At 45.3% G+C, this 52,657-nt stretch carries 56 protein-coding genes (2 of these 56 only partly in view); 23 read left to right on the forward strand and 33 right to left on the reverse strand.

From position 1 onward, the window contains the following. A protein-coding gene (locus L5M40_RS19840) for a hypothetical protein (RefSeq protein ID WP_113940811.1) crosses the window boundary here: on the reverse strand, positions 1-26 show its 5' end (the start). 301 nt of this gene lie to the left of the window's left edge; only the first 26 of its 327 coding nucleotides appear in the window; the start codon lies at positions 24-26; the stop codon falls past the left edge of the window. Next, positions 1-375 carry the 5' portion of a flagellar export chaperone FliS gene (gene fliS, locus L5M40_RS19845; protein WP_113940812.1) on the reverse strand. The gene continues 6 nt to the left of window position 1, outside the view, so the window shows 375 of its 381 coding nt (coding positions 1-375); its start codon is at positions 373-375; its stop codon lies beyond the left edge, outside the window. The genes L5M40_RS19840 and fliS overlap by 32 nt, the downstream gene beginning before the upstream one ends. Positions 376-388: 13 nt before the next feature. After that, positions 389-1,735 (reverse strand): flagellar filament capping protein FliD, encoded by a 1,347-nt coding sequence (fliD, locus tag L5M40_RS19850; RefSeq protein ID WP_131523397.1) that lies wholly within the window; start codon positions 1,733-1,735, stop codon positions 389-391. Positions 1,736-2,037: 302 nt separating this feature from the next. Beyond that, a complete protein-coding gene (locus L5M40_RS19855) occupies positions 2,038-2,856 on the reverse strand; it encodes a flagellin (RefSeq protein ID WP_113940814.1) in 819 nt (272 codons plus the stop codon). Between the two features lie 220 nt (positions 2,857-3,076). Then, on the reverse strand, positions 3,077-3,880 hold the full coding sequence (locus L5M40_RS19860) for a flagellin (RefSeq protein ID WP_113940815.1): 804 nt from the start codon (positions 3,878-3,880) through the stop codon (positions 3,077-3,079). A 216-nt stretch (positions 3,881-4,096) separates the two neighbouring features. Then, a complete protein-coding gene (locus L5M40_RS19865) occupies positions 4,097-4,909 on the reverse strand; it encodes a flagellin (protein WP_006083386.1) in 813 nt (270 codons plus the stop codon). Between the two features lie 144 nt (positions 4,910-5,053). Beyond that, positions 5,054-6,067: a hypothetical protein gene (locus L5M40_RS19870; RefSeq protein ID WP_168825875.1), complete on the reverse strand. Its 1,014-nt coding sequence runs from the start codon at positions 6,065-6,067 to the stop codon at positions 5,054-5,056. A gap of 12 nt (positions 6,068-6,079) precedes the next feature. Beyond that, positions 6,080-6,997 carry a flagellar hook-associated protein FlgL gene (gene flgL, locus L5M40_RS19875; protein WP_173247918.1) on the reverse strand — a complete coding sequence of 306 codons (918 nt, stop codon included), beginning with the start codon at positions 6,995-6,997 and terminating at the stop codon, positions 6,080-6,082. Positions 6,998-7,008: 11 nt separating this feature from the next. Beyond that, positions 7,009-8,382, reverse strand: coding sequence for a flagellar hook-associated protein FlgK (gene flgK, locus L5M40_RS19880; RefSeq protein ID WP_113940818.1), 1,374 nt, complete (start codon positions 8,380-8,382; stop codon positions 7,009-7,011). Further along, positions 8,379-8,786 carry a rod-binding protein gene (locus tag L5M40_RS19885; RefSeq protein WP_113940819.1) on the reverse strand — a complete coding sequence of 136 codons (408 nt, stop codon included), beginning with the start codon at positions 8,784-8,786 and terminating at the stop codon, positions 8,379-8,381. Before L5M40_RS19885 ends, flgK begins: the two co-directional genes overlap by 4 nt. Next, the gene (locus tag L5M40_RS19890; protein WP_113940820.1) at positions 8,786-9,898 is read right to left on the reverse strand and encodes a flagellar basal body P-ring protein FlgI; all 1,113 of its coding nucleotides are present in this window, start codon (positions 9,896-9,898) and stop codon (positions 8,786-8,788) included. Before L5M40_RS19890 ends, L5M40_RS19885 begins: the two co-directional genes overlap by 1 nt. A 14-nt stretch (positions 9,899-9,912) precedes the next feature. After that, complete coding sequence (gene flgH / locus L5M40_RS19895; protein WP_113940821.1) at positions 9,913-10,575, reverse strand: flagellar basal body L-ring protein FlgH; 663 nt, start codon at positions 10,573-10,575, stop codon at positions 9,913-9,915. 10 nt (positions 10,576-10,585) lie between these two features. After that, a complete protein-coding gene (flgG, locus tag L5M40_RS19900; RefSeq protein WP_006083393.1) occupies positions 10,586-11,371 on the reverse strand; it encodes a flagellar basal-body rod protein FlgG in 786 nt (261 codons plus the stop codon). Positions 11,372-11,382: 11 nt separating this feature from the next. Then, positions 11,383-12,117, reverse strand: coding sequence for a flagellar basal body rod protein FlgF (locus L5M40_RS19905; RefSeq protein WP_173247921.1), 735 nt, complete (start codon positions 12,115-12,117; stop codon positions 11,383-11,385). A 14-nt stretch (positions 12,118-12,131) separates the two neighbouring features. Then, positions 12,132-13,334 (reverse strand): flagellar hook protein FlgE, encoded by a 1,203-nt coding sequence (flgE, locus tag L5M40_RS19910; protein WP_263257135.1) that lies wholly within the window; start codon positions 13,332-13,334, stop codon positions 12,132-12,134. Positions 13,335-13,356: 22 nt separating this feature from the next. Beyond that, complete coding sequence (locus L5M40_RS19915; RefSeq protein WP_113940824.1) at positions 13,357-14,019, reverse strand: flagellar hook assembly protein FlgD; 663 nt, start codon at positions 14,017-14,019, stop codon at positions 13,357-13,359. Positions 14,020-14,021: 2 nt separating this feature from the next. Then, positions 14,022-14,438, reverse strand: a complete 417-nt coding sequence (gene flgC, locus L5M40_RS19920; protein WP_131523392.1) for a flagellar basal body rod protein FlgC — start codon at positions 14,436-14,438, stop codon at positions 14,022-14,024. 8 nt (positions 14,439-14,446) lie between these two features. Then, complete coding sequence (gene flgB, locus L5M40_RS19925; RefSeq protein ID WP_168825885.1) at positions 14,447-14,797, reverse strand: flagellar basal body rod protein FlgB; 351 nt, start codon at positions 14,795-14,797, stop codon at positions 14,447-14,449. Between the two features lie 96 nt (positions 14,798-14,893). Here flgB and flgA point away from each other — a divergent pair, with 96 nt between their 5' ends. From flgA to L5M40_RS19940, 3 genes are all read left to right on the forward strand, one after another. Beyond that, complete coding sequence (gene flgA, locus L5M40_RS19930) at positions 14,894-15,631, forward strand: flagellar basal body P-ring formation chaperone FlgA (protein ID WP_131523391.1); 738 nt, start codon at positions 14,894-14,896, stop codon at positions 15,629-15,631. Between the two features lie 100 nt (positions 15,632-15,731). Continuing rightward, positions 15,732-16,013: a flagellar biosynthesis anti-sigma factor FlgM gene (flgM, locus tag L5M40_RS19935; protein ID WP_113940828.1), complete on the forward strand. Its 282-nt coding sequence runs from the start codon at positions 15,732-15,734 to the stop codon at positions 16,011-16,013. Next, the gene (locus L5M40_RS19940) at positions 16,006-16,461 is read left to right on the forward strand and encodes a flagellar protein FlgN (protein WP_028761850.1); all 456 of its coding nucleotides are present in this window, start codon (positions 16,006-16,008) and stop codon (positions 16,459-16,461) included. Before flgM ends, L5M40_RS19940 begins: the two co-directional genes overlap by 8 nt. An 85-nt stretch (positions 16,462-16,546) precedes the next feature. Here L5M40_RS19940 and L5M40_RS19945 read toward each other — a convergent pair whose 3' ends face one another. From L5M40_RS19945 to L5M40_RS19975, 7 genes are read right to left on the reverse strand one after another with little or no spacing between them, the layout of a single operon-like run. After that, entirely contained in the window at positions 16,547-16,972 is a 426-nt protein-coding gene (locus L5M40_RS19945) for a hypothetical protein (RefSeq protein ID WP_263257137.1), read from the reverse strand. Next, positions 16,950-18,299 carry a FliI/YscN family ATPase gene (locus L5M40_RS19950; RefSeq protein WP_113940831.1) on the reverse strand — a complete coding sequence of 450 codons (1,350 nt, stop codon included), beginning with the start codon at positions 18,297-18,299 and terminating at the stop codon, positions 16,950-16,952. The genes L5M40_RS19945 and L5M40_RS19950 overlap by 23 nt, the downstream gene beginning before the upstream one ends. Continuing rightward, positions 18,277-18,987 (reverse strand): flagellar assembly protein FliH, encoded by a 711-nt coding sequence (gene fliH / locus L5M40_RS19955; protein WP_263257138.1) that lies wholly within the window; start codon positions 18,985-18,987, stop codon positions 18,277-18,279. The genes L5M40_RS19950 and fliH overlap by 23 nt, the downstream gene beginning before the upstream one ends. Beyond that, positions 18,987-19,973, reverse strand: coding sequence for a flagellar motor switch protein FliG (locus tag L5M40_RS19960; RefSeq protein ID WP_251073491.1), 987 nt, complete (start codon positions 19,971-19,973; stop codon positions 18,987-18,989). The genes fliH and L5M40_RS19960 overlap by 1 nt, the downstream gene beginning before the upstream one ends. 16 nt (positions 19,974-19,989) lie before the next feature. After that, positions 19,990-21,666: a flagellar basal-body MS-ring/collar protein FliF gene (gene fliF / locus L5M40_RS19965; RefSeq protein ID WP_219255430.1), complete on the reverse strand. Its 1,677-nt coding sequence runs from the start codon at positions 21,664-21,666 to the stop codon at positions 19,990-19,992. 12 nt (positions 21,667-21,678) lie between these two features. After that, positions 21,679-22,017, reverse strand: a complete 339-nt coding sequence (fliE, locus tag L5M40_RS19970) for a flagellar hook-basal body complex protein FliE (protein ID WP_113940834.1) — start codon at positions 22,015-22,017, stop codon at positions 21,679-21,681. A gap of 28 nt (positions 22,018-22,045) precedes the next feature. Beyond that, positions 22,046-23,356 carry a sigma-54 dependent transcriptional regulator gene (locus L5M40_RS19975; protein ID WP_263197073.1) on the reverse strand — a complete coding sequence of 437 codons (1,311 nt, stop codon included), beginning with the start codon at positions 23,354-23,356 and terminating at the stop codon, positions 22,046-22,048. A 1,101-nt stretch (positions 23,357-24,457) separates the two neighbouring features. Here L5M40_RS19975 and L5M40_RS19980 point away from each other — a divergent pair. The 14 genes from L5M40_RS19980 to L5M40_RS20045 all read left to right on the forward strand — a co-directional run bounded on the left by L5M40_RS19980 (position 24,458) and on the right by L5M40_RS20045 (position 37,681). Continuing rightward, positions 24,458-25,276 (forward strand): FliM/FliN family flagellar motor switch protein, encoded by an 819-nt coding sequence (locus tag L5M40_RS19980; protein WP_263197074.1) that lies wholly within the window; start codon positions 24,458-24,460, stop codon positions 25,274-25,276. Next, positions 25,269-25,628, forward strand: a complete 360-nt coding sequence (locus L5M40_RS19985; protein ID WP_263197076.1) for a FliM/FliN family flagellar motor switch protein — start codon at positions 25,269-25,271, stop codon at positions 25,626-25,628. The genes L5M40_RS19980 and L5M40_RS19985 overlap by 8 nt, the downstream gene beginning before the upstream one ends. After that, complete coding sequence (gene fliP / locus L5M40_RS19990) at positions 25,625-26,359, forward strand: flagellar type III secretion system pore protein FliP (protein WP_219235566.1); 735 nt, start codon at positions 25,625-25,627, stop codon at positions 26,357-26,359. The genes L5M40_RS19985 and fliP overlap by 4 nt, the downstream gene beginning before the upstream one ends. 4 nt (positions 26,360-26,363) lie before the next feature. After that, positions 26,364-26,633 carry a flagellar biosynthetic protein FliQ gene (locus L5M40_RS19995; protein ID WP_006083412.1) on the forward strand — a complete coding sequence of 90 codons (270 nt, stop codon included), beginning with the start codon at positions 26,364-26,366 and terminating at the stop codon, positions 26,631-26,633. A 1-nt stretch (position 26,634) separates the two neighbouring features. Continuing rightward, positions 26,635-27,414: a flagellar biosynthetic protein FliR gene (gene fliR, locus L5M40_RS20000; protein WP_113940838.1), complete on the forward strand. Its 780-nt coding sequence runs from the start codon at positions 26,635-26,637 to the stop codon at positions 27,412-27,414. Then, positions 27,411-28,541: a flagellar biosynthesis protein FlhB gene (gene flhB, locus L5M40_RS20005; protein WP_263257139.1), complete on the forward strand. Its 1,131-nt coding sequence runs from the start codon at positions 27,411-27,413 to the stop codon at positions 28,539-28,541. The genes fliR and flhB overlap by 4 nt, the downstream gene beginning before the upstream one ends. A gap of 15 nt (positions 28,542-28,556) precedes the next feature. Continuing rightward, a complete protein-coding gene (gene flhA, locus L5M40_RS20010; RefSeq protein ID WP_219235561.1) occupies positions 28,557-30,638 on the forward strand; it encodes a flagellar biosynthesis protein FlhA in 2,082 nt (693 codons plus the stop codon). A 390-nt stretch (positions 30,639-31,028) separates the two neighbouring features. After that, entirely contained in the window at positions 31,029-31,580 is a 552-nt protein-coding gene (locus L5M40_RS20015) for an NAD(P)H-dependent oxidoreductase (RefSeq protein WP_263257140.1), read from the forward strand. After that, positions 31,577-32,782 (forward strand): NupC/NupG family nucleoside CNT transporter, encoded by a 1,206-nt coding sequence (locus L5M40_RS20020; protein ID WP_219251938.1) that lies wholly within the window; start codon positions 31,577-31,579, stop codon positions 32,780-32,782. Before L5M40_RS20015 ends, L5M40_RS20020 begins: the two co-directional genes overlap by 4 nt. A 70-nt stretch (positions 32,783-32,852) precedes the next feature. Further along, on the forward strand, positions 32,853-33,578 hold the full coding sequence (locus tag L5M40_RS20025) for a nucleoside phosphorylase (protein WP_263183100.1): 726 nt from the start codon (positions 32,853-32,855) through the stop codon (positions 33,576-33,578). Between the two features lie 264 nt (positions 33,579-33,842). Continuing rightward, the gene (locus tag L5M40_RS20030) at positions 33,843-34,559 is read left to right on the forward strand and encodes a Crp/Fnr family transcriptional regulator (protein ID WP_248068817.1); all 717 of its coding nucleotides are present in this window, start codon (positions 33,843-33,845) and stop codon (positions 34,557-34,559) included. 592 nt (positions 34,560-35,151) lie between these two features. After that, positions 35,152-35,559: a hypothetical protein gene (locus L5M40_RS20035; protein WP_263257141.1), complete on the forward strand. Its 408-nt coding sequence runs from the start codon at positions 35,152-35,154 to the stop codon at positions 35,557-35,559. 730 nt (positions 35,560-36,289) lie between these two features. Continuing rightward, on the forward strand, positions 36,290-37,045 hold the full coding sequence (gene ric / locus L5M40_RS20040; protein WP_131523376.1) for an iron-sulfur cluster repair di-iron protein: 756 nt from the start codon (positions 36,290-36,292) through the stop codon (positions 37,043-37,045). Positions 37,046-37,177: 132 nt separating this feature from the next. Next, positions 37,178-37,681, forward strand: a complete 504-nt coding sequence (locus tag L5M40_RS20045; RefSeq protein ID WP_105250431.1) for a helix-turn-helix domain-containing protein — start codon at positions 37,178-37,180, stop codon at positions 37,679-37,681. 29 nt (positions 37,682-37,710) lie between these two features. Here L5M40_RS20045 and L5M40_RS20050 read toward each other — a convergent pair whose 3' ends face one another. The 7 genes from L5M40_RS20050 to lptM all read right to left on the reverse strand — a co-directional run bounded on the left by L5M40_RS20050 (position 37,711) and on the right by lptM (position 43,135). Beyond that, a complete protein-coding gene (locus tag L5M40_RS20050) occupies positions 37,711-38,289 on the reverse strand; it encodes a HupE/UreJ family protein (protein WP_113940843.1) in 579 nt (192 codons plus the stop codon). 113 nt (positions 38,290-38,402) lie between these two features. Beyond that, positions 38,403-39,134, reverse strand: a complete 732-nt coding sequence (locus L5M40_RS20055; RefSeq protein ID WP_263236976.1) for an HAD-IA family hydrolase — start codon at positions 39,132-39,134, stop codon at positions 38,403-38,405. Continuing rightward, the gene (xerC, locus tag L5M40_RS20060) at positions 39,134-40,054 is read right to left on the reverse strand and encodes a tyrosine recombinase XerC (protein WP_263193318.1); all 921 of its coding nucleotides are present in this window, start codon (positions 40,052-40,054) and stop codon (positions 39,134-39,136) included. The genes L5M40_RS20055 and xerC overlap by 1 nt, the downstream gene beginning before the upstream one ends. A 57-nt stretch (positions 40,055-40,111) precedes the next feature. Further along, complete coding sequence (locus tag L5M40_RS20065; RefSeq protein WP_173496192.1) at positions 40,112-40,741, reverse strand: DUF484 family protein; 630 nt, start codon at positions 40,739-40,741, stop codon at positions 40,112-40,114. Beyond that, positions 40,738-41,565: a diaminopimelate epimerase gene (gene dapF, locus L5M40_RS20070; RefSeq protein WP_105250436.1), complete on the reverse strand. Its 828-nt coding sequence runs from the start codon at positions 41,563-41,565 to the stop codon at positions 40,738-40,740. The genes L5M40_RS20065 and dapF overlap by 4 nt, the downstream gene beginning before the upstream one ends. A gap of 76 nt (positions 41,566-41,641) precedes the next feature. Beyond that, a complete protein-coding gene (gene lysA, locus L5M40_RS20075) occupies positions 41,642-42,886 on the reverse strand; it encodes a diaminopimelate decarboxylase (protein ID WP_173496191.1) in 1,245 nt (414 codons plus the stop codon). A 57-nt stretch (positions 42,887-42,943) separates the two neighbouring features. After that, entirely contained in the window at positions 42,944-43,135 is a 192-nt protein-coding gene (gene lptM / locus L5M40_RS20080; RefSeq protein ID WP_168825920.1) for an LPS translocon maturation chaperone LptM, read from the reverse strand. A 79-nt stretch (positions 43,136-43,214) separates the two neighbouring features. Between lptM and cyaY the strand changes: the two genes are divergently transcribed. Beyond that, complete coding sequence (gene cyaY / locus L5M40_RS20085; protein ID WP_105250439.1) at positions 43,215-43,544, forward strand: iron donor protein CyaY; 330 nt, start codon at positions 43,215-43,217, stop codon at positions 43,542-43,544. Positions 43,545-43,611: 67 nt separating this feature from the next. Here the strand turns inward: cyaY and L5M40_RS20090 are convergent, their stop codons facing one another. Then, positions 43,612-46,023 carry a class I adenylate cyclase gene (locus L5M40_RS20090; RefSeq protein ID WP_263257142.1) on the reverse strand — a complete coding sequence of 804 codons (2,412 nt, stop codon included), beginning with the start codon at positions 46,021-46,023 and terminating at the stop codon, positions 43,612-43,614. A gap of 202 nt (positions 46,024-46,225) precedes the next feature. On the opposite strand from L5M40_RS20090, the gene hemC reads away from it, so the two are divergent. From hemC to L5M40_RS20115, 5 genes are all read left to right on the forward strand, one after another. Further along, complete coding sequence (hemC, locus tag L5M40_RS20095; protein WP_131523367.1) at positions 46,226-47,158, forward strand: hydroxymethylbilane synthase; 933 nt, start codon at positions 46,226-46,228, stop codon at positions 47,156-47,158. A 4-nt stretch (positions 47,159-47,162) separates the two neighbouring features. After that, on the forward strand, positions 47,163-47,903 hold the full coding sequence (locus L5M40_RS20100; protein WP_263142975.1) for a uroporphyrinogen-III synthase: 741 nt from the start codon (positions 47,163-47,165) through the stop codon (positions 47,901-47,903). Positions 47,904-47,963: 60 nt separating this feature from the next. After that, on the forward strand, positions 47,964-49,145 hold the full coding sequence (locus L5M40_RS20105) for a uroporphyrinogen-III C-methyltransferase (RefSeq protein WP_263257143.1): 1,182 nt from the start codon (positions 47,964-47,966) through the stop codon (positions 49,143-49,145). Next, positions 49,142-50,308 (forward strand): heme biosynthesis HemY N-terminal domain-containing protein, encoded by a 1,167-nt coding sequence (locus L5M40_RS20110; protein WP_263257145.1) that lies wholly within the window; start codon positions 49,142-49,144, stop codon positions 50,306-50,308. The genes L5M40_RS20105 and L5M40_RS20110 overlap by 4 nt, the downstream gene beginning before the upstream one ends. A 433-nt stretch (positions 50,309-50,741) precedes the next feature. Further along, on the forward strand, positions 50,742-52,657 hold a 1,916-nt coding region (locus tag L5M40_RS20115; RefSeq protein ID WP_263257147.1), incomplete at its 3' end, for a retention module-containing protein.

A 52,657-nucleotide genomic window follows, 5' to 3' on the forward strand; every position in this document is an offset into this window, starting at 1 on the left:
GAGATTTGTCCATCCTTCTCTGACATTCGTAATCACCTGAGTCACTGGAACTAGCGCTTCAGCACTGTTTTCGACACTGGCGCTGACAAGCTGACGGCTACAAAAGTCATAGAGACGATGTAAGCTCACGGCAACCTCACCACCATTTTCAAGGTCAAGCATAGAGTCCAAGCCATGCACGATATTAAGGCACTTATGGATACTCATTCCTTTCGCCTCAAACCTTTGGTATTCCATATGGCCAGCGGTCCGCTCTAGTTCTTCCAATAAACCATCAAGTAACATACGCACCATGTCATGGGTTGTTGCTGCCGCTACTTGTGCATCTAAAGCGGTTTGCTTGTAGGCATTAAATGGATCGTACTCATTTAACATTTTTTACTGCTTCCTATGAAAACAACTGACTTGCGGAATTAAACTGATTAATGGTGGATTCCATTGCCGTAAACTGGGTTAAATAAATCTGATACTTTTGATTCATTTGATAATCATGGCGCGCCATACTGTCATTCACACTTTTAATCTGCTTATTTAGCGCTTCCTGCTTTTGATCGATATAGCCATTGAACTGTGTAAAAGGTTTTAGGGTCTTTTCTATGCTTTTGATATAACTGTCAGGACCAGTAAACATGGCTTGTACTTTTTCTGGATCACTTTTAAAGCTATCGGTCAGCTTAGCATCATCAATTTTTAGTTTTCCGTCTCGTCCAATCTCAATTCCGATATCAGACAAACGCATGCCATTAGCAGCCGTTGCAAATACAGAATCACGTAATTTAGACTGGAGAAGGCGAATAGAGGTATCCCCCTTCAACACACCAATTTGCGCTTCACTCACTGCAGTGCTTTTGTCTTCCTTATCTTTATCGGAAGAGCCAGAGTCAGAGGTTTTAACGCCCATAGAACGAGTTAATTGATTAATTTGCGTCATTAAAGAATTAAATGAATCGACAAAATCCTTAACCGCTTTCTTATTCGCTTCAAAATCGTCAGTGACTTTAATCATGCTGCTTTCACCAGCCGCATGCACCTTGACTAATTCGAGGCTGACACCATCAACAACATTTTCTAGATAGTTACTACTGCTGGTAATACTGATACCGTTTAATGTAAGTTCCGCATCTTGTGCTGCACGACGTTCTGTCATGCCCCAATCGGCACCGTTAAACTCAACCTTCACTTGATTCGCGACACCCGATTCCTTTGAAGACAGCATAAATTCGATTTGGTTACCTGTGCGCACTAATGACGCTTGTACACCAGGATTACCCACTTGTTTATTGATCACATCGCGTAACTGAGACACAGAAATAGCCGCACCGCCATTAACCGTTGCCAAATCAATTTCCATGCGCTTAGTCGGATCACTACCGACTTGAATACTGATAATGCCCGACGTTGGCAACAATTCACTTTCAGAGGAATAGGCTTTAGTCAGTTGATGCGCTTGCGCAAGTTTATGCACGCTCAAATCATAGTTGCCCTTTGGAGCATCAGATTTAACTGTCGCGGTCGCATTCTCGCCCGTAACCGTAGCAATTTTGCCTTTAGCTGCATCGCCACCCATTTCACTCAGCTTAGTGGCCATCTTCTTCATATTATTTTCGAGCAATGTATAGGCATCTAACTGTGTTTTGCTGGCAGTTAGCTTGCCTTTGTAAAGCGTATCTTTACCTGCGCGGTCTGCGCCAATCAGTTGCTGAGCAAATTGTGCTGCATTCATACCTGAAATCATGACTACCTCCACTCGTTCTAGAGCAAAACGCATGCCAAAAACAAGTTACTGTTTTTAAAGAAAATTAAATAATTAACTGGCCCAAACACAGCTAAATACTTCCGCATGAACACTTAAACAGGAAAACCATCTTCCACTTTGTGTTATCGAAAATTACCCACTAAAACATGAACCTTATAGGTTTCAATCTCGGGTTTAGCGACTACCGACCAATACATAAACCGTGGCTAAAATAAAAATGCCAGTCAGCGCAACTAACTGGCATTTTAGCCGTGACCAATGACATCACTTGCCCAATAGCATTAACGCAATAGACCCATGACTAAACCCGTGTTCTGGTTAGCTGAAGACAGTACCGTTGTACCCGCCTGAACTAATAATTGATTACGTGTCATATTGGCAGATTCAACCGCGAAATCGGCATCCATAATACGGCCGGCAGCGGCTTTAGTATTTTCAGTTACGCTGGCAAGGTTAGCCGCAGTATGGCCAAGACGGTTAATGTTGGCACCTAAGGTTGAACGTTCTGTCCCCACTTTAGCCAAGAAGGTATCAACAGCCCCGATAGCCGTATTGGCGGCTGCAGAAGTCAACAAATCACCAGTAACTGTCTTATCAATAGCACCTAAGGTAACTGACATTTGCTCTGCTCCATCCGAGCCAATCTGAAAGGTCACACCTTTGACGAGTACACCATCAGTAGCATCTTTAAATAAGTTATTACCCGCATAGGTTGTATTTTCTACAATCCGGGTAATTTCTGCATTTAATTGCTTAAATTCATCATCCAACGCTTTTAAATCTGCTGTAGAGTTAACGCCGTTTGATGCTTGAGTCGCCAATTCTTTCTGGCGGTTAGCAATAGTCGTTAATTCTTCTAACGCACCATCTGCGGTTTGCAGCATAGAGGTCGCATCAGAAATATTGCGTGAAGCCGTTTCCATGCCCTTTACGTTAGCGCTCATGCGGTTAGCAATTTGCAAACCCGCTGCATCATCAGATGCGCTATTGATACGTAAACCCGTCGACAGACGCTCCATAGCATTAGTTAATAGATTATTACTTTTATTAACAGCACCTTGTGCAACAATTGACGCGTAATTAGTGTGAACACCTAACATATCAGCTCTCCTAGAAAAAACAGTTATCTTGGCTATGCCTGAATCCCGGTATAGCTCCATAACTAAGTAAGGCGACAGCAACAGCGCAAAACTAAAACTTATTTAAAAATAGATGGGAGCACCTCTATAAAAACAGACTTAAATGGCATCCACAAAACGCCATAAAAAATGCCAGCAAGCTAAGCTTACTGGCACTTAAAACTAACTCAACTCGGCGTAATTAACGCAGTAGCCCCATCACTAAACCTGTATTTTGGTTAGCAGAAGACAGTACCGTTGTACCCGCTTGAACTAATAATTGATTGCGGGTCATATTGGCAGATTCAACCGCGAAATCGGCATCCATAATACGTCCAGCGGCAGCTTTGGTATTTTCAGTCACACTGGCAAGGTTAGCTGCAGTATGTCCAAGACGGTTAATGTTGGCGCCTAGTGTAGAACGTTCTGTACCGACTGCTGCGATAAAAGTATCAACAAGGGCAATTGCCGCATTCGCGCCAGTAGTTAAATCACCAGCAGCCAGCGCAGCATCATCTATGGCTGTTGTTGTAACAACCAATTTTTCACCCGTTCCGGCACCAATTTGGAAGGTAACACCAGCCTCCAACTTGGTGAATAAGTTATTACCGGCATAAGTTGTATTATCGAGAATACGGGTAATTTCGGTGTTTAATTGAGTAAACTCATCATTCAGAGCCGTTAAATCATCAGCAGAGTTCACACCGTTTGCCGCTTGAGTGGCGAGTTCTTTCTGGCGATTAGCAATGGTCGTTAATTCTTCTAACGCACCATCAGCGGTTTGTAGCATAGAGGTCGCATCAGAAATATTACGTGAAGCGGTTTCCATACCTTTAACGTTAGCGCTCATGCGGTTAGCAATTTGCAAACCAGCAGCATCATCAGATGCGCTATTGATACGTAAACCTGTCGATAAACGCTCCATTGCATTAGTCAATAGGTTATTGCTTTTGTTAACAGCACCTTGAGCAACAATTGAAGCGTAATTAGTGTGAACACCTAACATATGTAGTTCTCCATTAAATAACGAGCATTTGGGTTAGACCTGAGTTCAGGCATAACTAACTAAAGCGACTACACAAGCCCACAACTAAAATCGATATTTAAAAAATAGAGTGTATAGCACTGTAAAAACTAGACTGAAATGGCATGCACACCATAAAAAAATGCCAGCAAGCTAAGCTTACTGGCATTAAAACTAACACTGACTAATTGAATAACATTAGCGCAGTAACCCCATCACTAAACCCGTATTTTGGTTAGCTGAAGACAGTACCGTTGTACCTGCTTGAACTAATAATTGATTGCGGGTCATATTGGCAGATTCAACCGCAAAGTCGGCATCCATAATACGCCCTGCAGCGGCTTTAGTGTTTTCGGTAACGCTCGCTAAGTTAGCGGCAGTATGGCCAAGACGGTTAATGTTGGCACCTAAGGTAGAACGCTCAGTACCCACAGCGGCTAAGAAGGTATCCACAAGGGCAATCGCAGCATTGGCGGTACCACCTGTTAAAGTACCTGCGACAGTTTTAGGAATTGCGCCTAATTTAACATCCATTGTCTCCGTTGTTCCGGCGCCAATTTGAAATTTCACACCAGTACCTGAGGTCAATACACCAGTATCGAATAATTTATTACCAGCATAAGTGGTATTTTCTACAATACGCGTTATTTCGGCGTTCAATTGCGTGAACTCATCATTTAATGCCGTTAAATCAGCCGCAGAGTTAACGCCGTTAGAGGCTTGAGTAGCCAATTCTTTCTGGCGATTAGCAATGGTCGTTAATTCTTCTAACGCACCATCAGCGGTTTGTAGCATAGAGGTCGCATCAGAAATATTGCGTGAAGCCGTTTCCATACCTTTTACGTTAGCGCTCATGCGGTTAGCAATTTGCAGACCAGCAGCATCATCAGATGCACTATTAATACGTAAACCAGTCGACAAACGCTCCATAGCATTAGTTAAAAGGTTATTGCTTTTATTTACAGCACCCTGCGCAACGATTGAAGCGTAATTAGTATGAACACCTAACATAGTAGTTCTCCAGAAAATAACGATTGTTTTGGTTAGGCCTGAATCCAGGCATAACTCATTAAGGCGACATGAAAAGCTCTTCACTGAAGCCAAATAGCTTATTTTCAAAAATTAAATAATCACACTTAGGGTTCGCTTCAAAAATTAGAGCAGCAGAGCACTAACCTGTTCGCGGTTCGTATTTCCCTGCGCCATCAAAGATGTCACTTGATAGGCAAAAGGATAGGGTTGCATAAATTTATGCAAATGTTGGAGTTCAAATTTGGGCTGACTAGATGCGGTCAATTGCTTAACCTTCACCAGTAGTAAACGGTGGGATGCTTTAATATCATCAATTTGCACTGTGACTTTTTTATCTACCTTTGACACTTTAGCCAATGTCATTTTTAACTTTTCAGTATCCGTAAAATTCCATTCACGGGGATCCTGCCAACTAAATTTCTCTTCTAATGGTATATTCCTCGGCTCACCCGCTGGCAATCTTTGCCCTTCGCCCACCATTAAAATCCCCCCATTGAGCTTCATCCAAGTCTCATGCTGTGCAGTAAACACTGTGTCATTGGTCGATAAGCGGTCAATACTTATCCCTATCGAAGCTAAAACAGGCTCTATGATATCTTGTAGCTCTAAGCGATTTTTATTGGCAGGCAAAAGCAAATGCAATGTTTGCTTCTCAGTAAAAAGCGTAATCCGCTCATCGCGGTTCTTAGGTGATGTGAGATCGACTCGTCGGAACCTAAAAAAATGTAATGCCGCAGGCTGGGATGCTGAAATCAAATTCAAGTGATGATCGAGTAAACGCTTTCCTTGGTAATAAGGCCTAATCTCGATTAATTGTCTTCGACACTCCTCCGCTTTATGTAATGCATCTTCAACAACTGTGTTTTTACTGAACAAGCAGGTTTGTAGCTGTTTGTTCAGTTGACCTAGGATACTCTTGGCAGAAATCAAGCTCTGTAACACCACTTGCGATGCACTAATATTATGTTGCTCTTGAGTCACCTTAGCCCAACGTCCATAGGCTTCCAATCTATGCTTAGGTATGGGCCTCGCTTTCGGTGCACTGCGGGGCACACCTGATATCGGAGCAACATAATGAGACGTTACCGTCTGACTTTGGCGTAACTGACTAAGTGACTCACCTATCCCTTTGATCATTTAACTCATTACCTACATATGATTGAAAAGGGACAGCTGGCTTATCTGTACAAAAGTTTGCTGGGTAATTTTTAATGCGGTTAATTTGACATTGAACTCGGCAGTGGCAGCGGCATAATCGAGCTCCTGCGTTTCACCTATCACTTGTTTACTAAACAACACCATTTCTTCATGGGAGCTTTTAACTAACGCGAGATTATTTTGCTTGCCACCGAAATCGGTAATAGCAGCACCTATGCTATCTAAGGTTTCACTTAACGCTGTTTGTATTCCACTCGCGGCCGCACTAAAAGCAGGATCGCTTGGTGATAAGCTTGGATCATTTAATACGTTAATGTAGTCCATTGCTTGATTCAAAATATCTTGACCAGCATTGGAGAACAAGACTTTTTCGGCGGTGATATTAGCCGTAGTCCATGAAGAGCTAGATGTTTGTACCGTTCTCTCGCTAGCATCACCTTGGTAGACGTATCGCCCAGCAGTATCCTTAACTACCGCAGCTTTCTCAATCGCGTTACCCGAGAACAGGTAATTACCCGACTCATCAGTGGCGTTAATATTATCCACTAACCCCTTTAAGAGTTCTTCCATTTCAGAAGCATAGGATGCTCTATCCTCTTTCGAGAGATTCGAGCTATTAGTCGCAATACTGATTTCTTTCATCCGCTGCTGCGTCTCAACCATGCTGGATAAATATGTTTCAGCACGGCTCATATTGGTACTTAAGGAATCGATATTTTTAACATATTGCTGTACTAGTGCTAAATCACGTTGGTTATCCATTACCCGAACAACACCAATAGGATCATCCGAAGGCGATAGTATTGAAACACCTTTAGAGAGCATTTGATTCAAACGTGCCACATCATAGGTCGTGTTCTGCAAACTGTTTAAATTGTTAGTGTATAAATTTTGCATTGTTACACGCATGAATAAAGTCCTTAAAAGCTACTAAGCATAGTTTGAAACAGTTGATCTGCGGTGGAAATCACCTTCGCATTCGCCATATATGACTGCTGATAGATGATCAAATTAATCCCTTCTTCATCGGGATTTACACCACTGGTACTCGCCCATTGGGACTGCGCATCTTTTTGCAAATCTACACTGGTTTTAGCAAATGAAATCGCTTGGCGAGAAGCAGAACCTAACTGGCCAACCTTACTGGAAAAGGATTCCGCTAAGCTTGTATTACTGCCAAGGCTAGTAAAACTCAGCTCTTTATTCGCTAGCTGTACTAAAGCTTTTAAATTTGCGTTATCGCCTTGGGTGCCATCTTTACCAAAGGCAAGTTTATCAGGCGTAAAACCGGCCGTTAGAGATAAGCTTCCTCCTGGGTTATTAGCTTGATAAGTAAATAAATCCTGTGACGGTGTCGCACCATTTAAGTCAGTGCCAGAAGCAAGAATAGAATTAAACTCTGTCGCTAACATGACCGCTAATTCATCTATGTACTGTTGCGAATCTGCGAGCTGCACATCACGGTACGTAAGCAAGGCACCTAAACTGCCACCAGCGGTTTCATCAACATTAAACTGGCTAGCACCAAATTGGATAGTCACCAAATCGTTCTTAGGATTGGTGGGATCGGGATTACTCGTTAACTTAGCGGCAGTATTTCCCGTCAATAGCGGCTCACCTCGGGCCAGCGAGATATTGACCATGCCTTGGCTATCTTCAACAACCCGAATATCTAAAATCGCCGCTAAGTCATCAATTGCAGCATCTCGACTATCTTGCAGTGCAGGGGGAATCGTTCCTGTTACACTCGCTGCCTGAATGTCGCGGTTGAAACTGGCAATAATATTAAGTTGTGAGTTGATCTCTTTAACGGATGAACCAAGCTGTCCATTGATCTGATTACGTTGCGAATCAATATTGTCGTTGATTGCATTCACTCTTTGGGCAACGGCCTTAGCCTCATTAAGTACACCTTGTCGATAGGCAATGAGATTAGGTTGTTCCATAGATGAATTAAGGGCGGCGAATAATTGATCTAGGCCTTTTGAGATATTATTCCCTTCGGCACCAAATACTTGTTCAGCCTGACGCAAATAACTACTTTGCACTTTAGAAAAACCAACAGCACTCGTTGTTTGCCATAACTGCGCGACTTCGTATTGATCAGAGATCCGTCTAACACCATCAACAAACACGCCCGCGCCGGAGCCATAAGCACCGCCACCAACCGAACTTAACATCACCTGCTGACGTGAATAGCCTGCAACCATAGCATTAGCAACGTTATTTGAGGTTGCATTCAATGCGGCCATGCTTGCCAATAAGCCAGACTTACCAATGTTCAACATGCTCATTTAAAATCCTTCACAACGGGCCGCATAATAAGTGCAGGCTGCATCGCTGTTGTTGTCATCTGTTGAGGATCAAAGGCGACCGGATCTTTCTCAGACTGAAATGAACGTGATAGCTGCTTAGTCATCACGTCAGCCAAGCCCATACCATTGACTTGGCTTAAACGACTGGCCAATTCCGCATCATGTAAATCTTGATAAAGGCCATTATTGCTTTTGGAGGTTAAAGGATTATCTTCATCGGCCATAGCGTCGGTGGCTGAGCGCATTTGCTTAAGTACCGTTTGCAGGAACTGCGCCTCAAATTGTTGACTGACTAATTTAAGTGCACCTTGCTCGCCATTCGCCTTAATCAAATCATCAGCATTCAGCTTATTTAAGTAACCGCCCGTATTTTCAACTTTCATTAAATTACCACCAAATCAGCTTCTAAAGAGCCCGCTTCCGCCAAAGCTTCTAAAATTGCCATCAAGTCCATTGGTGTCGCACCTAAGCTATTTACGGCACGCACGATTTCTTCAATTGCCGTGCCCTCGGGCCAAACAAACATACGTTTGTTACCTTGCTCGACTAATACTTGGCTATCATTAGTCACCACGGTTTCCCCTGCGGCATTACCAAGATAAGCGCCATTAGGCTGGCTCACGTTTTCCCGTTCAACAATAGTCACTGTCAGATTGCCATGGCTCACAGCGGCTTTACGAACCACAACATCTCCCCCTAATACCACAGTGCCAGTACGACTATTAAACACGATTCGAGGTGAACGTCGGCCTTGGTCAATCTTGAGTTCTTCAAGCATTGACATAAAAGTCACACGCTCTCGATTCGACTTAGGCGCGTGTATCAGAACCTTGGCATGATCTTGCGCACGTGCAACATCGGGTCCAAATAGTTCATTCACAGCCCGTTCGATATTTCGGGCGGTTTTAAAGTTAGGATCCTTAAGGTTTAATATGATGTCTTCATTATCACTAAAGTTACTTTTGATTGGTGCCTCAAGTAAGGCACCATTGGGGATAGTGCCAACAGTTGGCACATTCACAGTCACAGATGATCCATTACGACCGGCGGCAGAAATACCGCCAACCACTAAGTTGCCCTGCGCTACCGCGTAAACCTCACCATCGACAGCCCTAAGAGGCGTCATTAATAAGGTTCCGCCCTGAAGACTTTTTGCATCACCAAGGGATGAAACCGTCACATCTAAGGATTGTCCTGGGCTCGCCAGAGAAGTAATAGTCGCATGCACAGCAACAGCGGCGACGTTCTTTAACTTAGGATCGGTTTTATCATCAATCTGTACACCAAACTGTTTAAGCATATTGACGACAGATTGACTGGTAAATTTAACTTGAGAGCGGTCACCCGTTCCATTTAATCCGACGACTAAGCCATAACCCACGAGTTGGTTATCACGCAGACCTTGCACATCGACAATATCCATCAAGTAGCGGCTTTGCTCTTCCGCTTGCAGTGTACCAGTAGCCAAAAGTAACAATAATAAACAACGTAGCATCAAAATATCCTTTGCTAGAGCGGGAACCATGGACTATTGAAATAGCGAGAAGCCCATCCCATAGCATTACTGTCGGCAATGGCACCTTGACCACCATAGATAATTCGGGCATCGGCAATACGTTGCGACGATATCGTATTGTCATTACCTATATCATCAGCACGTATAATGCCAAGTAAGCGTAAATACTCATCGCCCTGATTCAATCGCAGCCATTTTTCACCACGTATCAACAAGGTACCATTAGGTAAAACCTTAGAAACAGTTACAGTGATTGAACCTGATAACTGGTTTTGCTGTGTACTTGAGCCTGCACCATTAAACCCTCTCGAAAAAGAGGTTTTACCGTCAGCATTGGCCGTTTTATCACCAATATTGCCCGCAAGCCCCATACCCATATCTTGTTCTTTGTTGGTCTTGGTATCCGCTTTCTTACTCGAATAGGTTTTTTCATCTAACGCGACGGTTAAAATATCGCCCTCACGGAAAGCACGTTTATCCTTAAAAAGCGTCAACATAAAACCGGGACGATAAAGACTGCCATCCTTTGCATCTGGCAGGCTGTAGTCAATCTCAGGCGGTGCCCACTCTTTAGTGCCAGGTTTAGTCTCCTTATCTGGAATATGCGACATACAACCCGATAACAGTGCAAACCATAAAAACCATAACCAACGCATGATTGCCTCTCTAAACCGATTGATTGAGGAACTTGAGCATATCGTCTGAGGCTGACACAACTTTGGCATTCATCTCATATGCTCTCTGCGTGGAAATCATTTCGACCATTTCTTCCACCACGTTGACGTTTGCGCCCTCTAGCGCACCCTGTCTTAAAGCACCTAAAGCTTGATCACCCGCCACACCTTCAACCGCCACACCCGATGCCGCCGTTTCACGGTAAAGGTTGTCACCTCGAGCTTCTAACCCTGCTGGATTAGTAAAGTTAACAAGCGTGATTTGACCTAAATCTTGAGGTTCAGCTTCACCCGCCATTTTCGCTGTGACTACACCATCGTTAGCAATGGTAACGGTTAGCGCATCTTCAGGGATCACGATATTGGGCACTAAAGGTAAACCTTGTGACGTGACCATCATGCCTTCGCTGCTGCGATAAAACTGACCGTCACGGGTATAAGCAAGATCGCCATTTGGCTCTTCTACTTGGAAAAAACCATGACCTTCGATCGCTAGATCCAACTGCTGACTGGTATTTTGCATATCCCCAGTAGTGAATATTTTTTGAGTACCAACGACTCTCGTTCCTGCACCTAATTGCAGACCCGATGGCAGATTATTCAGTGCATCAACCTGTCCACCTGGCTGACGTTGAACCTGATAAAACAGATCATTAAACGCAACACGGTCACGCTTAAAACCTGTGGTATTCACGTTTGCCAAGTTGTTGGCAATCGCAGTCATTTTCGTATCTTGTGCTGTTAGGCCGGTTTTACTTACCCATAACGCTGATTGCATACCAATAATCCTTAAACATTGCCCAGCAGACGATTACCAGCCTCGGCCAGCTTTTCTGCACTTTTCATTAACTTAACTTGAATCTCAAATTGACGACTCAAATCCATAGATGCAATAAGCTCTGACACGGCCTGCACGTTACTCGACTCAAGGAAGCCACTATCCACTAACACACCTTCATCTTGTGGCACTGCTTGGCCATCACGACGATAGAGCAACCCATCTTGCCCCTTTTGCATTAAGGCAAAGTCAGGATTCACTAGCTTTAATCGGCCCACCTCCTCAATGATCCCGCCTTCAGAGGGTAAAACACTGACGGTGCCGTCTTCACCCACAAAGACATCTTTATGCTCAGGCAGCGCTATCAGCCCATCAACGCCTAATACAGGTCGGCCATCGATAGTCAGTTGCCCCTCGGCATTGGTCTCAATTGCACCTGAACGGGTGTATGCTTCAACACCGTCAACAGCCACACTGAACAAGCCACGATCGCGGATCGCTAAATCCAATGAACGGCCCGTAGGATTGATCACCCCACTTTGCTGGCTAAAACCACTACTCTCAGTCTGTGCCATAACCCTTGTGTTCAAACTATTACCTTGAACAGCTAAAGGCACGGCATTAACGCGCTCAAGGTCGGCTTTAAATCCTGCAGTTTCAGCGTTAGCCAAGTTATTCGCGCGAATACTTTGCGCCTCAAGAATACGAACTGCACCACTGGCGGCGGTATAAAGCATCTTCTCCATGTCAGTGTCTCTTCTTAAATGGCATTAAGTAATGCTTGTTGCATAGTCGAGTTCACATCGAGAACTTTGGCGTTAGATTGATAATTACGTTGTGCCGACATGAGGTTAACCATTTCAGCGGTCGTATCCACATTCGAGCCCTCTAAATACCCCCCCGTAACAGTGCCCATAGTGCCTGTAGATGGCGCCCCCATAATCGCTTGCCCAGCGGTATTTGTAGCCACCCAAGCATTGTTACTCACGGCAGATAAACCATTGGGATTACTAAAGTTTGCGAGGACGACCTGACCCTGTAATTGATCTTGGCCGTTAGTATAAGTGCCATACAACATGCCATTGTCATCCAGACGCACGCCTTTCAATTCACCCGAGGTGTAACCGTCTTGAGATAAGCTGGAGTTGTTATATTTGGCGGCATACTGAGTGCTTTTATCAAAATTGATATCAAATTTAAGCGGTGATGCCCCATTACCCAATGTAAGGTCGAAGGTATCCTTTGTCGTAGTTGGATCTAAAATGCCTTTTGAATCAAATTTTAATGTTGTTTGGTCTGGCAGAAGAGTCCCATCCAGAGTGTAATTAACAGTCCACTCATTCGGCGCTGTTTTTACATAATACTGAGTCACCACATGCTCTGTACCCAAAGAGTCGTAGACACTGGTGGTACCAATAGAGTGATAACTATCAATATTTTTAGGATCAAATGGCACGGCTGGGACAGCTGGAGGAATAACATCGACTCTCGCATCGAGATTTGAAACCATGCTGACATTCGTTGTGGCTTTGGCCGCTAAAGAAGCCGTTTGTACCTGTAAGTCACCCGCATTACCGGTTTGTAATCTTCCCGTCGTATTCACAGAATATCCCTGTAAACGATTACCGACTGGATCGGTTATAAAGCCTTGATTGTCCTTATGGAACATCCCTGCTCTAGCATACATGGCGCCGCCATCATTCCCCTTGAGAACAAAAAAGCCTTCGCCTTGGATCCCCATATCAAGCTGACGACCGGTATAAGTTAAGCTGCCACCTTTAGAGAAGTTTTGGCTCGTTGACATCACGCCAACGCCACCCGCCTGACCACCATTATAAATTGATGCAAATTCACTACGGCCACCGCGAAACCCACTCGTCGATGCGTTAGCAATGTTATTACTGATAGTGTTGAGATCTTGAGTCGTCGCCTGTAAACCACTTAAAGCTATGTTAAATGACATCTTAATATCCTATAAAAATAATTTACGAAACTTCAGAAATATTGAGCACAGAAACAACCCCAACACCATGGCCCATTTCAGCCATCATCATGCCGGATGCACTGGAGAAATGGATTCTCTCGATCGGTGCCTTAATATACGTTGGCGCAACTAAACTATTTTCACCTAGTGTCGCCTTAGCTTTGATTTCATATTGGCCTGCAGACAACCCCAGCTCAGCTGGATCGATAGAGAACCGAACATCACCAACATCCTGAGCACCGAGTTGAATAGTGCTAACGACCTGACCTTGTGCATCGATAATTTCAAGATCTAAGCCTTCAGCTGCATTCTCTAAATACACTTTGCCTTCAACCGCTTCACCATCGAGCTGAAACTCAGACACAGGCACCATGGCATTCTTACCAATCAAAGATGCCGACTGTACTATGCCCAAATTTTCCATCATGACCATTTGGCTTGATTGATTCTTCCGCATTCCCTCTAAGCTTTCGACCTGCGAAAACTGCGCTAATTGAGAGATATACTCAGCACTGTTAAGCGGTTTAGTGGGATCTTGATTCTTGATTTGCGCGATCATTAAGGTCATAAATTCATTCTTTAATGACGCAGCATCATTCCCTGGAGCCGCTAATGCACCTGCTGGATTCTGAATCGAGTTGTTACCAGAGCGAGCCAATTCCATTGCTATTTATTCCCTAGTTGCAATAAACCTTGCTGCATAGAACGCGCACGATTCATGATTTCAACACTGGTTTCAAATGAACGACTTGCCGCCATCATGTCGGCCATTTCTTCAATCGTGTTCACATTAGAGTAAGCGACATAACCTTGTTCATTGGCAAAGGGATGATTCGGCTCATAACGCATATCCAATGGGGCATCCGCTTGGACTATCTCACTCACTTCAATCGAAGCACCAATCGCACCTTGTTGAGTCGCATCATAAATAGTCGCAAATACGGGTTTTAATGCTCGATAGGCCGACTCAGGGTTTTCGGCGGCAGTTCCAGCGTTAGCTAAGTTACTCGCGACTGTATTTAAACGTATGGTCTGAGCATTCATGCCAGCACCCGCTATTTGATAAATATCGCCAAATGACATACAGGCTCCTAACGACCTTCAATAGCAGACTTTAGACCGGCTATTTTCATGTTTAAAAATGTCAAACTCGTTTGATAATCCATCGCATTCTGTGAATATCTTGCCTGTTCCTTACCGAGTTCCACGGTATTATCATCGGCAGAATTTTGATAAGGCATGCGATAAGCGAGGTTGTACTCTTGATTCATCTGCATGCCTGCTTCAACTTGCTTCATGGCCGCTTTGAAATCCAAATCTCTCGCTTTGTACCCCGGAGTTTCGGCATTGATTAAATTACTCGCTAATACCTTGCTTCTCTCCACTCTAAAATCGAGTGTCTGAGGATGTATTCCTAATGCTTTATCAAGGTTGATAGCCATCTCAACTCCTAGTACTGTATGCGTAATTAATTTAGATGGTCGAGCAGCTTACAATTAGCATGCCAATATACTTATTCATATAAAACAGTTGGTTAAATGAAATCGCTATTGATATACGGAAAGTTCTTTTCCCTCACTTTCTTACTGAGCATAGGGTTACTTCCGCTCAATGTGCACGCGAAAGGGAAGATCACGGCGACAGAACAAATATCTCAGCAAATGACAAACTCCGTAGCCGCAGAGATAGCTAAGTGGCAACAATCGCAAGAGATCAAAAAAGTCAGCAAAAAAATCACACTGCACATTCCTTCCAGCACAGCCAAGCTAAAAACGTGTAGCACGGCGCTCCAAGTCGAGGCTGCTAAAGGGCTCCCATTCGGTCGGATCCAACGAAAAATAAGCTGTGCCTCTGAAGGCTGGTCACTCTATGTTCGGGCCAAGGTTGCTCTCAGCGCCTACATTCCTGTTGCCAACAAAACGCTTAAGAGAGATGAAGTTGTCACATCAGAAAATCTACAATGGCAAATGCTGCCCTTAACTGCGTCAGATCAAGACATTATTACTGATGAAAAACACATTTTAGGGCAAGCGGTTGCCAGAAAAATAATCAAAAACAAACCCATAAGAGCAAGCAATTTAAGTGCACCAGAACTCGTGAGCATAGGAGATGAAGTGATTATTGAAGCAGTCAGTGCCACCTTTTATGCCAATATGATTGGGATTGCTATGGATGCGGGTAAACAAGGTGATGCCATTAGAGTGAGGAATAGTAGTTCAGGGAAAATCATTACCGCCTACCCCATAGCTAAGGGGAGAGTTGAAACCCGTTTTTAACATTCAGGTCACCTGAGGATAAATTTAAAAATTTATTTTAGATTTATCCTATTTAGGTCGCCTATATCTAATATCTAGCCATTTATGACGATGAACATCTATGGAAATTAATAAAATTAGTAGTGCCTTGAGCACTGAGTTCAGCACGAGTAAGAGCGCTAATACGCCCAGAAAGCCCGTTGAATCAGAAAATCTATCAACGCCAACACGACAAGATATTAGTCACGACTGGCAATTGTTAGAACAAACCCAGAAAGAGTTACATACCATCTCCGACGTTGACACAGATAAAGTTGCTGCTATACGTCAGGCTTTAAGTAATGGCAGCTTTGAGCTGAGCTTAGATAAAATTGCAGATAAGATATTGATACAGCATGGATAATAGTCAAGTAAATAAGCGCGAACTTGTTCAAAGTTTAATTCGCGATATTCGTCAAGATCTTGAGGGATATAGTCAATTAAAATCAATGCTTAAGCACCAACGTGAATTAATGCAACGCAGGGATAATGATGCGCTCTTAGCCCATAACGAGCGTCAAACTGCACTGTGTAACAAGTTAGCTTTGAGAGCCAAACAGCGAAGCGAAAATCTCGCGACACTAGGTTTTAATAGTGACAATAGTGGCATGAGACGCTTAATCACGGCGCTACCTGATCACCTAAGACCGCAAATAAAAATGTCATGGGACAACTTGCAGCTGTTAGTGAAAGATAGCCAAACAGCCAATGAAACCAACGGCAGATTGCTAGTAATACAGCAAGAGACGATTAACCGTATCCTGAATCAAGATGGCCAACACCATGAAATTGATTACGGTGCCAAACGCTAATCAAACTGAATTATTGAGAGTTACCAAAGCCCTCGCTAATGGGACATAGTTTAAAAGGTGGCTCTCAGCTGTAATGACACAGCGCTTATTGGCCTTTATTCTTGTAATAGAAACCCGCCATATCATCAACAACAGCCTGTTCACGACGTGCCACTTGTGCTTGCTCTTGTATATGTGTTTGTTTTTCAAGCCACTTCAAACCTTGCTGACGCCCTAATTGCTTACGCCATAAGCGATCAATACGCAGCAGTTCCTGTTGTAGAAAGACCTCCTTTTGAGCTAACTTCACCCGCATAGGCTCTAACACTTGCGCCATACTTGCGGAATTTTGCCAGAGCAAAACATTTGAGCCCTCTTTCGCACCACGATAAGTCAATATCATTTGGGCTAAGGCTTGATTTTGTTGTTGATTTAGTTGAACGCTTAGGCTGGAATCATCGCGTTTTTGCCCTAGCTGCGCTAATTTCTTTTCAGCTTGAACACGTAACTTAGAGAGATGACGCTGGCTCATATCCCATAACTCCCATCAACTGTTCCAATTGCACTAAACTTTCAGCCAAATTGACTTTACTGTGTGTAGTCTGGCGTAAAAATCGTGCCATTTCTGGATACACTCGCACAGCAAGATCCATTTCAGGATCTTGGCCCGCTTGGTACCCACCTAAAGGTAATAAGTCTCTGACCTCATTGTAACGACTCAAAAGATGTCTAAAGATCTGACTCTGTTCAATACTGCTAGAGGTCGCTATGTGCATGGCTAAGCGGCTCACAGACGCATTAAGATCAATCGCAGGGAAATGTCCTTGCTCGGCCAATTTACGACTTAGCACTATATGGCCATCTAAAATAGCTCTCGCTGCATCTGCAACAGGATCCTGCTGATCATCGCCCTCGGCCAATACGGTATAAAACGCGGTTAGCGTTCCCGTCGGATGTTCACCATTGCCCGCCATTTCCACCAGTCTAGGTAACTGTGCAAATGCCGATGGCGGATAGCCTTTGGTTGCTGGAGGCTCACCTAAACTCAAGGCGATTTCACGCTGTGCCTGAGCATAACGAGTCAATGAATCTACTAATAACAGTACTTGCTTGCCCTGATCCCTAAAAGCACAGGCAATGGAGTGGGATAACCGCATTGCACGTAATCGCATCAGCGGTGTGGTATCTGCAGGGGCTGCAATAATCACAGCCCGTTTACGCCCTTCTTCACCGAGTGTTTCTTCAATAAACTCCCTGACCTCACGGCCACGCTCACCAATTAAGCCAACCACCACGACATCTGCTTCAGTAAAACGAGTCATCATGCCTAATAACACACTCTTACCCACACCAGAGCCCGCAAAGAGCCCGAGTCGCTGGCCTCTACCAATGGGCAACAAACTATTGATAGCGCGAATACCGACATCTAGCGGCTGCCGAATAGGCTGGCGCAGCAAAGGGTTGTAACTCGTGTGAGATTGCGGGACTTGTGAAACACCGGTTAAATCGCCCAGTAAGTCGAGTGGCTGTCCAAGTCCATCAAGCACCCTGCCAAGCAAACCATCACCAATAGCAATTGTTTGCTCATCCGTAATAGGCAGCACTCTGGCACCTGGCATCAAGCCCTGTGTAGGCTCAATCGGCATAAGGCACAATACGTCCCGATGAAAGCCAACGACTTCAGCCTCAATTAAACGACCATTTCGCCCTTCAATCTGGCAACGATCCCCCATGCCAAGCTGACAGCCAACAGCCTCAAGCAATAGACCATTGACTCGAATGAGACGTCCATAAACCCTTGCAACTGGAACCTGAGGCCAATCGTCATGAAATACATCAGACTCCAATCTCAGCCTCATTCAACTTGGTTTCAACCTGCTTCATGCAAGCATCGAGTCGTGTCTCGACTGAAGCATCTGCATCGGATTTATCACTCACAATACGACAACTGCCCGCTGAAATACTGCTATCAGCGATGAGATTCCAGCCACGGATTTTATCTTCCGAGAGCTCTTTTAATTTAGTCACGGCACTCGGCTCTAAATGGATTTTGATATCCGCTTGATCATCGGGCAACGCACTCAAGGTTTCTTCAACGAGTTTAAGTATTTGTTGTGGCTGCAGGGTTAGCTCGCAGCGAATCACTTGTTGTGACACTCGGCGTACTAATTCAAGGATCAAATTTTGCTGTTCACGAACCTGCTTTGTATGACCGTCTTCGAGTAGTTCTCTCAAGGCACCTAGCGGCACAAGTAAGCTGTTGAGCTGCTCATCGATGGATGCCCTACCCGCTGACTGCCCATCTAACCGACCTTGATGAAAACCAGCTGCATGTCCAGCAATGCGTCCTTCTTCTATGCCAGCCTCATAACCCGCACTCTTACCTTGAATAACACCTTCGTCATAACCCTCATCAAATGCTTGTTGATAACTTTGAAAATCACTGCCCGCATCGGAATTTGATTCCACCGCATCGTGTAATGCAGGAAAACGATAACGACGAGCGAGATTGGTATTTAGACGCCAACGAGAATGCTTGTTTTCCATTAAACAACGACCTGTTCTTCAAATAGCTGCAATTCAATTTCACCTTCTTGCATTAATTGCTTCGCCAGTTCCATTATCTCTTTACGCGCCCCACTCGCTCGGCTAACAGGTACACCACCTAACGCTTCTATTTGCGTTTCAATCGCTGACGACATACGTTTAGGCAAGGCATTGAGCAAGGCATCTTTTAATTCAAAATCAATGCCTTTTAATGCTAACGATAAGGTTTCAGAAGGTACCTGTCCTAATAAGGTCTGCAACGTTTCTTGCTTTTGTCGCCCAAGAATAATGAAGTCAAACATATTATCGGTGACATCGATCGCCATCTGCTTATCATGGAGTTTGATCATTTCCATCAGTTGTTCTCTGTCGCCTTCGAAGCGATTGAGGATATCGGCAACCTGTTTGACGCCCGCCACTTGCGTGTGACTTTTCTCCATTGCCATCAACATACAACGCTCAACCAGTTCTCGCAGTTCCTCAACAACGTTGCGGTCTAATTCGCCAAGTTGCGCGATACGAACGAGCACCTCATCTTGGCTATCAGTGGGCAACATTTTCAGAATTTTAGCGGCACTTTCTGGTGGTAATAATCCCAACAATACCGCTTGCAACTGGCAGTGCTCATGGGTGATTTCACGGGCAAGTAATTGTGGGTCAACCCATTCGAGACGCTTAACGAGCACTTTAATCTCATCGCCATAAATGCTATCGATAAGACTTTTAGAGACTCTGTCTCCCAAAGCGATATCGAGTGTCTTTTGTAAATAGGACCGTGAGGCTCTGGCGATACCCGATTGTTCTTTATAGCGTTGGAAAAAACGGCTGAGTACTGCCTCGGCTTCTTGCTGGGTAATACTCGATAACCGCGCCATTTTATGGCTTAAGTGTTGCACATCGTTACGATCCAAATGCGCCATGACCATGGCAGCACCTTCTTCTCCCATACTCAGTAATAACATGGCCGCTTGGGCGTAATTGTCCATCTTAATTTCGATTGAATTATTCACCGTCTTTATCGCCTATCCAATGAGCTATCACTTCTGCAACACGCGCGGGTTCTTTGTTTGCGAGCAAGGCTAAATGCTCCATTTTAACGGTCAAAGGTGAGCCGGGCTCGGGTAAACCTTGACTGCCTAGCCAGTCGGCACTCGGTAACTGATGTGCTTGATTTGGTAAAGTATCGGCGGAATGCCCATCGAGTGCAGCAGCGGAAGCGGCACTTAATGCAACGGGCTCAATTCTAGGCGCGGTAATTTGAGCGGTTCGGGTCAAGTGCTTAACCAGCGGCCTTAATACGAACAAAATAAGTCCAAAGCCAAGGATGCCGCCTATGATGTAGCGTAAATAAGCTTGGTAATTTTCTGATTGCCACCAAGGTGACGGCGTAAATTCGGCAGCGACGGTTGGGGTAAACTCAAAGGCATTAATGGTAAAACTATCACCTCTCGCCGCCGAAAAGCCGATAGCATCCTTAACCATATTGCCAAACTTAACCAGTTGAGCCTCTTCATTAAATGCTCCTTGACCCGTAGCACTATTAATAAGCACTGAAACTGAGAGGTTTTCGAGCTGCATTTGTTGATAACGAACATGACGCACAGAACGACCAACGTCATATTGACGACTTTCTTCCTGCTTCAAATTACGGGTCTTATCATTCGTCGCCTCTTTGCCTGCTTGGGGTGGCTTATTACTTAAAGCTCCGGGAATTCCTGCGGCAATACTATTACTTGAATCATCGACACTCGTACGCTCTTGAGTCACGACATTTTGCGGATCGAGTGACTCCTTAGTTTCTTCAACCTGATTGAAGTTTACTTTTGCAGTCACCCGCACTTGGAAATTATCTTGACCAAGCACAGGCTCGAGCATAGAGGCGGCATTAGCCACTAAGCTATTCTCAAGTTCACGCGTGTACTGTAACTGCTTGTTTCTAGACTGGCTAAGATCTTGATTGCCTGAAATGTTCTCACTTAAATATCGACCATCTTGATCGACAACTTTGATATTACTGGCCGTTAGTCCAGTCACACTGCCTGCGACTAAATTAACAATAGCCTCAACTTGTGTTTCAGAGAGTCGAGTATTCGGGTCTAGCTGTAGCATGACGGAAGCCGTCGGCAGTTCAGGCTCCTGACGGATAAACAGAGTTTGTTTAGGTATCGCCAAATGAACTCTTGCGGCACGGACCGACTTTAACGACATGATAGTGCGAGCTAATTCACCTTCTAAACTATGGCGATACTTAGCTTGTTCCATAAATTGACTCGTGCCGAGCGCGGTATTGTCGAGTGCCTCCATACCCGAAGGTACTTTCGCTTTTACCCCTTTTGCGGCCAAAAGCATACGCGCATTACCGACTTGCTCTTCTGCAACGAGGACTGCCCCAGTATTAGCCTCGAGGCGATAATCAATGCCTTCTGCATCCAAGACATTTAACACTTGAGAAGTATCGACATTTTCTTGGCTGCCATATAAAGGTCGATACCCTGCAGTAGCAGTCCATAACATCAACACTATGACACTGGCGACAACCACCGCAAGTAAAGCTAAGGCGATAACCTGACGATCACCACGGTTAAAACGATGCCATTTTTGGGTCATGCCAGCAATGAATCCTGACGAAGATTCAGTCCCGGTAATATCCTGACCTGATTGAACAAAAGTGGTAGACATTCACACAATTCCTTAAATAGGCATCTTCATTACATCGTCAAATGCTTGCACAAGACGATTACGAATTTGGAGCATAGTCGCAAATGACAAACTGGCTTTTTGCGAAGCCACCATAGCACCGACGAGATCATCGCTTTTTCCACTATCGACAGCCGCCATCGCCATAGAGGATTGGTTCTGATCTTGGTTAACGGCAGAAACTTTACTCTTAATCAAGTCAGTGAATGACCCATAAGCCATACCATTATCGGCAGGGTTTGAAGTGATGTTGATCGCCCCTTTGGCCACTTCACGATGAATGTTTAAGGTTTCCATTAACATATTTGAGCTAACAATCGCTCCATTAGACATATTCCATTCCTATTACTTTTTGATTGCTCTAAGCTGCTCGACCCGCTTGCTCTAATAACATTTCAATATCAATACCCGCTTCTCGCATTTGTACGAGACGATATCTTAAGGCTCTAGTCGTCATCCCTAGCGCCTCTGCACTTAACGTGCGTTGCCCATTAAAACGTTTAAGTACATCAATAATATATTGAAACTCTGCCTGTTGTTTTGACGCTTTAAGTCCATCTGAGGCGCCTAAAGGCTCCAACTCAAGCATCTCTTCTTGAATGTTTAACCCGAGTTCCGCAACTTGAATCGCCTGACCTCTACGCATCACTAATGCACGTTGAATACAATTTTCTAGCTCTCTTACATTTCCGGGCCAATCATAGTTAACGAGCACTTGTCTTGCGTGCTCACTGAAGTAACAGCGACTTGAGCAATCAGATTGGCCATATAAATTTAAGAAATGTTCAGCTAGAGGCAGGATGTCAGCCTTTCGTTCTCTTAAAGGCTTAATTTTCAGAGGTAAAACATCTAATCGATAGAACAAGTCCTCCCTAAAATGTCCAAACTCCACGGCTTGTCTTAAGTCGCGATTGGTAGAGGCAATGACTCTGATATCCAGTGGTATAACATGCTGGCCACCAAGTCTTTCGACTTCACGCTCCTGTAGCACCCGAAGTAACTTCGCCTGTAACGGCAAGGGCATTTCACCAATTTCATCGAGTAATAAAGTACCGCCATTGGCCTGCTCAAATTTTCCTGCCTTATCACAAATGGCACCAGTGAAGGCACCTTTGACATGCCCAAAGAGAACGGACTCTAGAATACTTTCAGGGATGGCAGCGCAGTTAATCGCAACGAAAGGCTTATGTGAACGGGAGGAGTGACGATGAATATAACGAGCAAGCGGTTCCTTACCAGTACCACTTTCACCCAATAATAAAACACTGGCCTCAGTAGTTGCGGCGCGATGGGCCAACATCAACAATTGTCGACTAACAGAAGCCGCGACAACCAAACTAGAATCAGGTAATTCTAAACGGTGTAATCGCTGAATGGAGGCAAGTAGCTGCTCAGTTTCTACGGGGATTAATAGATAATCCTGTACGCCAGCACGCATTGCTGCGGCTGCCAACTCACCTTGCTCTGGTGCGAGTAACGCGACGATATTACGGCCAGGAAAACGGGCAAGATAAGACTTCACATCACAAGGACTACAATCCGACAAGTTAACGATAGTGAGCCAAGGTAATTCCATTGCATCACTCCACAGGTAAAAATCCTCCTGTGTTATTTTGCATGCAAGTTCCGCAGATATGTTTAACCCTTCAATCCGTATACTTAGGCCACCCACTCATTAACTCCCTCTCGTTTACAGTACATTAAATAACACCTTAATTTAGACCTATAAGTATCTGTGCTTGAATGTATATAAAAGCTATTACTACTTACTTATCCATCTAGATGAATGAGCAATAAATAACTCAAGCCATTAAGAACAGTAAAAACAAATGCGGAAGCGAAATGCGGAAGATATATTTCCGCATGTAATATCAAAGCCAGCGATAGAGAACTACACACAATGAGTATCCACATTGACAATGGCTAAGGATATGCCCTCAACTAAATAAGGTTTAAACGTGTTCCAGTGCAATCATCGATAAGAAATGTGACCAGCAACAAAGTTTAAGGTATCACCGAATTATATGAATCAATTGCTATCAACCATGAAAGGTCTAAAAGAAAAACCGCAAAAAAGTGATGCATATAACTTAGGACTGACTTATACCAAATATATTTGTAAAATAATATATGACAATGATAAAAATGCACCATCGATACTTTTAAAATAGTGACAAAATTTAACCACCAATGTTTAACATTAAATAAACCACAAAATATATCGCACAAAAAACAATTAAAATCAAAGACAAACAGATTTGCAACACAATATCATCATTAATAATCAATATGTAAATGCTGACATAAATATTGCCCGCCAAAATATCGACAAATGTCAAAATAATATCTAACCGCCTTTTTATTGACGCGAAAATGCAAAACCTAAAGCATTAATATCTTCTTACACAATCTCAAAACAAACATTTTGTTTACAACCAACTTTACCCTACAATTCTATTCACATATATTTCAGCATTTCTTATAATTATTATTGAATACTTAAGCCTTATTAACTTATCATCCTCGTCGTTTAAAACAGAGTCGAACCTAAAGTTCAACGCTTAACTGTTTTAAGAAATTCATTAATCCTTAACGATAAAGAAATAAATATTTAGGCACTCTGTTTGTGTATGTTTTTTATGCGCCAACTGAATCACGGAGGTAGCCAAGCAGCATTCTAGTAGTAAAAACACGTTTAATAGGAAGAACAATGAAGACGACGGCGAAAGCTAGGCTTATAAAATCAAATTCCAATGAAATAATTAGACCTATTATGCTAGTTCAAGAAAAGCTAGCGAGAACGCGATTATTGCAACAGCTAGAAAAGCTACATCGTCCACTTATCGATGCCATAAATAATATCCTATCTCCGCTACTAAGACAGGGTCATCCCGCTGTTTCGGGGTCAACGTTAACAGAACCTAGAACACCTGTCGTTCCAGAACATTGCTATTCATGGTTTGTATTAAAACATCATCAAAATACCCTCGGTTATTGGAGAATTGATCGCTGCACGCTCGATCAATTGGCGAGTAATTATTACGGTAATACCTCAACACCATTAAGTTCTCCTTTGAGAAACCCCAGCCAATCTGAATTTAGGTTAGCCAAAAAGTTGCTACTTTCCGTAGTGGAGGAGCTACCTAATAGCACGATCGAAACCAATAATCTTGAAGTTGAGCTCATAAAAGGCCATATGCCACTCGCAGTATCGGCAGTATGGTCGTTCAATTTTACCAATGGCCCACTAACCCCTCCAATGCTCTTTTGCTTAACTGAGCATTTACTGGGGCATCTGGCCGAACAGCCTAAGAAATCTGAAGTATCTGCGGATTTACCCGCAAAACTAGCCGTCTGGCTAAAAAGTCTCCCCATAAAAATGCAGCTGACATTAGGGCAACATAGCATCCCTGTGCAATCACTCAGCCAATTAAAAACTGGGGATATTTTACCTATTAATCTCTATCCAAAAACCTTGTTATCAATCGGAAACACACCGCTATTTCATGCCTCAGTGCATAGTCATGAAGGACAGATGGTAGCGAAATTGACCCAAGATATTTATCAGCATGAGGAGCATGACATTGGCTGAACAATCTATTTTATCGGATGATGATTTTCTATTAGAGGACGATATTTTCTCTGAGAGAGCATTTTCAAAGCCGGACACCCATAACCATAAATTGAAAAATAATAATTTTTTTCAACAACTTCCTGTTCAAGTTACTCTCGAACTGGCCAGTGCTGAAATGTCTTTAGGCGAACTAAATCGTATGGGAGAAGGTGATGTTATCGCACTCGACCGTATGGTAGGTGAGCCGCTGGATATCAGAGTAAATGGTGCACTATTAGGAAGAGGCGAAGTCGTAGAAGTGGCAGGCAGATATGGCGTACGTTTGCTGGAAATAGAGAGCATTACTCTCGATGGGACAAGTAACGAATGATAGTTCGGGTATTGTTACTGGCGATTCTATTGTTTGCTCCCCAAGCCCTCGCATCGGAAGGACTGACCTTATTCACACTGGATAGCGCTCAAGACAGTCAAGCAGTTAACATTAAACTCGAAATTTTAGCGCTCATGACGGCCATTAGTTTCTTGCCCATCATGCTGATGATGCTAACCAGTTTTACTCGTATTATCATTGTATTAGCAATTCTCCGACAAGCTCTCGGACTACAACAAAGTCCCCCTAACCGAGTGCTTGTTGGGATAGCATTAGTACTCACTATCTTTATTATGCGCCCAGTGGGAGACAAAATTTATAAGGAAGCTTATTTGCCCTATGACCAAGGTAAGATCGAATTGATGGAGGCTGTCTCAATAGCCAAAGTCCCTTTAACTCGATTTATGCTGGCGCAGACAAGGGAAACTGATCTTGAGCAAATGCTGAAAATAGCTAACGAACCCACACACATGAAAGCAGCAGAGGAAGTCCCCTTTTTTGTCCTTATGCCCGCATTTGTACTGAGTGAACTCAAAACAGCTTTCCAAATTGGCTTCTTACTTTTCTTACCTTTCTTAGTTATCGACTTGGTTGTCGCAAGTGTCCTCATGTCTATGGGGATGATGATGTTGTCACCGTTAATTATTTCTCTCCCATTTAAACTGATGGTTTTTGTATTAGTCGATGGTTGGGCTATGACGGTAAGCACCTTAACCGCAAGTTTTGGGTAGCTAGATGGACATCAATGAACTGACCTCGCTCTTTGCTGACTCAATGTTTCTCGTCATCATCATGGTTTCTGTGTTGGTGACACCGGGACTCATTTTAGGCTTAATCGTTGCGGTATTTCAGGCTGCGACACAGGTCAATGAACAAACCTTGAGTTTTCTGCCAAGGCTTATCATTACTCTACTTATGGTTCTGTTTTCAGGCCATTGGCTCATACAACAGCTAAGTGATTTATTTGACAGGCTGTTTATGAATATTCCTCATATTATCGGTTGATATGCTTTCCCTCACCTCAACCGAACTCAGCATGTTAATCGGCAGCCTTTGGTGGCCATTCTGCCGGATCATGGGGGCATTTATGATAATGCCCTTGTTAGGTAATTCTTATGTGCCTGCAACAGTAAGAATTTTTCTTGCCTTAAGTATTGCAGCGCTTATTGCACCTATGCTGCCACCCGTTCCCGCTGTCGATGCGCTCTCGCTTGGATCATTGTTTTTAGCCATAGAGCAACTACTGACTGGATTTATGCTCGCGCTATTTTTAACCATTTTAATCCATGTGATGACCATGCTTGGCACTATTATGTCGATGCAGATGGGTCTAGCGATGGCGGTGATGAACGATCCCGCTAATGGCGACACCAACCCCATTCTCAGTGAATGGTTACAAATCTTTGGTACATTGATTTTTCTGGCTCTTGACGGTCATTTAGTCGGGCTCAACATCATTGTTGATAGCTTTCGTTTATGGCCAATTGGAAATGGGATTTTTGACTTACCGCTAATGGGATTGGTTAGTCGAATGGGCTGGCTATTTGCTGCATCGCTGATGCTCGCCATACCCGCAGTACTCGCCATGTTAATGGTTAACATCACTTTTGGTGTATTAAGCCGCGCTGCGCCGTCATTAAACATCTTCTCGCTCGGGTTTCCCATGACCTTGTTGATGGGCTTGATTTGCGTCTTCCTTTCGTTAAGCGGCATTCCAACTCGTTACAGTGATCTGTGCTTAGACGCATTAACTGCAATGTACCAATTTATCGGAGGGATCTCATGAGTAAAACGCCCCAACAAGATAAAACAGAAGAAGCTACACCGCAGAAAAAGCGTAAAGCGAGAGAAGAAGGCCAAGTTCCACGCTCTAAAGATCTTGCCTCCGCAGCACTGGTCGTTGGTTGCTCGGTGATGCTGACCAGTAATGCGGATTGGTTTGCGACGAGAGTCAGTGGATTAGCTAAATACAATATGCTGCTCACGCGGGCAGAGTTAGATCAACCTGACATCATGATGCGCCATCTTGGCGCCAGCCTAGTCGAAATGCTAAGCATCTTAGGTCCACTATTCATCATGGTTGCTCTGTTGGCCGCAGTTGCAGGAGCCTTACCTGGGGGGCCGATATTTAATTTTGGAAATGCTAATTTTAAGTACAGTCGTATCGATCCCCTTGCCGGTGTCGGAAGAATATTTTCCGCTCAATCTCTTGTTGAGTTACTCAAGTCATGCCTAAAAATTGTGTTACTGATCGGAATTATGTTGGTTTTCTTGAATGGTCACTTACAAGAACTACTTAGCTACAATCAACGCCCTATTGATGAAGCGGTTCGTGATGGCATCAATCTACTGTCGCAAGGCATGTTTTATCTTGGTACTGGGCTGCTCGTGATCGCCTTTATTGATGTGCCTTACCAATATTGGCATAACAGCAAAGAATTACGTATGTCACGTCAAGAAGTAAAAGACGAGCATATCCAGCAAGAAGGTAAGCCAGAGATTAAAGCTAAAATCCGCCAAATACAGCAACGAATGGCTCGCTCTCGGGCAGATACCACCATTCCAAAAGCGGATGTTCTATTGGTTAATCCTACTCACTATGCCGTGGCATTAAAATACAATCCTGACTTAGCGGATGCGCCTTACGTCATCACTAAAGGCACTGAAGAACTCGCCCTCTATATGCGAGAACTCGCTAAAAAACATGATATTGAAATTATTGATATCCCACCGCTCACGCGGGCTATTTATCATTCAACGCAAGTCGATCAACAGATACCCAGTGCCCTTTTTATCGCCATAGCGCACGTATTAAGTTATGTCATGCAAATAAAAGCATCTCGTAAGGGCTTACAGCAGAAACCTGAGCCTTTACCACATTTTTTTATTCCCCCTAATTTACGTCACGATTAAAGGATTGCTTAACCTATGAATTGGCTTTCTCGCACCTTTTCAGGAAATTACAGCTATATCGGCATTCCAGTCATGCTGCTCGCTATTCTGGCAATGGTGATTTTACCGCTGCCTGCATGGCTACTGGACATTTTGTTTACATTTAACATCGTCCTTGCCGTCATGGTGCTGCTGGTGAGCGTCTCGATCCGGCGACCATTAGAGTTTTCTGTATTCCCAACCTTATTGCTCCTTGCGACCTTAATGCGTTTGACCTTAAACGTTGCATCGACGCGCGTAGTACTCATTGAAGGTCATGAAGGAGGCGATGCTGCGGGTAAAGTGATCCAAGCCTTCGGTGAAGTCGTCATTGGCGGAAACTATGTCGTCGGTGCGGTTATCTTCTTAATTCTAATGATTATTAACTTTGTTGTAATCACTAAGGGGGGCGAGCGGATCTCTGAAGTATCGGCGCGATTTACATTGGATGCCCTACCGGGTAAGCAAATGGCAATCGATGCCGATCTCAATGCCGGCACACTCACACATGAACAAGCCAGCCTACGTCGCCAAGATGTCGCCAGAGAAGCAGACTTTTATGGTTCCATGGATGGAGCCTCAAAATTTGTGAGAGGAGATGCCATCGCAGGACTCTTGATCTTAGCCATCAACATTATTGGCGGGATCAGCATAGGCATCTTTATGCATGATCTGGGTGCTACAGAAGCCTTTAAAACCTATGCGTTATTAACCATTGGTGATGGCCTAGTTGCACAAATTCCATCATTACTACTCGCCACTGCTGCCGCAATTATTGTGACTAGGGTATCCGACGCAGAAGAAATGCCGACCCAATTGAGTCGACAGTTACTGGCTAACCCTAGAACCTTAGCCACTGCAGCCATTGTGATGGCGATTCTCGGTATCACCCCGGGCATGCCAGCACTGGTATTTTTATCTTTTGCAATACTACTAGGCTTTGCAGCGTGGAAACAAAACCAGAATAAAGCCTCCTTTACTGAAGAGAAAACTGAAGAACTCATAGAAACCAGCCTGACAGAACCTTCAGCGCCAAGCTGGGAATCCCTGCCTTTTACCGACATCATCGAAGTACGATTAGGCTATAGATTGGTTCATCTAGTCGAAAAAACCAAAGGAGCAGAATTACAAAAACGCCTAACAGGGATCAGACGTACCCTTTCAGAACAAATCGGATTTCTGCTATCGGAAGTGAGAGTGCGCGACAATTTAGCCTTGGCACCACATGCATACCAAATTAACTTTATGGGCACTCAAGTGGCTATCGCCGAATTAGAGCCTGATCTACTGTTAGCAATAAAAAGTGGTCCTGTATACGGCAAAATTGATGGGATTTTAACTAAGGAACCCGCTTACCAAATGGATGCGATTTGGATTACGCCTGAACTAAAAGCCAAAGCACTCAATTTAGGTTATTCGGTCGTCGATAATGCGACAATCATTGCCACTCATGTCAGTAAATTATTACGTGAGTCTCTGCCTGAATTATTGCAACATGATGATATTATGCAATTAACTGACAGGCTCAGTAAGCAAGCCCCCAAACTGGCGGAATCACTCAGTACCTGTTTAACCCCCATTCAGTTACTCAAAGTTTTCCGCTTGTTACTCAAAGAGCAAGTGCCGCTAAAAGACATACGCACCATAGCAACGACCTTGCTGGAATGCAGCGAGCAAACCAAAGATCCCGTTCTACTCGCCGCCGATGTGCGCTGCGCTTTACGCAATAGTATTTTGCATCAAATCGCAGGCAGCAGTCCGCAGTTGAATGTACTCACTCTGACCGCAGAATTAGAACAGACTTTAATGACAGCGTTAAATCAATCGCAGCAACAGGGCCGAGTAGCATTGGATAGTTTCCCTATCGAACCTAATCTACTGGCGCAGCTACAACAAAGAATGCCCCAATTACTCGCGGAGACAAAAGAGAAAGGCTATAACCCTATCCTACTTGTTTCTCCACAACTCAGGCCTTTCCTCGCGCGTTATGCATTAGCCTTCGCCCGTGGACTTCATGTTTTATCCTATAATGAAGTCCCTGAAACAAAAGAACTTATGATTGCGGGACAACTCGGGTAATCAAACGCATTAAGCCCTATCGCTTTATTAAGTTTTCATTGTGCAAGAAGCATCAATGACAGAATGCTAACCAGCGTTCGACATTGGTGCCACATGCACTTAGCACTATTTTACGCAGTCAGGATGAAAAGATTGGGAGCTGAACTTAGCGCTTAATAAACGTTAGCATTTCGGTATGACCCGACATTGCGCTTATCACTTCATTCATTTTTACATCGGTATGTTAATCAAATTTTCACAATAGTATGAGCTGCATCAGGTGCTAGGAGACAAATGTCCTCTGGCATTCCCTCTTCCCTCCCTATAATCCACGCCATGACTTCGTAACTCGGTGCTTGAGCCTCTGGTTTTGGCTGCATGGCGGCACCGTTTCCTCTCAGGAGCTAGCTAATGAACATACTCGTGCTAAACGGGCACCCCAACTTAACCCAGTCTGTGGCCAATGCCAGCATACTTGCCCTTGAGGCTGAGCAACTGGGCTGGCATATCAATTCAGTGGCTCAGTTTGATGGGGATATAGCCACGGAGCAGCGACTGTTGCTTGATGCCGATGTGATTGTGGTGCAATTCCCGCTCTATTGGAGCACCTACCCCGCCGTGCTCAAACATTGGATTGATGAGGTATTTACCTATGGTTTTGCCTTTGGCCCTAATGGTAGCCAGCTCCAAGGTAAACCTGTCCTGTTTTCTATCACTGCGGGGGCGACTGAGGACTCCTACAGCGAAACAGGCTTTAACTTTTTACCCTTTAACGTATACCAACAAGCTTACGAACACCCATTTCGCGCAGCCGCTGTCGAGATTATCGATACCATTATTAGCTTTGAGATGAACTCCACTGCCGCCGAAGGTGGTAACAAATCCAACACCCTTTCCCTTGCAAAGGCCCACGCTGAGCGTGTGATTGCAGCCATTAATTCATATAAGGACCACTCAGTATGATCCAGTCCATCCTCGGCATTTTTGTACTCTTAGGCGTAGGTTTGCTGTTTTCTGACAACCGCCGTTTGATCAGCTGGCGTGCCGTTATCGGTGCGTTTGGCATTATCATCGCGCTAGCTTTTTTTGTACTGGCAACCGAGATTGGTGCCGATGTGCTGCTGGCCGTATCAAATACCGTAGGCAAAGTCTTTGGTTATGGTACTGAAGGGATTAAATTTGCCTTTGGCAGCTTAGTTAATTTCAGCGTTGAAGGCATAGGTTTTGTCTGGGCGTTACAGGTATTACCGCAAATCATCTTTACTGCCGCACTCACCTCTTTGCTGTACTACTTAGGCATTATGCAGTGGTTTGTTTTAATTATTGGCGGCAGCTTGCAAAAGGTGCTCGGCACGTCACGGGCGGAGTCAATGAATGCGGCGGGCAATATTATTCTCGGTCAAACCGAAGCACCGTTACTGATCAAGCCCTACCACCGCGTTCTCACCCGCGCGCAAATTTTTGCGGTAATGGTCGGTGGATTGTCTTCGATTGCAGGCTCCATTTTAGCGGGCCTTGCGGGGATGGGCGTTGCACTTAACTATCTGATTATGGCTTGCTTTATGTCAGCTCCAGCGGGGTTGATGTTCGCTAAGTTGCTTATCCCAGAAACCGAGCCAACCGTTAATGAAGTGCCAGAATTACCCGATGATGAAAAGCCCAGCAGCTTTATTGATGCCATAGCCAAAGGCGCTATTGCTGGTATGGGAATCGCTGCCATCGTCGGCGCAGTCATTATTGCCTGTATTGGCCTCATGGCATTGTTGAACGGCGGATTAGGCGCGATTGGTGAACTGTTTGGCATGCCAACCTTAACCGTAGATATGATCCTCGGCACCTTGTTTGCGCCAGTAGCTTGGTTGATTGGTATTCCATGGGCTGAAGCAAGCACTGCCGGCGCCTTCCTAGGGCAAAAAATCGCCATGAATGAGTTTGTTGCCTTCGCCAATATGGGCAATGTGGAACTGTCTGCACGTAGTAATGCCATTATGACCATTGCCCTTTGCGGTTTTGCCAATATCGGCTCAGTGGCCATGGTGTGTGGCGCCCTGAGTCAAATGATCCCGCAACGCGCGGGGCTGATAGGTCAGCTCGGGATGAAAGTACTGCTAGCGGCGACGTTAGCAAACTTGATGAATGCTGCAATTGTCAGTTTGTTTATCTAAGTTTTCCCTTCGCGGTAGCCCGATACAATTCGGGGCTACCGCCAAGCTAAGTAATTGATAAAGGTCAACAATGAGTATTCAACCCCATATTCTCGTCGCGCCCCATCAAGTCAGTGAAAAAGCCGTCGTCTGCGGCGAACCCAATCGAGTCAACCGCATCGCGGCGCATCTAACGGATGTCGAATCCTTGGCGGATAACCGCGAGTTTCGGTTAATGCGTGGCCGTTATGGCGACACTATAATCACCGTCTGCAGCACTGGCATTGGCGCGCCCTCGGCGATCATTGCCCTTGAGGAACTGTATCAATGCGGTGTTAAACAACTTATCCGCATCGGCTCCGCCGGTGCGCTACAACCGCAAATAGCCATAGGTGATGTGATTATTGCCGAGGCCGCAGTGCGTGATGATGGCGGCTCTGCCAGCTATGTAAAGCCCGGTTTTCCGGCCTGTGCCAATCATCGTTTGGTCGGCAAACTGCAAGCATACTGCGCGCAGTATCATATTATTGCCCATAGCGGCGTAGTGCGCTCCCACGACAGTTTTTATACCGATCAAGAACAGGAGCTCTGCCACTATTGGCATCGCCAAGGCGTGCTCGGGGCCGATATGGAAACCGCTGCGTTATTCACCGTCGGCCGACTGCGCCAACTTGAAGTGGCAGCGATTCTAGCCAACGTAGTGCTATTTGAGCAGGATGTTAAAGCAGGAGTTAATGACTATGTTGCGGCGTCCAAAGCAAGCGCCCAAGGTGAGCAACATGCCATTTTAGCTGCGCTCAACGCACTGTGTGATTAGAGCTTGTTGAGGTTAATTAGCAGTAAGCCTTGCCGCTAAACGCAGCATCCAGATAACCACCAAGTCATCCTCTTAATGGCGCAGCCAATGCGCCATCATTCTCACTAAAGCTCACACTCACACCGACCTGTCATAACACACGTTTGCAGCGTCACAACAACGGCGACACACAATGCGATCGACCATCTACCGCCGCCAAAGTGCCAGCCCGCACGCAGGGATTTACATATTTTATGATCGAATGAGTATCAATCCTGCGGCGAAATGCGTACCTTAATCGCATCAATATCCACAACTATCATCAACATGCAGTTACATCCTGAACTCTCTAGCCGCTTTGGCGACACATTAAGCGAGCAGCGCGAACTCTTTAAGCAGGCCTTATTTCAGTGCCAAACGGCCAGTCGACAATTTTCCCCCGGTGATATCATGTTGCAACAGGGGCAAAATGTGCGTGAGCTTTATGTCGTGTCCGTAGGAAAAGTCGCCATGTATACTAGCGCCCACAATGGTCGGCGCTTTCAGTTAGGTGAGCTAAATTGTGATCAGCATATTTTTGGCGAAATTGAGTTTTTTACCAAACTGCCCTGCCAGTGGACAGTGATGGCCGAAGATCAGATGGAAGCCGAGGTAATTTGTGCCGCCAAACTGCAGCAATGCATAGTCACTCAACCGCAACTAGCGCTCTTTTTTGCCTCAGCGCTGGCATGGGATTATCAAGACTCAATGGCAATCTACACCAACCGCCTATTGCACCCCATCGCCGTCAATATCGCCCTCGATCTGCTACAACGCAGTCAAAACAATATCGCCCTCGGAGCCTTTAACAAAGTCGAGCAAGAAGCCGAACGCTTTGGCACCAGCAGTCGCGTCTACCGCCGCGCACTCAACTCCCTCATTGAACTCGGCCTTGTCGAAAAACGCGATCAGCAGCTGCATATTATCGACCCTAAGGCGCTAGTCACTTTTATTGCGGAGTAGATCAAAAGAATGCTGTATAGGGCTATGCGGGGATTCACAGGCAAACCACCCAATTTGCATCAGCTTTGCCATCGACACACTGCATCCATCAGCGCATTTATCGTTAAGGGCGATAAATCCAATCCTAAATATGGAGAGCCATTATCCGAGCGGGTGGAGCTAAAAAGTGTTAGATTTTGATAATAAATGAATCAGACTTGCCTAGTCTGTTTCATGCGCAACACGCTGGCATTTTGCGTGAGCTTCATGCTCACGTGCTTTGATCAAAACTAGTGTCATTTGTCTATTCGCCCCACGGCAACTCCGAGGGGAGGTGTGTTCCTTGGAGTATTGAGTCGTTAGATAGCGATTCATCAGCAAAAATAAGCGTGACAGGATGAGAAAAAAGCTGAAACGATATCAAGTAATTACCCATCAAACTGTATAAAAAATCGCTACCGCAAAAAAGCAAATTCCTATAGCATCATTTATACCCATTTACATGGAGGTGGCAGCGGCCAAGTCCAACAAGCGATTTATGCCCTGCAAACAGTGCAGCGCATAAATACTAAGACGTTATGTTCAATGCCAATCCTCGGAGGTGGTCTAAACTATGGTTAATTTTTTTCTAGTAGTCACAATATTGTTTATTGTTCTTAGTACCTTTCTCAAACTTAGATATGTTGTGCTTATATATGTATTAGGTAACATTATATTAATTATTTTTTTTACAATTTCTGGCCAAGTCGGAGTGTGGTTTATTTTTCTTTTTCAAATTCCAGCTCTTGGGCCATCTTTTCTTGGTATCTGTATTGGAACAGCTATTGGTTATAAGGTTAGACCTATTGTTGACAGTAAACTATCAAGTTTCGGTAATGAATTTTTATATCGTTTAAACGCATCCCTAAGAAAGAATCAAGATCTAGAGTCTATTTTAAATTTAGATGGTACACCTAAAACTAGTAAAAATGTAAAAGGTGAGGATCGGCTTACTGACAAAAAAGATATTCCAATTAAATAGTAAATATATTAAACAAATCGGGTAGCCGGAGGTGTCTAACCTCCAGCCCCCTCCCTGCATACCTCCGCACAGGTCGGTTCATTTAGAACGCCTAACCTGCTTTCTGGTTAGGGTAATGAACGGCGATCCATCCATCTCTTAGTGAATACAATCCTGCTTTCTTTAGATACTCGTTACTCCGCGATTGTTGTATTCCTAGTGTTTTCGAGCTCCGTCATGGGGCTTTACTTGTGATCCCACAAGCAACGGCGGCTTAGAACCTGACCGTTTTTACTATGCGTAGGTTTATGTGATTACAGTGTTATGCTGAAAGTGAGTAGTAGCATTTTAAGCGGGCGTTAACCTATAGTAGAGTTAAGGCTTTAACTCTAAAATGCCCAAAAATCAGTTAGTGAATCACTCTACACCAGACTGATTCACGCCCCCCCTAAAACCCGCCATCGCGCCTCGTTTTTGGCTCTTTGAGGGCGGTTTTCCCCCTTAAGATGAATCAAATCTCCAGAGAATTGATTCAACGCCAACTTGATAAGGTTACAAGGCCAAAATAACGGGCTAGATATCTGGGCTTCCTGTTGCTTGTAGCTCAGAACAATCAGATAGCCTTCCTTCTATTTGACTCCATTTATGTGACTGGTACTGCAAAACCTGACTATTTTAGTCAGGATTAGTTGCCACAAACTAAAGCTGCAAATAATATGAATGTAACTTTATTGCTGCTCTGGAGCTACTCATGTCTGCTACTTCTGTCTCAAAAGATGCACAACTCCCACCCCATGGGTTTAATTCTCAACACAATCATTGGCTAGAACGAAAAATAGGTGAACTAGTGGCAGAAGACTTTCGCCGCGCACATGTGTTTAGTCAATTTGGTATCGATTTTTGTTGTGGCGGGGGTAAATCACTGGCGGTCGCCTGTGAGCGTGCAGATGTAGATCCCGCAAAAGTGGTTGCTGCGTTGAATGCCGCAACACTTACCGGTAGCAAAGAAGATGAATTAAATCAATTACCCTTAGATCAACTTATCGAATATATAGAATCAACGCACCATCAATACGTGCGCGAAAAAGCCCCTTTATTAGTCGAATATTCCGAAAAGATGATTCGCGCTCACGGTGAGCACTATGCCGAAATCGTTCCCTTTGCGGGTTGGGTACGAGCCTTAGTTGAAGACTTAATGCCACATTTAATGAAGGAAGAAAAAATACTGTTTCCGGCGATCCGCGCCATGAGTCATGGAGAGCAGGTTGAGGCTTGCTTTGGCCATATTGGCAACCCCATCAATGCGATGCAACATGAGCATGAAGAAGTCGGTTTGATTTTGCAAAAATTACACGAGCTCACTAACGACTTCACACCACCTGAATATGCGTGCACTACATGGCGTGTTTGTTATGCCACTCTGGCGGAATTTGAGGCGGACTTACATCAGCATATTCACTTAGAAAACAATATTCTTTTTCCTAAGGCATTGGGTCTGACTCAATAATTGATTAAATGTTTATCCCGTAGCGGCTCCAAATTACAGATTTTCCGCTTAACCTTGAGGCCAGACCTAAGTCTGGCCTTTCAATTGTTGACGTGCTACAACAAGTCATGTGTCGCTGACGGATAAGCTGCCATGACATTTCAATCATTTGCACTCGATGATATTGCCAATTTGCACGAATCGGCCCAAGTAGAATTTAAACTCGCAGGTGGCCGCGATGGCCAAGGTCAATTACCCGAAGACATTTGGGCGACTTATAGCTCTTTTGCCAATACTTTGGGTGGCGAAATCATCCTAGGGGTACGCGAAGAACGTGGCCATTTCAGTATTGAAGGCATTCCCAACCCGCTTCCTGTTCTACAAGAATTTTGGGAAATACTCGATGACCCGAGTCGCACTAGTCACAATCTTTTAGCAATTTCAGATGTACAGATTATTGAAATTATGAACAAAAAACTCATTCGTATCCGCGTACCGCTGGCGCCTGAGCAGCTAAAACCTATCTACGTCGGCAGCGATCCTTACACTGGGAGTTATTTTAGGGTGGGAGATGCCGACATGCACGCGAGCCGTCGGCAAGTCAATCTACTGCTACGCCGCGCCCATCTTTGCATGAAGCAACTCAAGGCACGTTAATCCAGTAAATCTAACATCCTGTTATTACGTTAAAAACCTGCTAATAGATAGCCGCCCATGGCCGCAATCGCTACGCCAGTAACGCGCATTAAATTGCGTTGCCCTGTCATCCGCTGCATTCCAAGGCCTATCATTACTCCGCCTAAATGGATGACTGCTGTACCAAATAAAAATCCTAGGGCATACAGGACTGGGCTAGCCAATTCAGGCATTTCTGCGCCGTGGGCGTGACCATGAAAAATCGCGAATACGCCCACAAAGGCCATGGCGAATAACAATGGGATTTGGCGATCAAAAGCAATGGCAAGGCCGAGCAATAATACCGAAAGGGCAATGCCGATTTCAACGAAGGGAACGGCAATGGCATATAAACCTAAAATCCCGCCCACTAACATAAAGGTGACAAATGCTAAGGGGACAGTCCAAATCGCGCGGCCACCGAGCTGGGTGCTCAACATGCCCACACTCAACATAGCCAGCAAGTGATCGAAGCCCAATACGGGATGATTAAAACCCGACATGAAACCGCCACCTGAATGGATCTCATGGGCCGATACCGGCGCGATCCAACATAAAGAGAGCAGTAATAACAACCCGATACGCGCCATAAAATAGCCTTAGTCAGTGACTTTAGTGATATAAAACTTAACTTTAGTGCAAATTTGGCTGGCAAACCTTGATCTCAATCACCCAAAGATACAGATTAAAAATGCACGCTAAGTTAGTTTACGTCGATAGCCAATACTTTTATCAAAGCGTCGAGGGAGGCTATTTCTAAATGGGGCAACAAGGCGGCGATCGGTAAGGAATCGACTCGACCAAAACTGGGATTTAGCCACACAGACTGGCACCCCGCCAACCGAGCACCACGAACGTCTGCATTCATGCTATCACCAACATGCAGTAAGTGTTGCGGTGCAATCTTTAACCGCGAGCAAGCTAATGCGAACATGTCTTTAGCGGGTTTCATATGCACGCCATTACCTGGATGCAACACAAACTCGAAAGTTTCCCCTAAACCAATCCGCTCGGCGTCCACATTGCCATTGGTGATCCCGACTAATCTAAAATGCTGCGATAAGCGCTTGAGTAATAAGAGCACTTCGTCAGACACTTGAAAATGGCTGCGATAAAAATAAAAGCATGCTAATCCTTGCTCGGCGCCGCGTTCGGCTTCAGTCGCCGAATATCCTAATTGTATTAGGCCTTGGCGAAGCGTAGCTAAACGGGCGGCGCTAGTATCGTGGGCGAGCTCACGATTTTGCTGCAAAAGTTGCAGTTTTAGCCTGCGCCAATCATGGGGTTGCCACGCCTGCGATAATGGATAAGTCTGCAACAGAAACGTCGCCAGCTCAGCTTCGGCATTTAAAATATGCGGCAGATTGTCGTACAAGGTATCGTCGAGATCGAAACTGATCGCTTGAATATGTTGAGGCCTAAGATAGCAACGCATTATTTATCCTGTGTTTTTTTCGCTCTAGGATGGGCGTTATCATACACCTTAGCTAAGTGTTGGAAATCCAAACTGGTGTAAATTTGCGTGGTCGCTAGGTTCGCATGACCCAATAATTCTTGTACCGCCCGCAAGTCGGCGCTCGCTTCTAACATGTGAGTGGCAAAGGAATGGCGCAGCTTATGGGGATGTACTCGCACCGATAATGCCTGCTCTTGACTCCATTTAGCCATGCGCGCCTGAATACTGCGATGGGAGAGTCGCTTGCCTTTTTCAGTCACAAATAAGGCGTTATCTTCACAGGGGATCTGCTTTCGGCAATTGAGCCAATTCTGCAGCGCTGTAATCGCCAAACGACCGACAGGGACGATACGCTCCTTATTACCTTTACCTAAGACTCGCACTTCTTTCAAATCATATTGCACACTGGATAAATTGAGCGCGGCGAGTTCCGCTAAACGTAAACCACTGGAATAAAACAATTCCATCATGGCTTTATCACGCAGACTCAGCGGATCTGTACCTTCAATGTCCAGCAAATGACTGATGGCATCGACATCAATATTCTTCGGCAGTGGTTTGGTTTGTTTGGGGGCACTTAAGCCTTTGGCGGGATTAAGTTCAATCACGCCTTCGCGCAGCAAAAATTCACCCCATTGTTTTACCGCAGATAAACACAGAGAAAGCGATCGCGGGCTTAAACCTTTGCGGTGCAATTTGGCTAACACTTGCTGCCAATGCTCGCGGCTCACATTGAGTAAATGCACGCCTTCGGGCAAGAGATCGCTACCGCGATTAAGCTCGTAAAGGTAATTCCGTACTGTATGGGCAGACAACTGTCGCTCGGTACTCAGATAACATTCAAAGGTTTGTAACCATTGAGTATTTAATGCCGACACTTCGCCTGTTTGCGTACTCATATCGGTTTCCTCGTGGGTTTTGCTAAGCTTTGGGTGAGCACTATAGCTCAACGACCGTTACAGCTTTGCAAGCATATGCGCCAGTAAACGCCGCAACTGTTCCAGCAGCATGTTATCCATATCAGGATGAAAATGGGTGACATCTTGACTAGCAATGGCAAAAATCACTGGGTTGTCTTCCGACAATTTAGTCAGTGCCACCGAGCCCACTTCACTACCAAATAACCGTTTGGCTTCTTGTTGCGTTAGCCGACCAAAATAGTGACCTTTATGCAGCCTTTGATCCCATATTGCCTTCATATCGGCATCGAGAACGCTGATCAAACGCACATGACTGAAATTAAACTGTAATTTTAAACTGTCGGCTAAGATTTCTTTGAGTGACACTAGATCGGCACAATTCAGTAGTTGGAAGGATAACTCAGTATTGAATTGGTAAATTTTCTCGTTGCGCGCCGCCATCGTTAACAGACTGGTGATCTCTTCTTCCAACTGGCTGACTCGCTGGCGTAGCATTTCTTGACGACGTTCCACCAAAGAGATGGCGCCGCGCTCCAGGTGGGGCAGACGCATTGCCAGCAATAGCTCGGGATAGCGATTGAAAAAATCAGGATTATCAAGCAGATACTCGCGAATAATCAACTCATCAAAGGGCACATTCGTCTGCGGCATCAAGGGCTCTGTCATAACTGAATTTGTCCATCATAAACATGCTGCGCTGGACCCGTCATCCACAAAGGTTTCCCCTCGCCTTCCCAGTTGATGGTTAAAGTACCGCCGGGTAAATCCACCCGCACTTGCTGGCCGAGCTTCCCTTGCACTTGACCTACAACCACGGCCGCACACGCGCCAGTGCCACAGGCCAAAGTTTCGGCCGCACCACGTTCATACACCCGCAGCTTAATGTGGCCCGAATCTACTACTTGCATAAATCCCACATTCACACCACGGGGAAAGCGCTCATGCTTAGTGAGCATGGCACCAATTTCAGCAACAGCGGCGCTCGCCACATCTTCAACGTCGAGCACACAATGGGGATTGCCCATAGAAGCCGCGCCACATAAAAACGTTTGCAGTGGTGTTTGCAGTAAATAGGTTTTTTCGGCTTTCTTGGCTTTAAAGGGGATCAGACTTGGTTCAAGAATAGGCACGCCCATATTCACGGTAACTGTACCATCTCGCTCTAAACGCAGAGTCATCTTACCTGATGAAGTGCTAACACGGATTTTACTCTTATTGGTCAATCCTTTATTGCGCACAAAACGGGCAAAACAGCGGGCGCCATTACCGCATTGTTCGACTTCAGTACCATCGGCATTGAAGATGCGATAATGAAAATCTAAATCGGGATCATAGGGCGGCTCAACCAACAGTAATTGATCGAAACCTATGCCAAAGTTACGGTCGGCTAAACGGCGGATCTGCTCAGGCGAAAAGAACACGTTCTGCGTGACCCCATCGACCACCATAAAATCGTTACCCAGTCCGTGCATCTTAGTGAATTGGATCAAGATACTTATCCTTTAAGCCGAGGCGCCGCTCATTAAGTATGAAACCAAGCGCCTGAATCAATATAATTTTTCTAGTTTACGGCAGGAGTTGCTCACCTTGCCAGAGCTGAGACAATTTTTCTCGCTCACGCACTAAGAAAGCGTGCTCACCATCGACCATGACTTCGGCCGCACGAGGACGCGTGTTGTAGTTAGAGGCCATCGCAAAACCATAGGCACCACTCGAACGCACAGCAAGTAAATCCCCAGCCACTAAAGCCAGCTTGCGATCTTTACCTAAAAAGTCACCGGTTTCGCACACTGGACCAACAATATCAAACTCATAGGCCTCAGAGTCCCTTGGCACGACTGGGATAATATTTTGCCATGCGCTGTAAAGTGCTGGGCGAATTAAGTCATTCATCGCGCCATCGACAATCGCAAAACGCTTGTCGCTGTTTTCTTTCAGATACAGCACCTGAGTAACAAAAATCCCCGCATTAGCGGCAATCGCACGGCCCGGTTCGAAGATCAGCTTCAGTTGACGGTCGCCCATACGCGCTAATATGGCGGCGGCATACACATCAGGATGCGGCGGAGTTTCAGCATCATAGGTCACACCTAAACCGCCACCCACATCAAAATGCTCAATGACAATACCTTGTTCAGCCAGACGATCGATCAACGCTAGCATACGATCCATTGCATCGAGGAAAGGTTGAATTTCGGTTAATTGCGAACCGATATGGCAATCGACACCTTTCACTTTTAAATGTGGCAAAGCATGGGCACGGGCAAAGACGGTTTCGGCCTCATCCATAGCGATACCGAATTTATTTTCTTTAAGGCCAGTCGAAATATAGGGATGAGTACCCGCATCCACATCGGGATTGACTCGCAAGGAAACTGGCGCCACTTTACCTAAACGACCTGCGACCAAATTTAACTGCTCAAGCTCGGCGCTCGACTCGACGTTAAAGCAATAAATGCCCAGATTAAGTGCCTGTTCCATTTCGGTCGCAGTTTTACCCACGCCAGAGAACACCACTTTAGCGGGATCGCCGCCCGCTTCAATCACTCTTGCTAACTCACCACCCGAAACGATATCAAAACCACTGCCTAAACGTGCCAGCACATTCAGTACGGCCAAGTTCGAATTAGCTTTAACCGCGTAACAAATCAAATGTGGATGATCTGCCACGGCGTTATTAAAGGCATGCCAATGGCGCTCTAGCGTGGCGCGTGAATAGATATACAGCGGCGTACCATAAGTTTGAGCTAAGTCGGCGACCTGGCAGCCTTCTGCATGCAGGGCATTTTGTTGGTAGAGAAAGTGATCCAATGTCTGATTCCTTACTGCGCTTTATCGCTGCGATAGTGATGATAGTTATAGCTGCTATTATTGTTGTGTTTTTTGTACTTCGATGGCTCGAATTTCGGTTTTAATCTCTTCTACTTCAGGCTCAGGTTTAGACGCCTCAACCTTTTTAGGCTGATTCACCTCTGTGGCCGGAGATCGATAGAGGGGGCCCTTCTGGCCGCATGCAGTAATGAATAGGCTACCAAGCAATAACAATAAAAACAGTCTCATTTTTCTCAACATCTGTGCATCTGGGGACTAATGGCCTTATAATCGCACCCATCTTGACGAAAGCAAAGGACAGAAATGCATGGCCATGACAGATACAGAATTTCACCAGCTCGCCGATGACATGTTCCAAGCCATAGAAAATGCGATTGAAACTGCGATTGATGAGCAAGATGCCGATCTTGATATCGATGCCAGTGGCAACGTATTGCAATTAGAATTTGTTGATGGCTCTAAGATAGTGATCAACAAGCAAGAACCTTTGCATGAGATTTGGGTCGCCACACGCTTTGGTGGATATCACTTTGGTTTTGTTGAAGGTAAATGGATGGACGGACGAAATGGCGGCGAGTTTATGCCATTCGTGCAAGAGTCTATCGAGCGCCAAGGCGGCATTAAGCTTAGCTTCTAATCTAAGCCTGTCGTAGTGCAAAACAATAATGGGAGCCTTGGCTCCCATTATTTATGTTAAAAACCAGCTAAAACTCAGTGTCTTGATCGCTAACATCGATACCGAAAGGCGCCACCGTTAACTCTCCGGCTACCCGCACTAAATGGAAAAATTGCGGAATATTAAACCGCGCCCGTGAAGCATAATGCTCATCGAACACATAGTGATGGCTCACTTTATTGACCAACTCGGCCATGTTTGATCCCGCCTGCACGTAATGGCTTAGTTGATTTTCCTCATCGAGGATAAATACATCCAAGTTATCGACCCGTTGGCGTAGAAAATACTGAATAGCGCCTTTAGCCGCATAGTTTTGCACCACTTTCGGCATACTCGAAAAGGGATCATCACCTAATTCAGGCCGCGGCAATAGTACAAGATGACTGCGGGATAACTGTTGATAAAATGACTTGGCATCGCTCAAGTCCTGATAAGCCATACCTAAAGGATTAAAAAAGATCCCATAGCGAGTACGACTTATCTGCAGTGGCTGCACTAAGGTGCTGGATTGCTGCACTTGTTGGCACAAACGCATGGTTTGTTTTAGTAGATTTTTCACTGCTAATTTAAGCTGTGGGCGTAACTTCTGTGAACAGCTGATCACATCCATATCCACAGGTAAACTGGCCCGTCTTAGCCCCGGCGTTACAAAGGCTAAGGCTTGCAATACCGCGGTATCGCCTTCGAAGCGATGACACTGCCATTCACCCCAACTATTCAAGCAAATCGCATCTAACGCACCAAGCATATTGGCTTTTTTACGCCCGAGTGAGAACACGTTCGCATTCATCACATCGACCATCATTTCCTGTCCTTGCCATTCAATGGTGGGATCGCAATCCAGATTGAGCACGAAAATCAGCTTACGAAAATGCCATGGCTGGCATAAGTCACGTTTAGATACACGCCAATCGTGGTCGATAAAATTCAGTAACCGCTTTGAAGCTTCGGTAAGCCGTTTCGACTTTGCCTTACTCTGACCATATTCATGCCATTGAGTACTCGGCGTCGAGATCCCATTTAAACATGCCCAAATCATTAAGGCTGAAGGGGTTTTTCCCTTACATATTGCCGATTCGCCTAACAAATTTTGTGGCTGAGGCCCTTGTCGATACAGATAATATTGACGCTCGCGGGAGCTTGAGACCATAGTCACTTCGGACTCAGCGACTGAAGCACTCCACAGCAGATTCAGCTTAGCGATTTGGTCTTCATCTTGACTAAAATAGGTATGCAACTTGCGAGTCAGCATTCCCAAATCTTCGATCCGCAAACCTTCATTTAACTCATGTGTCGATGCGAAGCGTAATAAGGTTTGATAGCTCGCTAATAACAGTTCATTCAGTTGCTCGTTAAACCAATTGAGCTGGCCACTATGCCAATGTTCACAATTGTCTAAAGTGCTAATCAGACTATCTGGCCATTGCCAATCCTGCACCAGCTTTTGCAATTTAGGATAACGCCAATCTTTGCCCTCTTGGGTTCGACTCAAGTGCACGCCACATTTTAAATAGAAGCAGCGCCGCACTATCTCTAGTCGGCGAGTATCATTCTGCTTAAGTAAATAGGTTTCGATAATCTCATAGATAGAGTAATAGGCATCATTCGACGTCGAAAAATCACCGGCGAGCGTTTTCTGCCATAAGTGATCACAAAGCAGAGTTGAATGGGGATAATCACTGGCATAAGCCTCGAGTAGCAATACTTTAATCAGCGCCTTATGGGGCTTTTCTAAGCCCTTGTAGAGCTGCCATAACGAAGCACCAAAGTACTCACTCGCAGGTAATTCATGTACATCGCCTAGGGACAAGAGCGCAGGATTGAGTTTAGCGTCTGGCCACCATGCAATCGTTTTACCCGCCAAACGAATTTGGCTGCGATAAAACTCTTCAAGTAATAACCAATGTTGCATACTACCGCTATGCTCATGGGCCATTGCGGATTGACATCCACGAACGGCTTTACCGCCACAAAACTGCTGCGGATGAACTAAGTAAAAATTCACCTCAAACTGATACTCGGCAAACCAAGCAGTCAATCGAGTCGCTTTAATCTTGATTAGCGCCAAATCCTCAGCACTCAGATCAGCCCTATGTACTAACCAAACATCGACATCGCTCTTGGCATTTTGGCCAAAACTGCCAGTACTCCCCATCGCATAAACGCCTTCAAAGGCATTGATATCCGCTTCTTGAGTAGTAAAAGGCAGCGAGAACACATCGCAGGCCTGGGACTCAGTCTCACCAACCTGATACTCGTTGATTCCACAGGGCGTATTGGCGGCATGATAGCCAGGATACTGAACACCGTTCTGGTGAATTAAAAAAGGGATCAAATGGAATAAGTGTTTTTGTAGCGGCGATAGCAAAGCTAAGGCGCGTGCAATACGTACCTTATTAAGTCTTTCTGCTATATCAGGAAACTGTATTTGCCGATCCATTCAAAAACACAACACTTAAGCACTTATGGGAAATGTGCTCATGTTAACACTTTTACAAACTCGAGCAACTAAACGTGAAACCCGTCACACTTTCACGGTATCTAGAACATCGCCAACTTCAAAGAATCGATACGGCTTCCTTACATAAACGATTTGCCAATGTTAGCATTGGCGCAACTAAGATCTTTGATGGAAACTAGGCATGTCTGAGAACCGCATACGTATCGCAACCCGCAAGAGTCCGCTGGCCATGTGGCAAGCTGAATTTGTTAAAGCCGAATTAGAACGCATTCACCCCGGTATTGTGGTGGAATTGCTGCCAATGAGCACTAAGGGCGACGTTATCTTAGATACGCCGCTAGCCAAAGTGGGCGGTAAAGGTTTGTTCGTCAAAGAGCTTGAAGTCGCCATGTTAGACGATCTTGCCGATATCGCGGTGCACTCAATGAAAGACGTGCCAGTCGACTTCCCAGAAGGCTTGGGCCTTGAAGTCATTTGCGAGCGTGAAGATCCCCGCGATGCCTTTGTATCAAATTTATATAAATCGATCAGCGAATTACCATTAGGCGCAACTGTGGGCACCTCGAGCCTACGTCGTCAATGCCAACTGCGCGCATCACGCCCTGACCTTATTATCAAAGATTTACGCGGTAACGTAGGCACTCGTTTAGCCAAACTTGATAACGGCGAATACGATGCCATTATTCTTGCAGCTGCAGGCTTAATCCGCCTGAAACTGTCTGAGCGGATTGCTAGCTTTATCTCTGCCGAAGAATCCTTGCCCGCCAACGGCCAAGGCGCTGTGGGTATCGAATGTCGCACCAACGACGCACGCGTTAAGGCCCTACTGGCACCATTAGAACATTTAGAAACGCGCTACCGTGTGATTGCCGAGCGCGCGATGAACACGCGCCTAGAAGGTGGATGCCAAGTGCCGATTGGCGCATTTGCCGAAATCAATGGTGATGAGATGACATTACGCGGCCTAGTCGGTAACCCTGATGGTAGTGAAATCATCGAAGGCGTGATCACAGGTCCAAAAACCGACGCCACGCAATTAGGGGTTGCCCTTGCCGAAGAGCTATTGAGCAAAGGCGCAAAAAGCATACTCGACGCTGTTTACGCTAAAGCATAAGTCGATGAAAGTCTTACTGACGCGCCCTGAAGGGCGCAATCAGTCCATGATCGATGCCTTGAATCAGCAAGGCATTAGCCATTGGGTTACACCTCTACTGTGTGTCGAAGCAACGCCGCCCATCACAACGAATAACTCGCACCCACTGGCACACGCCGATATGATTATCTGTATCAGCGCTAATGCAGTCAGCTTTGCCGACTATGCCTTAACAACCGCTCATTCTCGAATAAAAGGCTGGCCTCAAGCTCAATATTTCGCAGTAGGTCATGCGACTTGGGAAGCATTAAATCAGCTCGGCATTGAAGCCCTCGAAGCCCCAGATGATTGTCAGCAGACCGAAGGTCTACTCACGCTCGCGCCTTTGCAAGATATTAAAGGTAAGCAGATTACGATCATACGTGGCGTTGGTGGCCGTGAAGCCTTAGCTGAACGACTGGCTGAGCGCGGGGCAACAGTGCGCTATTGGGAAGTATATCAACGGGCTTGTCCACCACTCAATGGACAACAGATCGCACAACAATGGCAAGAGTTTGGCATCGACACTATTGTCGTCACCAGCGGTGAAGTACTGGATAACCTGATTAATCTAGTGCCAAAAGAGTTATTTGCATGGCTGCGCTCATGTCATATCATAGTCCCAAGTAACCGAGTAGAAGCTCAAGCTCACGCCTTTGGTATAACCCAAGTCACCAATGCCAATGCCGCCAACAGCAAAGCCGTGCTAAACGCCCTTAAACTCTAAGCGCTATTTAGCCCGATTTAACTCGAATTTCGGCAGTAGCATGTTTTCAAGGACTGTTAAATGGATAACAACAAGCACGACGCAAAGAGCCCTGAATCACAGGCTACCTCTATTATTGAACCATCAATAACGACTGATGACACGCCCATAACTTCAGCGCCATCAACTGAATCCCAAACAGCCAAAGCCACACCTTCAAGCACGTCGAGTCAAACGCCAGCATCCAATAGAAGCTCGTGGGCGATTCGCTTTGGGGTGTTATTAGCGCTGGGTTTAACCGCTTGCACCCTTGGCGGCGGTTTTATGTTATACCAACAGATGCAACAGCAACTGCTGGCGCAGGATGCGAAAAATATCGCCCTGCAGGACCAATTACAGCAAGCCCTGCTACAACCCAATCAACGTATTGGCCAGCTTGAACAGCAACAACTGAATGATGCTAAGACCTATCAAGAATTAACAAAATTGGCAGAAGACCAAAATCAACTGCAGGACAGGATCAATAAACTTGCCCAGCGCAGTCCAACGCATTGGATGGCGTCAGAAGCCGAATATCTAGTAAACATGGCGGGCCGTAAACTTTGGTTAGAAAAAGATCCCCGCACCGCCACCGATCTATTAAAGTCGGCGGATGAAACCATCGCCGCCATGAACAATCCCGCTTTGCTACCTATTCGTAAGGCTCTGGCAAAAGATATCGCCGCGACTGCAAGTATTAAAACCACAGATATTGATGGTAGTGTATTAGCCCTCGATGCCTTAATTGAGCAACTCGATAAACTACCCCTTAATCGCACCGATGCAGAAACCGATGCCCCTGAAGATACAAACATTACTGGCGATTTAAATGACTGGCAGAGCAACTTAGGGAAGACGTGGAAAGCGTTAACCCAAGACTTTATCACCATACGCCATAGAACCGCCGATGCACCCGCTTTACTTGCTCCTGAGCAACAGTGGTATCTGGTTGAAAATATTCGTCATAAACTGCTGCAATCTCAACTTGCGTTATACCGCTACGACAGAGCCGCTTATCACCAATCATTAATGATGGTGCGTAAGTGGATTCAAACCTATTTTGATACTCGAGATCACAGCACTGCTGAAGCCATCGCCAAAATCGATACATTGGCGACATTAGAACTTGATCCTATTACTCTGAAATCCTTTGCTGCAAAACCTCTGCTATTACAGCTGACAAGCTATGGTGAGCTGACCTCATCAGAGGATGTGCCATTATGATCAAGATATTAATTTTCTTAGGAATAATACTAATAGGGCTCTGCATTAGCCCTTGGTTGGTGGGCAACACAGGTTATGTATACATTGCGGCAGGTGACTACCAGATTGAGACCAGTTTAGTTTTTGGGATCATTGCCTTAATTGTATTTTATGCCATGTTCCAAGTACTAGAATGGTTGGTGATTAGCGCCATTAATCTCATGCTGCGTAGCCGTTTTATTCCTCGCCACTGGCGCCGTCGCTCCGCGAAAAAGCATACCTTAATGGGTGCACTGGCTCTGGCAGAAGAAGATTGGCCAGCAGCAGAACGCGCTATGATAAAAGGCGCCGATAATGGCGAACTCCCTGCACTTAATTTACTTGCAGCGGCTCGTGCTGCCCAGTACCAACAGAAAATAGCAGAGCGTGATCAATATCTTGACCGTGCAGCAACACAACCGCTGGCCGCGAATGCCGTCGCAACCACGCGTACTCGATATCTGTTAAAACAAGGTGAGTTAGCTTTAGCCCGCACCGAGCTCGATAAATTAGCCCCCACAAGTAAGAGCAAAGCACCGGTACTCAAACTCGCCCTCGAGTTATATCGAGCGCAAGAGGATTGGGATGCGCTCAAGCTATTATTACCTATTTTGAAGAAACGCCAGATCCTAGATGACACCCAGCTAAATGAACTCAATGTAATCACTCACTGCGCTTTACTCAAAGCCGCAACCATTAAAGGCGAAGAAGCCTTAGAACAATGCTGGCAGTGGTTATCTCGCAGTGAGCGCAATAAGTCTGAGTTTTTGGCGATTTATGCTGTGGGTTTATGCCGCTTTAATCGCAAAGAGCAAGCGCTGAAGCTACTCTCGAAAAAATTACGCACTGCTCCTGAATCTGCACTTTTAGAAGTCATTCCAGAAATAACGACAGCCCAAGATACAGAAATCCGTAAGCAGTTACTCAAGCATGAAATCACCCATGAGAATAATGCCGACTACCAGATGTGCTTAGCTAAACTTTATCAGCAAACACGGGATATGAAAGAAGCCAGAACCTGCTGGCAAAATGTTTGCCGACTCGAACCCACAAAAGCCTCTTGGTTGGCGCTTGCACGGATTCAAGAACAGTTAGGTGAACAAGGTAACGCAAATCAAAGTTATCGTCAGGCGGTTAATCTGTAGTTCTACAATGCCTGCAACCTAGTCGCCGTGATTTGAGTAACGAAAGATCACGGCACTTGCCAATGCTGGCATATTAAAACCCACTTAACTTGCCAAAAATGTTAAAAACTAGATCGTGTCGCTTCTTTTCCGTAAAAACCACTCTCCCAATCCAGATTAATTTCTTATAACTATGCTTAATCTTAGAGTTAAAAAGTACTAAATACGGCCCTTTTTATAGATATAGCTACTACATCTAGTTATAGGTCTAAAAATTGTCACTTTTGCGCATTAAGATCCGTAAAACCGCATAAGAGCAGGCAACACAAGCGCGTCAAAAAATTGACTTAAGTCGTTTCGTTAGCTAAAATTCCACCACTTGTATCACAGTGCGACATATTTGTTGGACTTGTGCGTCTATGGATTAACACACTTTGGCTGTTGGGAGCTTACTATGGGATCGGTAATTACATCAAAGAAAGGTTTGCTTAAGTTAGTAAAAGGGCAAATCAATGTCGAAGTTGATGGTTCAAATCAACCCGCTAAGGATGGCGAACAACTCCCTAAAGGTGCTGTGCTCCATATTGGCGAAAACGCAACCTATGAAATTACCTTCGATGATGGCACTAAGCTATCAAATGAAGTCGCGCCCAGCGAAACTACTGCAGCAGCCTCTGGCACGGCTAACGAAGCAGCCCTAGATGAAATTCAAGCATTACAAGATCTTATTGCATCCGGTGAAGACCCAACTCAGAACCTACCAGAAACCGCAGCAGGCAACACACCAGGCAGTGATGGTAACTCGGGCTATGTCACTCTAGCCCGTAGCGGCACAGAAACCATTGCAGCTTCAGGCTACTCAACAAGCGGCCAAGCACTGACTGGAACGACGGTTAATATTCCACAATTCACCATTGCAGCAGACTCACCTTCAGCACTTGCTAATGACAGCAACACTTCCAATGAAGATACTGTAGCGACTGGCAATGTGCTCGATAACGACACTGATGTGGATTCCACTCTAAGTGTTGTGAGCTTCGAAATCAGCGGTACCACCTACGCAGCAGGCACAGAAGTGACTCTCGAAGGTGGTGTTTTAATTTTAAATATCGATGGTTCTTACACCTTCACGCCGAATGAAAACTGGAATGGCCAAGTACCAGTCATCACCTACACCACTAACACGGGTTCAACGGCCACATTAACCATTAATGTTACCCCTGTTGATGATGCCTCTGCGTTAGCCAACGATACTAATACCGTTGATGAAGATACCGTTGCCACTGGTAACGTGCTCACCAATGACAGCGATGTGGATAACACTTTATCAGTCGTTAGCTTCACCGTGAACGGCGATACAGTTACCGCCGGCACCACGGTCGCCTTAGAAGGCGGCAGCTTAGTCATTAATGCCGATGGTTCTTACACCTTCACGCCGAATGCAAACTGGAATGGCCAAGTACCAGTCATCACCTACACCACTAACACGGGCTCAACAGCCACATTAACCATTAATGTGACCCCGGTTGATGATGCTTCTGTGTTAGCCAACGACACCAATACCGTTGCTGAAGACTCGATTGCCACAGGCAACGTGCTCGCCAATGATAGCGATGTGGATAACACGCTCTCTGTAACCAGCTTTACGGTAAGTGGTCAAACGGTTGCGGCTGGCACCACCGTTGCATTAGAAGGCGGCAGCTTAGTCATCAATACCGATGGTTCTTACACCTTCACGCCCAATGCTAACTGGAATGGCCAAGTACCGGTCATCACCTACACCACAAATACCGGCTCAACCGCCACATTAACCATTAATGTTAATCCTGTCGACGATCCTTCCATCCTTGCAAATGACAGCGCCACAGTTGCAGAAGATACTGTAGCTACAGGCAATGTGCTTGATAATGATTCCGATATCGACAGCACCCTGTCCGTTGTCAGCTTCACCGTGAACGGCGATACTGTTACCGTGGGCACCACTGTTTCCCTAGAAGGCGGCAGCTTAGTCATTAATACCGATGGCTCTTACACCTTCACGCCTAATGCAAACTGGAATGGCCAAGTACCTGTCATTACCTACACCACTAACACTGGTTCAACGGCCACATTAACCATTAATGTGACCCCTGTCACCGATGGCTTCACCGATGCCGATGAAACCCTGACCGTGGCTGAAGACAGTGGCGTCACCAATGGCTCCTTGCTCACCGGCACCACCAGTGTCGATGGCCCGCTCAGCATTCAGAGCTTCAGCGTCGCCGGACAAACCGGTCCGTTCACCCTGGGCACCGCCTACGTGATCGCCGGCCAAGGCACCCTGACGGTCAATGCCAACGGCACCTACAGCTTTGAGCCCGCCGCCAACTG

Origin of the sequence: Shewanella sp. SM68 (assembly GCF_025653925.1) — a bacterium.
GTDB lineage: Bacteria > Pseudomonadota > Gammaproteobacteria > Enterobacterales > Shewanellaceae > Shewanella > Shewanella oncorhynchi.

Coding starts and splice junctions, on each gene's coding strand:
- L5M40_RS20025 (WP_263183100.1), top strand. CDS start 32,853: ATGAGTATTCAACCCCATATTCTCGTCGCGCCCCATCAAGTCAGTGAA.
- L5M40_RS19890 (WP_113940820.1), bottom strand. CDS start 9,898: ATGCTACGTTGTTTATTATTGTTACTTTTGGCTACTGGTACACTGCAA.
- L5M40_RS20015 (WP_263257140.1), top strand. CDS start 31,029: ATGAACATACTCGTGCTAAACGGGCACCCCAACTTAACCCAGTCTGTG.
- L5M40_RS19945 (WP_263257137.1), bottom strand. CDS start 16,972: ATGAGCCAGCGTCATCTCTCTAAGTTACGTGTTCAAGCTGAAAAGAAA.
- fliH (WP_263257138.1), bottom strand. CDS start 18,987: ATGGAAAACAAGCATTCTCGTTGGCGTCTAAATACCAATCTCGCTCGT.
- fliE (WP_113940834.1), bottom strand. CDS start 22,017: ATGTCTAATGGAGCGATTGTTAGCTCAAATATGTTAATGGAAACCTTA.
- L5M40_RS19905 (WP_173247921.1), bottom strand. CDS start 12,117: ATGGAGAAGATGCTTTATACCGCCGCCAGTGGTGCAGTTCGTATTCTT.
- flgE (WP_263257135.1), bottom strand. CDS start 13,334: ATGTCATTTAACATAGCTTTAAGTGGTTTACAGGCGACGACTCAAGAT.
- L5M40_RS20065 (WP_173496192.1), bottom strand. CDS start 40,741: ATGACAGAGCCCTTGATGCCGCAGACGAATGTGCCCTTTGATGAGTTG.
- flgK (WP_113940818.1), bottom strand. CDS start 8,382: ATGAGCATGTTGAACATTGGTAAGTCTGGCTTATTGGCAAGCATGGCC.
- L5M40_RS19950 (WP_113940831.1), bottom strand. CDS start 18,299: ATGAGGCTGAGATTGGAGTCTGATGTATTTCATGACGATTGGCCTCAG.
- L5M40_RS20045 (WP_105250431.1), top strand. CDS start 37,178: ATGACATTTCAATCATTTGCACTCGATGATATTGCCAATTTGCACGAA.
- ric (WP_131523376.1), top strand. CDS start 36,290: ATGTCTGCTACTTCTGTCTCAAAAGATGCACAACTCCCACCCCATGGG.
- flhA (WP_219235561.1), top strand. CDS start 28,557: ATGAATTGGCTTTCTCGCACCTTTTCAGGAAATTACAGCTATATCGGC.
- flgL (WP_173247918.1), bottom strand. CDS start 6,997: ATGCGTGTAACAATGCAAAATTTATACACTAACAATTTAAACAGTTTG.
- L5M40_RS19915 (WP_113940824.1), bottom strand. CDS start 14,019: ATGGAATTGGCTCGCTCTGGTAACAACTCGATTCAGAATCCAGCAGGT.
- L5M40_RS19980 (WP_263197074.1), top strand. CDS start 24,458: ATGCTAGTTCAAGAAAAGCTAGCGAGAACGCGATTATTGCAACAGCTA.
- flgA (WP_131523391.1), top strand. CDS start 14,894: ATGAAATCGCTATTGATATACGGAAAGTTCTTTTCCCTCACTTTCTTA.
- L5M40_RS19995 (WP_006083412.1), top strand. CDS start 26,364: ATGGACATCAATGAACTGACCTCGCTCTTTGCTGACTCAATGTTTCTC.
- flgH (WP_113940821.1), bottom strand. CDS start 10,575: ATGCGTTGGTTATGGTTTTTATGGTTTGCACTGTTATCGGGTTGTATG.
- L5M40_RS19885 (WP_113940819.1), bottom strand. CDS start 8,786: ATGAAAGTTGAAAATACGGGCGGTTACTTAAATAAGCTGAATGCTGAT.
- L5M40_RS20090 (WP_263257142.1), bottom strand. CDS start 46,023: ATGGATCGGCAAATACAGTTTCCTGATATAGCAGAAAGACTTAATAAG.
- L5M40_RS19860 (WP_113940815.1), bottom strand. CDS start 3,880: ATGTTAGGTGTTCACACTAATTACGCTTCAATTGTTGCTCAAGGTGCT.
- L5M40_RS19960 (WP_251073491.1), bottom strand. CDS start 19,973: ATGGACAATTACGCCCAAGCGGCCATGTTATTACTGAGTATGGGAGAA.
- lptM (WP_168825920.1), bottom strand. CDS start 43,135: ATGAGACTGTTTTTATTGTTATTGCTTGGTAGCCTATTCATTACTGCA.
- fliF (WP_219255430.1), bottom strand. CDS start 21,666: ATGTCTACCACTTTTGTTCAATCAGGTCAGGATATTACCGGGACTGAA.
- L5M40_RS20030 (WP_248068817.1), top strand. CDS start 33,843: ATGCGTACCTTAATCGCATCAATATCCACAACTATCATCAACATGCAG.
- L5M40_RS20110 (WP_263257145.1), top strand. CDS start 49,142: ATGATCAAGATATTAATTTTCTTAGGAATAATACTAATAGGGCTCTGC.
- flgB (WP_168825885.1), bottom strand. CDS start 14,797: ATGGCTATCAACCTTGATAAAGCATTAGGAATACATCCTCAGACACTC.
- xerC (WP_263193318.1), bottom strand. CDS start 40,054: ATGAGTACGCAAACAGGCGAAGTGTCGGCATTAAATACTCAATGGTTA.
- L5M40_RS20105 (WP_263257143.1), top strand. CDS start 47,964: ATGGATAACAACAAGCACGACGCAAAGAGCCCTGAATCACAGGCTACC.
- L5M40_RS20035 (WP_263257141.1), top strand. CDS start 35,152: ATGGTTAATTTTTTTCTAGTAGTCACAATATTGTTTATTGTTCTTAGT.
- cyaY (WP_105250439.1), top strand. CDS start 43,215: ATGGCCATGACAGATACAGAATTTCACCAGCTCGCCGATGACATGTTC.
- L5M40_RS20050 (WP_113940843.1), bottom strand. CDS start 38,289: ATGGCGCGTATCGGGTTGTTATTACTGCTCTCTTTATGTTGGATCGCG.
- flgG (WP_006083393.1), bottom strand. CDS start 11,371: ATGCAATCAGCGTTATGGGTAAGTAAAACCGGCCTAACAGCACAAGAT.
- L5M40_RS19940 (WP_028761850.1), top strand. CDS start 16,006: ATGGATAATAGTCAAGTAAATAAGCGCGAACTTGTTCAAAGTTTAATT.
- fliD (WP_131523397.1), bottom strand. CDS start 1,735: ATGATTTCAGGTATGAATGCAGCACAATTTGCTCAGCAACTGATTGGC.
- flgM (WP_113940828.1), top strand. CDS start 15,732: ATGGAAATTAATAAAATTAGTAGTGCCTTGAGCACTGAGTTCAGCACG.
- fliR (WP_113940838.1), top strand. CDS start 26,635: ATGCTTTCCCTCACCTCAACCGAACTCAGCATGTTAATCGGCAGCCTT.
- flhB (WP_263257139.1), top strand. CDS start 27,411: ATGAGTAAAACGCCCCAACAAGATAAAACAGAAGAAGCTACACCGCAG.
- L5M40_RS20100 (WP_263142975.1), top strand. CDS start 47,163: ATGAAAGTCTTACTGACGCGCCCTGAAGGGCGCAATCAGTCCATGATC.
- L5M40_RS19865 (WP_006083386.1), bottom strand. CDS start 4,909: ATGTTAGGTGTTCATACTAATTACGCTTCAATCGTTGCGCAGGGTGCT.
- fliP (WP_219235566.1), top strand. CDS start 25,625: ATGATAGTTCGGGTATTGTTACTGGCGATTCTATTGTTTGCTCCCCAA.
- L5M40_RS19870 (WP_168825875.1), bottom strand. CDS start 6,067: ATGATCAAAGGGATAGGTGAGTCACTTAGTCAGTTACGCCAAAGTCAG.
- hemC (WP_131523367.1), top strand. CDS start 46,226: ATGTCTGAGAACCGCATACGTATCGCAACCCGCAAGAGTCCGCTGGCC.
- flgC (WP_131523392.1), bottom strand. CDS start 14,438: ATGTCATTTGGCGATATTTATCAAATAGCGGGTGCTGGCATGAATGCT.
- L5M40_RS20055 (WP_263236976.1), bottom strand. CDS start 39,134: ATGCGTTGCTATCTTAGGCCTCAACATATTCAAGCGATCAGTTTCGAT.
- L5M40_RS20020 (WP_219251938.1), top strand. CDS start 31,577: ATGATCCAGTCCATCCTCGGCATTTTTGTACTCTTAGGCGTAGGTTTG.
- L5M40_RS19855 (WP_113940814.1), bottom strand. CDS start 2,856: ATGTTAGGTGTTCACACTAATTACGCGTCAATTGTTGCACAAGGTGCT.